39 protein-coding genes (1 of these 39 only partly in view) are annotated in these 43,878 nt (G+C 71.7%); 20 read left to right on the forward strand and 19 right to left on the reverse strand.

Translation table 11 applies throughout. The annotated features are described in order from the left end of the window. The 4 genes from qcrB to ctaE form a co-directional block, all read right to left on the reverse strand. On the reverse strand, positions 1-1,225 hold the 5' portion of the coding sequence (qcrB, locus tag NMK44_RS15425) for a cytochrome bc1 complex cytochrome b subunit (protein WP_254743281.1). 413 nt of this gene lie to the left of the window's left edge; only the first 1,225 of its 1,638 coding nucleotides appear in the window; its start codon is at positions 1,223-1,225; its stop codon lies beyond the left edge, outside the window. Continuing rightward, positions 1,222-2,277 (reverse strand): cytochrome bc1 complex Rieske iron-sulfur subunit, encoded by a 1,056-nt coding sequence (gene qcrA / locus NMK44_RS15430; RefSeq protein ID WP_254743284.1) that lies wholly within the window; start codon positions 2,275-2,277, stop codon positions 1,222-1,224. Before qcrA ends, qcrB begins: the two co-directional genes overlap by 4 nt. Further along, positions 2,274-3,083, reverse strand: coding sequence for a cytochrome bc1 complex diheme cytochrome c subunit (qcrC, locus tag NMK44_RS15435; RefSeq protein ID WP_254743287.1), 810 nt, complete (start codon positions 3,081-3,083; stop codon positions 2,274-2,276). Before qcrC ends, qcrA begins: the two co-directional genes overlap by 4 nt. A gap of 72 nt (positions 3,084-3,155) precedes the next feature. Then, positions 3,156-3,776 (reverse strand): aa3-type cytochrome oxidase subunit III, encoded by a 621-nt coding sequence (gene ctaE, locus NMK44_RS15440; RefSeq protein WP_254743290.1) that lies wholly within the window; start codon positions 3,774-3,776, stop codon positions 3,156-3,158. Between the two features lie 199 nt (positions 3,777-3,975). On the opposite strand from ctaE, the gene NMK44_RS15445 reads away from it, so the two are divergent. Continuing rightward, positions 3,976-4,377: a DNA-binding transcriptional response regulator gene (locus tag NMK44_RS15445; protein WP_254743293.1), complete on the forward strand. Its 402-nt coding sequence runs from the start codon at positions 3,976-3,978 to the stop codon at positions 4,375-4,377. A gap of 46 nt (positions 4,378-4,423) precedes the next feature. Here the strand turns inward: NMK44_RS15445 and NMK44_RS15450 are convergent, their stop codons facing one another. The 4 genes from NMK44_RS15450 to ctaC form a co-directional block, all read right to left on the reverse strand. Then, positions 4,424-5,677 carry a L,D-transpeptidase gene (locus NMK44_RS15450; protein ID WP_254743296.1) on the reverse strand — a complete coding sequence of 418 codons (1,254 nt, stop codon included), beginning with the start codon at positions 5,675-5,677 and terminating at the stop codon, positions 4,424-4,426. Positions 5,678-5,908: 231 nt separating this feature from the next. After that, a complete protein-coding gene (locus tag NMK44_RS15455; RefSeq protein WP_254743299.1) occupies positions 5,909-6,307 on the reverse strand; it encodes a cytochrome c oxidase subunit 4 in 399 nt (132 codons plus the stop codon). After that, entirely contained in the window at positions 6,304-8,043 is a 1,740-nt protein-coding gene (gene ctaD, locus NMK44_RS15460) for an aa3-type cytochrome oxidase subunit I (protein ID WP_254743302.1), read from the reverse strand. Before ctaD ends, NMK44_RS15455 begins: the two co-directional genes overlap by 4 nt. Further along, positions 8,040-9,002: an aa3-type cytochrome oxidase subunit II gene (ctaC, locus tag NMK44_RS15465; RefSeq protein ID WP_254743305.1), complete on the reverse strand. Its 963-nt coding sequence runs from the start codon at positions 9,000-9,002 to the stop codon at positions 8,040-8,042. The genes ctaD and ctaC overlap by 4 nt, the downstream gene beginning before the upstream one ends. A gap of 316 nt (positions 9,003-9,318) precedes the next feature. Here ctaC and NMK44_RS15470 point away from each other — a divergent pair, with 316 nt between their 5' ends. Then, entirely contained in the window at positions 9,319-10,755 is a 1,437-nt protein-coding gene (locus NMK44_RS15470; protein ID WP_254743308.1) for a cysteine desulfurase/sulfurtransferase TusA family protein, read from the forward strand. A 65-nt stretch (positions 10,756-10,820) separates the two neighbouring features. Here NMK44_RS15470 and NMK44_RS15475 read toward each other — a convergent pair whose 3' ends face one another. Beyond that, positions 10,821-11,795: a carbohydrate kinase family protein gene (locus NMK44_RS15475; RefSeq protein ID WP_254743310.1), complete on the reverse strand. Its 975-nt coding sequence runs from the start codon at positions 11,793-11,795 to the stop codon at positions 10,821-10,823. A 178-nt stretch (positions 11,796-11,973) separates the two neighbouring features. On the opposite strand from NMK44_RS15475, the gene NMK44_RS15480 reads away from it, so the two are divergent. Together NMK44_RS15480 and NMK44_RS15485 are read left to right on the forward strand one after the other, a co-directional pair. Further along, the gene (locus NMK44_RS15480) at positions 11,974-12,186 is read left to right on the forward strand and encodes a hypothetical protein (protein ID WP_254743312.1); all 213 of its coding nucleotides are present in this window, start codon (positions 11,974-11,976) and stop codon (positions 12,184-12,186) included. A gap of 92 nt (positions 12,187-12,278) precedes the next feature. Then, positions 12,279-13,856, forward strand: a complete 1,578-nt coding sequence (locus NMK44_RS15485) for a hypothetical protein (RefSeq protein WP_254743314.1) — start codon at positions 12,279-12,281, stop codon at positions 13,854-13,856. Between the two features lie 174 nt (positions 13,857-14,030). Here the strand turns inward: NMK44_RS15485 and erpA are convergent, their stop codons facing one another. After that, complete coding sequence (gene erpA / locus NMK44_RS15490; RefSeq protein ID WP_135340779.1) at positions 14,031-14,384, reverse strand: iron-sulfur cluster insertion protein ErpA; 354 nt, start codon at positions 14,382-14,384, stop codon at positions 14,031-14,033. A gap of 238 nt (positions 14,385-14,622) precedes the next feature. Between erpA and nadA the strand changes: the two genes are divergently transcribed. Next, a complete protein-coding gene (gene nadA, locus NMK44_RS15495) occupies positions 14,623-15,810 on the forward strand; it encodes a quinolinate synthase NadA (protein ID WP_254743316.1) in 1,188 nt (395 codons plus the stop codon). A gap of 117 nt (positions 15,811-15,927) precedes the next feature. On the opposite strand, the gene NMK44_RS15500 is transcribed toward nadA, so the two are convergent. From NMK44_RS15500 to NMK44_RS15515, 4 genes are all read right to left on the reverse strand, one after another. Next, positions 15,928-16,611: a response regulator gene (locus tag NMK44_RS15500; RefSeq protein WP_254743318.1), complete on the reverse strand. Its 684-nt coding sequence runs from the start codon at positions 16,609-16,611 to the stop codon at positions 15,928-15,930. Beyond that, positions 16,608-17,900, reverse strand: a complete 1,293-nt coding sequence (locus tag NMK44_RS15505; RefSeq protein ID WP_254743320.1) for a sensor histidine kinase — start codon at positions 17,898-17,900, stop codon at positions 16,608-16,610. The genes NMK44_RS15500 and NMK44_RS15505 overlap by 4 nt, the downstream gene beginning before the upstream one ends. 91 nt (positions 17,901-17,991) lie before the next feature. After that, positions 17,992-18,270, reverse strand: coding sequence for a PspA-associated protein PspAA (pspAA, locus tag NMK44_RS15510; protein WP_254743322.1), 279 nt, complete (start codon positions 18,268-18,270; stop codon positions 17,992-17,994). Positions 18,271-18,314: 44 nt separating this feature from the next. Next, positions 18,315-19,103 (reverse strand): PspA/IM30 family protein, encoded by a 789-nt coding sequence (locus NMK44_RS15515; RefSeq protein ID WP_374215276.1) that lies wholly within the window; start codon positions 19,101-19,103, stop codon positions 18,315-18,317. A gap of 247 nt (positions 19,104-19,350) precedes the next feature. Here NMK44_RS15515 and NMK44_RS15520 point away from each other — a divergent pair, with 247 nt between their 5' ends. Together NMK44_RS15520 and NMK44_RS15525 are read left to right on the forward strand one after the other, a co-directional pair. Further along, positions 19,351-19,947 carry a DUF3043 domain-containing protein gene (locus NMK44_RS15520; RefSeq protein ID WP_254743324.1) on the forward strand — a complete coding sequence of 199 codons (597 nt, stop codon included), beginning with the start codon at positions 19,351-19,353 and terminating at the stop codon, positions 19,945-19,947. Positions 19,948-20,096: 149 nt separating this feature from the next. After that, complete coding sequence (locus NMK44_RS15525) at positions 20,097-20,765, forward strand: class I SAM-dependent methyltransferase (RefSeq protein ID WP_374215277.1); 669 nt, start codon at positions 20,097-20,099, stop codon at positions 20,763-20,765. Between the two features lie 110 nt (positions 20,766-20,875). Here NMK44_RS15525 and NMK44_RS15530 read toward each other — a convergent pair whose 3' ends face one another. Continuing rightward, on the reverse strand, positions 20,876-21,079 hold the full coding sequence (locus NMK44_RS15530; RefSeq protein ID WP_254743325.1) for a hypothetical protein: 204 nt from the start codon (positions 21,077-21,079) through the stop codon (positions 20,876-20,878). A 140-nt stretch (positions 21,080-21,219) separates the two neighbouring features. On the opposite strand from NMK44_RS15530, the gene NMK44_RS15535 reads away from it, so the two are divergent. From NMK44_RS15535 to NMK44_RS15545, 3 genes are all read left to right on the forward strand, one after another. Continuing rightward, complete coding sequence (locus NMK44_RS15535; RefSeq protein WP_254743327.1) at positions 21,220-22,419, forward strand: bifunctional adenosylcobinamide kinase/adenosylcobinamide-phosphate guanylyltransferase; 1,200 nt, start codon at positions 21,220-21,222, stop codon at positions 22,417-22,419. A 71-nt stretch (positions 22,420-22,490) separates the two neighbouring features. After that, positions 22,491-23,597 (forward strand): nicotinate-nucleotide--dimethylbenzimidazole phosphoribosyltransferase, encoded by a 1,107-nt coding sequence (gene cobT, locus NMK44_RS15540; protein ID WP_254743329.1) that lies wholly within the window; start codon positions 22,491-22,493, stop codon positions 23,595-23,597. A gap of 115 nt (positions 23,598-23,712) precedes the next feature. After that, complete coding sequence (locus NMK44_RS15545; RefSeq protein WP_254743331.1) at positions 23,713-25,584, forward strand: phosphatidylglycerol lysyltransferase domain-containing protein; 1,872 nt, start codon at positions 23,713-23,715, stop codon at positions 25,582-25,584. Here NMK44_RS15545 and NMK44_RS15550 read toward each other — a convergent pair. Then, positions 25,579-26,340 carry a hypothetical protein gene (locus NMK44_RS15550; protein ID WP_254743333.1) on the reverse strand — a complete coding sequence of 254 codons (762 nt, stop codon included), beginning with the start codon at positions 26,338-26,340 and terminating at the stop codon, positions 25,579-25,581. The genes NMK44_RS15545 and NMK44_RS15550 overlap by 6 nt on opposite strands. A 33-nt stretch (positions 26,341-26,373) precedes the next feature. On the opposite strand from NMK44_RS15550, the gene NMK44_RS15555 reads away from it, so the two are divergent. The 7 genes from NMK44_RS15555 to NMK44_RS15585 all read left to right on the forward strand — a co-directional run bounded on the left by NMK44_RS15555 (position 26,374) and on the right by NMK44_RS15585 (position 37,108). After that, entirely contained in the window at positions 26,374-27,303 is a 930-nt protein-coding gene (locus NMK44_RS15555; RefSeq protein ID WP_254743335.1) for an adenosylcobinamide-GDP ribazoletransferase, read from the forward strand. Positions 27,304-27,496: 193 nt separating this feature from the next. Next, entirely contained in the window at positions 27,497-29,032 is a 1,536-nt protein-coding gene (locus tag NMK44_RS15560) for a leucyl aminopeptidase (RefSeq protein WP_254743337.1), read from the forward strand. Positions 29,033-29,299: 267 nt separating this feature from the next. Next, entirely contained in the window at positions 29,300-30,688 is a 1,389-nt protein-coding gene (gene lpdA / locus NMK44_RS15565) for a dihydrolipoyl dehydrogenase (protein ID WP_254743339.1), read from the forward strand. Between the two features lie 50 nt (positions 30,689-30,738). Continuing rightward, entirely contained in the window at positions 30,739-32,469 is a 1,731-nt protein-coding gene (gene sucB / locus NMK44_RS15570; protein ID WP_254743341.1) for a 2-oxoglutarate dehydrogenase, E2 component, dihydrolipoamide succinyltransferase, read from the forward strand. Positions 32,470-32,631: 162 nt separating this feature from the next. After that, the gene (locus NMK44_RS15575) at positions 32,632-33,255 is read left to right on the forward strand and encodes a GntR family transcriptional regulator (RefSeq protein ID WP_254743343.1); all 624 of its coding nucleotides are present in this window, start codon (positions 32,632-32,634) and stop codon (positions 33,253-33,255) included. Positions 33,256-33,348: 93 nt separating this feature from the next. Continuing rightward, positions 33,349-36,027: a pyruvate dehydrogenase (acetyl-transferring), homodimeric type gene (aceE, locus tag NMK44_RS15580; RefSeq protein ID WP_254743345.1), complete on the forward strand. Its 2,679-nt coding sequence runs from the start codon at positions 33,349-33,351 to the stop codon at positions 36,025-36,027. 115 nt (positions 36,028-36,142) lie between these two features. After that, complete coding sequence (locus NMK44_RS15585) at positions 36,143-37,108, forward strand: helix-turn-helix transcriptional regulator (RefSeq protein WP_254743347.1); 966 nt, start codon at positions 36,143-36,145, stop codon at positions 37,106-37,108. Positions 37,109-37,457: 349 nt separating this feature from the next. On the opposite strand, the gene NMK44_RS15590 is transcribed toward NMK44_RS15585, so the two are convergent. Further along, positions 37,458-38,408, reverse strand: a complete 951-nt coding sequence (locus NMK44_RS15590) for an SDR family oxidoreductase (protein WP_254743349.1) — start codon at positions 38,406-38,408, stop codon at positions 37,458-37,460. A gap of 163 nt (positions 38,409-38,571) precedes the next feature. On the opposite strand from NMK44_RS15590, the gene NMK44_RS15595 reads away from it, so the two are divergent. Beyond that, entirely contained in the window at positions 38,572-39,093 is a 522-nt protein-coding gene (locus tag NMK44_RS15595) for a DUF4240 domain-containing protein (RefSeq protein WP_254743405.1), read from the forward strand. Between the two features lie 43 nt (positions 39,094-39,136). Here NMK44_RS15595 and NMK44_RS15600 read toward each other — a convergent pair whose 3' ends face one another. Further along, on the reverse strand, positions 39,137-39,685 hold the full coding sequence (locus NMK44_RS15600) for a GNAT family N-acetyltransferase (RefSeq protein ID WP_254743351.1): 549 nt from the start codon (positions 39,683-39,685) through the stop codon (positions 39,137-39,139). Between the two features lie 66 nt (positions 39,686-39,751). Here NMK44_RS15600 and NMK44_RS15605 point away from each other — a divergent pair, with 66 nt between their 5' ends. Then, positions 39,752-40,651 carry a TIGR01777 family oxidoreductase gene (locus NMK44_RS15605; protein WP_254743353.1) on the forward strand — a complete coding sequence of 300 codons (900 nt, stop codon included), beginning with the start codon at positions 39,752-39,754 and terminating at the stop codon, positions 40,649-40,651. Between the two features lie 293 nt (positions 40,652-40,944). Continuing rightward, the gene (locus NMK44_RS15610) at positions 40,945-42,258 is read left to right on the forward strand and encodes an NAD(P)/FAD-dependent oxidoreductase (protein ID WP_254743355.1); all 1,314 of its coding nucleotides are present in this window, start codon (positions 40,945-40,947) and stop codon (positions 42,256-42,258) included. Between the two features lie 559 nt (positions 42,259-42,817). Here NMK44_RS15610 and NMK44_RS15615 read toward each other — a convergent pair. Next, positions 42,818-43,878, reverse strand: a 1,061-nt coding sequence (locus NMK44_RS15615; protein WP_254743357.1) for an NsdA family TPR-like regulatory protein, incomplete at its 5' end; no start/stop codon positions are given.

Genomic DNA, 43,878 nt, shown 5'->3' on the forward strand with positions numbered 1-43,878 from the left:
AGTGGGTGGCCCACAGGTCGTTTCCACCACCGACCAGCATCACGAAGTACGCGGTCAGCCACGCCACACCGAAGGCGGTGCGGGTCGGTGCGTTGCGCGGACGGTCCAGGATGTGGTGCTCACGCTTGTCGCCGGTGATCCACGACTCGATGAACGGGTAGACACCCATGGCCAGCAGCACGACCGGGAAGAGCACGATCGGGATGAACACGCCCAGGACGAGCGTGTGGCCCCAGATATTGATCTCCCAGCCGGGCATCACACGGACCAGACCCTCGGCGAAGCCCATGTACCAGTCCGGCTGGGCACCGGTGGACACCTGGTCCGGCCGGTACGGGCCGATGGTCCAGATCGGGTTGATCGTGGCAATCGCGGAGAGGACCGCGATCACGGCGAAGACCAGGAAGAAGAAGCCGCCCGCCTTGGCCATGTAGACCGGCAGCAGGGGCATGCCGACCACGTTCTTGTTGGTCTTTCCGGCCCCGGGGTACTGCGTGTGCTTGTGGTAGAAGACCAGGATCAGGTGCGCCACCAGCAGACCGAGCATGATGCCCGGCAGCAGCAGGACGTGGACCGGGTAGAGCCGGGCGATCAGGTCGGTGCCCGGGAACTCGCCGCCGTACACGAACATCGTGATGTAGGTGCCGATGACCGGGACCGACAGGAACACACCCTCGATGAACCGCAGACCGGTACCGGAGAGCAGGTCGTCGGGGAGCGAGTAGCCGGTGAAGCCGGTCAGCATGCCGAGGAAGAACAGCAGGAAGCCGAACAGCCAGTTGATCTCACGCGGCTTGCGGAACGCGCCGGTGAAGAACACGCGCATCATGTGCACGAACATCGCGGCGAGGAAGATCAGCGCGGCCCAGTGGTGGATCTGCCGGATCAGCAGACCGCCGCGCACCTCGAAGCTGATGTCGAGCGTGGAAGCGAACGCCTCCGACATCCGCACACCCTGCATGGGCTCGTACGGGCCGTGGTAGACGACCTCGCTCATGCTGGGGTGGAAGAACAGCGTCAGATACACACCCGTGAGGATGATGATGATGAAGCTGTAGAGCGCGACCTCACCCAGCATGAAGGACCAGTGGTCCGGGAAGATCTTGCGCATATTGGCCTTGGCGAGGCTGTAGATGCCCAGCCGGCTGTCGGCCCAGTCGGCAACGCGCTCGCCCGCGGGCGCTTTTCCGCGCCGCTGCGCGTCGTTGTCCCGTGCAGTACTCATCCGCGCTCCCAGAAAGCAGGACCGACGGGCTCCGAGAAGTCGCCCATGGCCTCGAGGTACCCCTCGTCATTCACCGTGATGCGCAGCTGCGGCAGCGCATGCCCGGCGGGACCGAAGATCACTCGGCCACCGTCGGAGAGGTCGAAGGTCGACTGGTGGCAGGGGCACAGGACGTGGTGCGTCTGCTGCTCGTACAGGTTGATCGGGCAACCGACGTGCGTGCAGATCTTCGAGAACGCCACGATGCCGTCGTGCGACCACTCCAGCTCGCGCTTGTCCTTGATGTTCTCCGGCTGGAGCCGGACCAGCATCAGGGCGGCCTTGGCGATCTCGGTCTGGAAGTCGTGCTGGTCCTCCTCCAGGCCCTCGGGCAGGGCGGGGGTCAGCGAGCCGACGATGATGTCCTCGGGGCGCAGCGGCTGCATGGTGTTCTGGTTCATCAGCAGCTTGCCCTTGGCCCACTTGGTGTGCCGCAGCTTGGTGCCGGGCATCGGGCCGAGGTCGCGCAGCAGCACCAGGCCGGAGAGCGGGACCAGCGCCAGGGCGCCGAAGAGGGTGTTCCGCGCCAGCTTGCGGCGGCCGAACCCGGACTCGGCGGCACCGGCCCGGAAGTCCTCCATGACCTTGGCCTTGACCTCGGGGCTGGCCTCGATCGGGTGACGCTCGTCGGCGATCTCCACATCGGACATCAGGGTGCGGGCCCAGTGGACCGCGCCCGCGCCGATACCGAAGAGGGCGACGCCGAGCGTCAGGCCGAGCGCGAAGTTGAGCGCGCTGATGTGGCCGATCGGGAAGACATAGATGTACTTGTCGACCGGGATCGCCACGTACGCGGCGATGAACGCGATCGTGGCCACCATCGAGGACGTGAAGAGCAGGGCCACGGTGCGCTCGGAGCGCTGGGCGGCCCGCTCGTCGATGTCCTGCTTGCGGTGCTCGTGGGGCGGCATGCCCGGGTCGGCGAAGGGGTCCTCGGAGACCTGGACGGCGCCCTCGGCGGACTCCCGCTTCTCGGGCAGCTCGTCTGCTTCTGGAATCTCGTGGCTACTCATGACTTCTTGGCCTTTGCGGTCCGGGCGGCGACCCAGATGGTGAGGACGATCAGGGCGCCCATGCCGAAGACCCAGGCGAACAGGCCCTCACTGACCGGGCCGAGCCCGCCGAGCTCAAGGCCACCGGGGGTCTTGGACTTGTCGCTGTTGACCGTGTCCAGGTACGCGATGATGTCCTGCTTGTTCTTCTCCGGCAGCGTGGTGTCGGGGAAGGACGGCATGTTCTGCGGGCCGGTCTGCATGGCCTCGTAGAGGTGCTTCGGACTCACATCGTCGAGGGCGGGCGCGTACTTGCCGTTGGTGAGGGCACCGCCCTTGCCGGCGAAGTTGTGGCACTGCGCGCAGTTGGTGCGGAAGAGCTCTCCGCCCTTCGCGACGTCCGCGCCCTCGATGTCGTACTGGCTCTTGGTGGGCGTCGACGGACCGGCGCCGAGCGAGGCGATGTACGCGGAGAGCTGCTCGATCTCGGCGTCCGTGTACACCTTCTTCTTCTTCGGCATCTGGGCGCCCGGCTGCTGGGCGGGCATCCGGCCGGTACCGACCTGGAAGTCGACCGCGGCGGACCCGACGCCGACCAGGCTCGGGCCGTCGGAGGACCCCTGACCGCCCGTGCCGTGGCAGCTGGCGCAGCCGACGGCGTAGAGCTTCTTACCCTCCTCGATGGCGAGGGACTGGGCGGAGCTGTCATCGGCCTTCGCCTCGCTCGGCGAAAACGCGGCGTACAGCCCCCCAGTGACCGCCAGCGCGAAGAGTAGGACGACGAGCGCAGCCAGCGGATGGCGCCGTCGTGCGGAGAGCTTTTTCACGGATTACCCCGGTGTCAGGATCTTCTGCGTCGATGCGTTTAAGGACGTGGTTCCGCCGGTGCGGAGACCGGCTTACTTGATCATGTAGATCGTGGCGAAGAGGCCGATCCAGACGACATCGACGAAGTGCCAGTAGTAGGACACGACGATGGCTGCCGTCGCCTGCTGGTGGGTGAACCTCTTGGCCGCGTACGTCCTGCCCAGGACCAGCAGGAAGGCGATGAGACCGCCTGTCACGTGCATGCCGTGGAAGCCGGTGGTCAGGTAGAACACCGAGCCGTACGGGTCGGACGAGAGCGAGAGCCCCTCGTGCTTGACCAGCTCGGTGTACTCGAAGATCTGACCGCCGATGAAGATCGCGCCCATGATGAAGGTGATCACGAACCAGGTGCGCAGCTTCTTCACGTCGCCACGCTCGGCAGCGAAGACACCGAGCTGGCAGGTGAGGGAGGAGAGCACCAGGATCGTGGTGTTCGTCGCGGAGAACGGGAAGTTCAGCGCGGACGCCATTTCCTTCCAGTGCTCGGCTCCGGTCACCGATCGCAGGGTGAAGTACATCGCGAAGAGGGCCGCGAAGAACATCAGCTCGGAACTCAGCCAGATGATGGTTCCGACGCTGGTGAGGTTCGGCCGGTTGACCGACGGGTGCGCGTGCCCGGTATCTGTTGCTGTTGCTGTCGCCACGACCGACATTATGTCGGTCGCTTATCCAGCCCTCACTCCCGGGGGTACCGTTCGGAGTGTCAAGGCCATCGGCCCTGCTCGTCGAGGGGCCTCCGGCCGGTCCCCCGAAGGGGGTAGAGATCCGTACGCCCCCTCCTCCGAGCGGCTGTACCGGAGTAGCATCCGCCTCAGGAGCCCAGCGGATCACTTAGTTCATCCGGAGGACACGATGCGGCCTACCGCCACGGTGCTGGTCTACAGCGACGACGCGAGCACCCGCGAGCAGGTGCGGCTCGCCACCGGACGGCGGCCCGCGGCCGATGTGCCCCCGGTGGAGTTCGTGGAGTGCGCGACCCTCCCCGCCGTGCTGACGGCGCTGGAGGAAGGCGGGATCGACGTCTGTGTGCTGGACGGCGAGGCGGTGCCCGCGGGCGGGATGGGCGTCTGCCGGCAGATCAAGGACGAGATCTTCCGCTGTCCGCCGGTGCTGCTGCTCATCGGCCGCCCGCAGGACGCCTGGCTGGCCACCTGGAGCCGCGCGGAGGCCGCTGTCACGCATCCGGTGGACCCGGTGGCCCTGGCGGACGCGCTGGCCCGGCTGATCCGCGAGCGGCTGGCCGTGAGCGCCTGACCTCAGGGGTCTCCTGCGGTCGCGGCGGTCACGGCTGTCGCCACCGTCACACCTGGGGCCGGAGCCGGGCCGAGTCGGCCGGGGTCGAGCCGTCCCGCTGACCGGCGGCGAGGGCGCTGCCCTGACGCCAGTCGTTCCAGGCCATGTTCCAGTCGCCGTAGCCATTGTCGAAGTTCGTCATATCGGCGCCATTGCTGTTCACGACCTTGACGACATCGCCCAGCTTCACGGTGTTGAAGAACCACTGGGCGTTGGCCGTGCTCATACCCGTACAGCCGTGGCTGACGTTGGCCACGCCCTGGGCGCCGGTGGACCACGGGGCGGCGTGGACGTACTCACCGCTCCAGGTGACCCGGGTGGCCCAGTAGACCATCAGGTCGTAGGAGTTGCCGAGGCCGATACTGGCGCCGGTCATCCGCACCGCGGACTCCTTGGCGAGGATCACCTTGGTGCCGTTGCGGGTGTCGAATCCGGGCATACCGGTGGTGATGGGGATGGTCCGGATCGGCACTCCATTGCGCTTCACCGTCATCTGGTGGGTACCGGAGTCGGTGAGGGCCTCGATGCGGTCACCGGTGGTCAGCCGCAGCGTCTTGGCGTCACCGCCGTAGAGCCCGCCGCCGATCCTGATGCCCTTGAGGTTGGAGTGCACGTTGATGGTCGCGTGGGCGGGCCAGTAGTCCTGCGGACGGTAGTGCAGGGTCTTGTTGTCCACCCAGTGCCAGACACCGTCCACCGCGGGCTGGGAGTCGACCTTCAGGGCACGCTCCACCACCGACCGCGCCGAGGGGTCCTTCACCGCTCTGCTCAGCTTCGCGGTGACCGGCTGCCCCACGCCGTACTCCCCCGCCTTGGGCCCGAAGGTGACCTTCAGCAGCTTGCGGGCGGAGCTGGTGGTGAAGTCGATGGTCCGGCGGCCCGGGGACCCGTTGGAGTCCTCCGTGCTCACCCGGAGCGTGTAGTGCGCTCCGGCGGCCAGCGGCACGGTGCTGCGCCAGCGGCTGCCGTCCTCGGTCAGCTCGCCCCGTACGTAGCGCCCCGCGGCGTCGGTGGCGGTGACGTCCGTGATCCGGCCGTCGTCGCCCTTGGACGTCACTTCCAGCGGCTTGTCCGGATCGGCACGGTGGTTCTCATCGCCGTCGCCGCTGAACGAGATCTGGTCGGCGGCGTCGTACGGCTTGGCGGACAGCGGGTTGGAGGAGGGCCCCCCGCAGCCGCTGAGTCCCGCTATCAGCGACGCCACCAGCAGGGTGCAGGTGAGCACCGCCCGGGTTCGAGGTGATCGCGATGTGTGGCTCATGGACACACGCTATGAACGGCCGCCGGGGACGCGCGCGCGGAGTGGAGCACCGGAGTGACACCCGCTGGAGCGCCGGGAGATGCCCGCGGGGGCCCGGCCCCCCGGGAAGGGGTGCCGGGCCCCCGCGGGGGCCGATAATAAAAAGACAACAGCGGCGGGGGGTGGCCCGGGGGGGCCCGCCACCTGTGGCGGGGGGGGCGGCCCCCCGCGGTGAGCCATGAAGAAGAGCGACTACTGGTTCTGGTTCTCGCCCCGGTAGTACTCGAAGACCCAGCCGAACAGACCGACCATGATGACCGGAGCCGAGAAGTAGAGCAGCCACCAGCCGAAGGCCACCGCCATGAAGGCCAGTGCGCCACCGACGGCCAGGGAGAGCGGCTGCCAGCTGTGCGGGGAGAAGAATCCCAGCTCACCGGCGTCGTCGGCGACGTCCGCTTCCTTGTTGTCCTGCGCCCCGACATCCACCCGGCGCGCGGTGAACGCCAGGTAGTAGCCGATCATGATGCTCAGGCCGAAGGCGAGGAAGAGCGCCGTGGTGCCCGCCGGTTCCTTGGACCACACGCCATACACGATGGCCATGATCAGGATGAAGACGGCGAGCCAGATGAACATCCGGCCTTGGACCTTCACTTGCCGGCCTCCTTGCCGCCCGTGAGGGCCTTGTCATCGTCGGAGGCCCCGTGGTTCTCGAGCTGGTCGAGCGCCGCGATCTCCGGGTGGTGCAGATCGAAGGCCGGAGATTCGGAACGGATCCGCGGCAGCGTGAGGAAGTTGTGCCGCGGCGGCGGGCAGGAGGTCGCCCACTCCAGCGAACGGCCGTAGCCCCACGGGTCGTCGACCTCGACCTTCTTGCCGTACTTGGCGGTCTTCCAGACGTTGTAGAAGAACGGCAGGATCGACAGACCGAGCAGGAACGAGGCGATCGTGGAGATCGTGTTCAGCGTGGTGATGCCGTCGGCCGCCAGGTAGTCGGCGTAGCGGCGGGGCATGCCCTCCGCACCGAGCCAGTGCTGCACCAGGAACGTGCCGTGGAAGCCGATGAACAGCGTCCAGAAGGTGATCTTGCCGAGCCGCTCGTCCAGCATCTTGCCGGTGAACTTCGGCCACCAGAAGTGGAAGCCGGCGAACATCGCGAAGACCACGGTGCCGAACACCACGTAGTGGAAGTGGGCCACCACGAAGTACGAGTCCGAGACATGGAAGTCCATCGGCGGCGAGGCCAGGATGACACCGGTCAGACCACCGAAGGTGAAGGTGATCAGGAAGCCGATCGCCCAGAGCATCGGGGTCTCGAAGCTCAGCGACCCCTTCCACATGGTGCCGATCCAGTTGAAGAACTTGATACCGGTCGGGACCGCGATCAGGAACGTCATGAACGAGAAGAACGGTAGGAGTACGCCGCCCGTCACATACATGTGGTGCGCCCAGACCGTCACCGACAGACCGGCGATCGAGATCGTCGCGGCGATCAGCGAGATGTAGCCGAACATCGGCTTGCGGGAGAAGACCGGAATGATCTCGGAAATGATCCCGAAGAACGGCAGCGCGATGATGTACACCTCTGGATGGCCGAAGAACCAGAAGAGGTGTTGCCAGAGCAAGGCGCCGCCATTGGCCGCGTCGAAGACATGTGCCCCGAATTTACGATCCGCCTCCAGGGCGAACAGCGCGGCGGCCAGCACCGGGAAGGCCAGCAGCACCAGGACCGCGGTGAGCAGGACGTTCCAGACGAAGATCGGCATCCGGAACATCGTCATACCCGGAGCGCGCATGCAGATGATCGTGGTGATGAAGTTGACCGCACCGAGGATCGTGCCGAAGCCGGAGAAGGCCAGACCCATGATCCACATGTCCGCGCCCACACCCGGCGACCGGACCGCGTCCGACAGCGGGGAGTAGGCGAACCAGCCGAAGTCGGCCGCGCCCTGCGGGGTGAGGAAACCGCCCACCGCGATCAGCGAACCGAAGAGGTACAGCCAGTACGCGAACATGTTCAGCCGCGGGAACGCCACATCGGGCGCACCGATCTGCAGCGGCATGATCCAGTTCGTGAAGCCCGCGAACAGCGGGGTGGCGAACATCAGCAGCATGATCGTGCCATGCATGGTGAACGCCTGGTTGAACTGCTCGTTCGACATGATCTGCGTGCCCGGGCGGGCCAGCTCGGCGCGCATGAAGAGCGCCATCAGACCGCCGATGCAGAAGAACGCGAACGACGTGACGAGGTAGAGCGTGCCGATCGTCTTGTGGTCGGTGGTGGTCAGCCACTTGACGACGACATTGCCGGGCTGCTTGCGGCGCACGGGCAACTCGTCCTCGTACGAGGCGGTGGCGTCGGCACCCTGAGGTTCGTTGAGGATGCTCATGTGTTATTGGTCTCCGCGTTCTTGGCAGCGTCCGTCTGCTCAATGCCCGCCGGGATGTAGCCGGTCTGGCCCTTCTTCGCCAGGTCCTTCAGGTGCTGCTTGTAGCGCTCGGGCGACACTACCTTGACGTTGAAGAGCATCCGGGAGTGGTCGACGCCGCAGAGCTCGGCGCACTTGCCCATGAAGGTGCCCTCACGGTTCGGGGTGACCTCGAAGCGGTTGGTGTGACCCGGGATGACGTCCATCTTCATCAGGAAGGGGACCACCCAGAACGAGTGGATGACATCGCGGGAGGTCAGGATGAACTGGACCGATTCACCCTTCGGCAGCCACAGGGTGGGACCGGGGTTGCCGTTCTGGGGGTTCCGCTGGCCGGGCACACCGGCGTCGTAGACGCCCTCGGCGCCCTTGGGCACCGCGGAGAGCATCCGGTTGGGGATGGCCTCGATCTCCTTGGCGTTCTGCTTCGGAGTGGTGACCTTCCCGTCCACGTTCTCCATGTAGTTGAAGCCCCAGCTCCACTGGTAGCCCACGACGTTGATGACGTGGTCCGGCTTCTTGGAGGTCTTGAGGAGCTCGGTCTCATCGCGCGCGGTGAAGTAGAACAGCACCGAGACGATGATGATCGGGACCACGGTGTACAGCGCCTCGATGGGCATGTTGTACCGGGTCTGCGCGGGAACCTCGATCTTGGTCCTGCTGCGGCGGTGGAAGATGACCGCCCACAGGATCAGGCCCCAGACCAGAACGCCCGTGGCGAGCGCAGCCGCCCACGAGCCCTGCCACAGGGAGAGGATCCGCGGCGCCTCCTCCGTGACGGGGGTGGGCATTCCGAGGCGGGGGAAGTCCTTGGATGTGCAACCGGTGGCGGTCGCCAGGACCAAGCCCGCGGCCAGCGCCTGCAGCAGCTTCCGCCGCACCGGGCGCCGCGACGAGCGGTCGGAGCCGTTGGGACTCACGTAGCGCCTTCCCGAGAGTCTCGCCCGCGCGGTCAGCGGCGGCGATCTGTCTGGTCGGTCGCCGGCCCGGTGCGGGCAGGGGTTTGGATGTTTATGCGGACCAAACCCTACTGGACGCTATTTGGGGCCGCGCGGCCAGGGTGCCCAACGCGCCGGGCCGCACCCCGAAGGGGTGGAATCACCGGCTCAGCCAGCGGTTTTCGCCCCGGTACGGGGTGTTGAGGACCCCCGGATCGGGAGCGGCGGACGAGGGCGGTGGCACCGGTTCCGGTCGCCGTCACGGCTCCCCGCGGCACCCACCGGTTAGCGTTCCCATGTGTCCTACTTCGACGCGGCCTCGTCCGCTCCGCTGCACCCCGTCGCCCGGCAGGCGCTGCTCGCCGCCCTGGACGAGGGGTGGGCCGACCCCGCGCGGCTGTACCGCGAGGGGCGCCGCGCCCGGCTGCTGCTGGACGCCGCGCGGGAGGCGGCGGCGGAGGCCGTCGGCTGCCGCCCCGACGAGCTGGTGTTCACCCCATCGGGGACACGCGCACTGCACGACGGTATTGCCGGAGCGCTCGCGGGGCGCCGCCGGGCCGGCCGTCATCTGATCGTCTCCGCCGTCGAGCACTCCGCGGTGCTGCATGCCGCGGCCGCCCATGAGGCGGGCGGCGGCACGGTGACCGAGGTGGCGGTGGACCGCACCGGACGGGTCGCACCGGACGCCTATGCGCTCGCCCTGCGGGAGGCCCCGGGTCCCACCGCGCTGGCCTGTCTGCAGTCCGCCAACCACGAGGTCGGCACGGTGCAGCCGGTGGCCGAGACCGCGGAGGCGTGCGCGGAGGCGGGCGTACCGCTGCTGGTGGACGCGGCGCAGTCGGTCGGCTGGGGCGCGGTGGAGGGGAAGTGGTCGCTGCTGACCGCGAGCGCCCATAAATGGGGCGGCCCCCCGGGAGTGGGACTGCTCGCCGTCCGCAAGGGGGTGCGCTTCGCGCCCCAGGGACCGGCGGACGAACGGGAGTCGGGCCGCTCCCCCGGGTTCGGGAACCTCCCGGCCGTGGTCGCCGCCGCCGCCTCACTGCGCGCCGTGCGCGCGGAGGCGGACGCCGAGGCGGCACGGCTGCGGACCCTGGTGGACCGGATCCGGGCCCGGGTGCCGGAGCTGGTGCCGGATGTGGAGGTGGTGGGCGACCCGCGGCGGAGACTGCCGCATCTGGTCACCTTCTCGTGTCTCTATGTCGATGGGGAGACACTTCTGCATGAGCTGGACCGCGCGGAGTTCTCGGTGTCGTCCGGTTCCTCCTGCACCTCCTCCACCCTGACCCCGAGCCATGTGCTGCGGGCGATGGGGGTGCTGTCCGAGGGCAACATCCGGGTCTCGCTGCCGCGGGGGACGGACGCGACCGAGGTGGACCGGTTCCTGGAGCTGCTGCCGGGTGTGGTGCGGGAGGTCCGCGGCCGGCTCGGCGCCCCGGAGGCGGCGGGACCGCCCCCCGAGGTGGCCGGGGCTGCGGAGGCCGGGTCCCCGGCCGGGGCGGCGGAGGCCGGACCCGGGCTGGTGGTGGACTCGCTCGGCAAACGCTGCCCGATCCCGGTGATCGAGCTGGCCAAGGTGATCGGCGAGGTCCCGGTGGGCGGGGTGGTCACGGTGCTGTCCGACGACGAGGCGGCCCGGCTGGACATCCCGGCCTGGTGCGCCATGCGGGACCAGGAGTACGAGGGGGAGCGCCCGGCCGAGCGCGGGGTCGCCTACCGGGTCCGCCGCCGCACCTGATTCCCGGCGCCGCCCCCGGCGTCCGCCGGTCCCGGACGCGACCGGGACCGGCGGACCGGGGTGGTTCAGGCCAGGTGGTCGCTGACCTCGGCCGCGGCGTCATGGCCGTACGCCTTGGCGAACCGCTCCATGAAGTGGCCGCGGCGCAGTTCGTACTCCTGGGTGCCCACGGTCTCGATGACCAGGGTGGCGAGCATGCAGCCCACCTGGGCGGAGCGCTCCAGGGGCAGCCCCCAGGAGAGACCGGCGAGGAAGCCCGCGCGGAAGGCGTCGCCCACACCGGTCGGGTCGACCTTCTCCTCCTCCTCGGCGCAGCCGACGACGATCGGCTCCTCGCCCGAGCGCTCGATCCGCACGCCCTGGGCGCCCAGCGTGGTGACGCGGGTGCCGACCTTGGCGAGGATCTGCTCGGAGGTCCAGCCGGTCTTGGTCTCGATCAGCGCGGCCTCGTACTCGTTGGTGAAGAGGTACTCCGCCCCGCCGACCAGGATGCGGATGTCCTCGCCGTCCATCCGGGCGAGCTGCTGGGAGGGGTCGGCGGCGAAGGGGATGCCCCGGGTGCGGCACTCCTCGGTGTGCCGGACCATCGCCTCGGGGTCGTCGGCGCCGATGACCACCAGGTCGAGGCCGCCGACACGGTCGGCGACCGGCTTGAGCTCGATCTGCCGGGCCTCGCTCATGGCGCCGGTGTAGAAGGACGCGATCTGGTTGTGGTCGGCGTCGGTGGTGCAGACGAAGCGCGCGGTGTGCAGCACCTCGGAGATCCGCACCGAGGCGGTGTCCACGCCGTGGCGGTCCAGCCAGGCGCGGTACTCGGCGAAGTCCTCACCGGCCGCGCCGACCAGGATCGGGCGCAGACCCAGCACGCCCATGCCGAAGCAGATGTTGGGGCCCACGCCGCCGCGGCGGACGTCGAGGGTGTCGACCAGGAAGGAGAGGGAGACCGTATGGAGCTGGTCCGCGACGAGCTGCTCGGCGAAGCGGCCGGGGAAGGTCATCAGATGGTCGGTGGCGATGGAGCCGGTGACGGCGATACGCACGGAAGTCGCTCCTGCGGGGGCGGCGGCGGGGTCGGACCCCATACGCTATCGCCTTGCCACCCCTGTATGAACGTAAGAAACTACCCGATAGTAGGGCTTTTTTCGCCAGAGATCCGGTGCATACGGTGCGTATGCAGCAGATATTTCATCCGTGACCCCTTCGGACCGGGAGGCTCCCATGCCGGAGCACATGATCGACACTCTTCCCACCGGTGCCATCGAGCCCGAGTCACTGGAAGAGCTGCGCGGCCAGGGAGCACGGATGGTGCCGCACTGGCCGGTGACCGTCTCACCGCCCGCCGCACCGGTCTCCCCGTCGCGGATCCGGGGGGTCACCGTGCCTCCCGCGTCGGCACATCTGCTGGCTCAGATGTCCGATTACGGCGACTGACGGAACCGTACGCCCGTCCGCCCCGTCTCACCGGCGTCCCCTCGCGAGGGAATGGGACCGTACGAAGTGAGCGGAGCCGAAGGAGCGAAACGGTGAGCACCGAGGAGACCGACACCCCGCAGACCCCCGACGACGACCATGCGCGTCAGCGGCGGCGTTCGCCGCTGGCCGTGGTCTCGGTGGCGGCCGCGGTGCTGGTCGCCGGTGGCGGCGGGGCCTACTGGGCCTCGACCGCCGCGGACGGCAACGGCACGGCGGGCAAGGACGGATCGCCGAAACCCCTCGCGCTGGACGCCTACCCGTCGGCCGCACGCGAGGGCATCGCGCCCGGTGAGCCCGACCCGGGCGGGGGGCGCTATGTGACGGAGAAGAAGCTGCCCGAGGGCCCGGACTCGGCCCCGGTGTACCTGGCCGACCCCAAGGTCACCAAGGCCGAGGTGGCCCGGCTGGCCAAGGCGCTGGACGTATCCGGCGAACCCCGGGCCGACCACGGCTTCTGGAAGGTCGGGGGCGGCAAGGACTCGGCCCAGCCGGTGCTGCGGGTCAACCAGGAGGGCCCGGGAAGCTGGACCTACTCCCGTTACGGCACCCCCGCCGGTGGTGACTGCGTCCGGCTGCCGGGCTCGGAGGCCGGAGGCGGCAAGGGCAGTGGCAAGGGCGGCGCCACCTCGGACTGCCCGGTCTACCGGGACGGCGCATCCGGCAACAAGGGCGCTGACAAGAAGGGTGACGACCCCGCCCACTCGGAGCGCAGCGACGCCGATCACGACAAGGTGATCTCCGAGGCCGAGGCCAAGCGCACCGCCGAGCCGGTACTCAAGGCGCTCGGCCTGGACGACGCCAAGCTGGACGCGACCGGCCGGTACGCCGCCATCCGCACCGTCAACGCACAGCCGACGGTGGGCGATCTGCCGACGCACGGCTGGTCGACCAGTCTCCAGGTGGCCGCCGACGGCCAGTTGGTGGGCGGCAGCGGAACGCTGGCGACGCCCGCGGAGGACGACACCTATCCGCTGATCAGCGCGGCCGAGGCGCTGAAGAAGCTCAACGCGGCGACGAAGGGCCGGGGGCCGGCCACGGACGCGAACTGCCCCTCCGCCACCCCGGGCTCGGAAGAGTCGGGGTCGGGCGGCCAGATCGCACCGTGCGAGCCGAACCCGTCGGGGACGTCCGACAAGCTGATGGTGAGCAAGGCGACCCTGGGCCTGGCCTCGCAGATGGTGGACGGACGGCGGGCGCTGGTGCCGTCGTGGATCTTCGAGACCCGGCCCGCCGGGACCAACAAGGTCCCGATGGCCGTTCCGTACCCGGCGGTGCAGCCCAAGTACATCAAGAAGGCCGCCGGGACCGAGAGCCCCGGACAGGGGCAGAGCGGTGAGTCCGACCCGTCCGGCAGCAAGAAGATCAACCACGTGATCTCCTACACCACGGACGACAAGACCCTGACGCTGCGCTTCTGGGGCGGGGTCTGCAACACCTACTCGGTCTCCGCGGAGGAGACGTCGAAGCAGGTGACGGTGGAGATCAAGAGCAAGCCCAAGCACCCCGGGCGCAACTGTGTCCTGATCGCCAAGGAGATGACCGAGAAGGTCTCGCTGGACAAGCCGCTGGACGGCCGCAAGGTGGTCGACAAGTCGACCGACAAGACGGTGCCGCTGCGGAAGAAGTGAATCAGCACCGAGAAGGGGGCGGGGCCGGCCGGGGCCGCCCCCCGCTCGGGGGGTGAGCGGGGGGGGGGGGGCCGCGCGGGGAGACGTCACACACCCCCGACACGGCGGCGGCCCCGCCCGGCCCCGCCCCCTTCTCGTGCGTTCAGCGGTGAGCGCGCGTCCGCGCGGAAGGGCTCAGCTGAAGGAGTCGCCGCAGGCGCAGGAGCCCGTGGCGTTCGGGTTGTCGATCGTGAAGCCCTGCTTCTCGATGGTGTCGACGAAGTCGATCGAGGCGCCACCCAGGTACGGAGCGCTCATCCGGTCGGTGACGACCTTGACGCCGTCGAAGTCCTTGACGACGTCGCCGTCGAGCGAACGCTCGTCGAAGAAGAGCTGATAGCGCAGGCCGGAGCAGCCGCCGGGCTGGACGGCGACGCGCAGCGCGAGATCGTCACGGCCCTCCTGCTCCAGCAGGCTCTTGACCTTCGACGCGGCGGCGTCGGACAGGATGATGCCCTCGCTCGCGGTGGTCTCGTCCTGAACGGTCATCTGCTTCTCTCCCGGGTTGTACGGACTGCTTGCCGTCGGCACAAACCAACGGCCCCCCGGATTCATTCCGGGCCCATCGCTTTCGTGCTGCGTTCTTCATGCTCGCACACGGCCCGGCACACCGGGAATGCGTCACATCGACATGATGCCCATCGTCAAAGTGACGTGAAGCAGTTATGATAGATAGCGTCATTTTGACGATTAGCAGGCATCAGGGTTTCCCAGCGAAGAAAGAAGGGTGCGTGACGTGACCACGGCCCAGCCCCTCGACGTGCAGCCGACACCGCTCGCTCTGCTGCTCCTCGGCCGAGAGGCCGACCCGCGGAGCGAGCGCGGTGTGGAGTGCCCCGGAGACCTTCCGGCGCCCTCCGACCCGGATCTGGTGGCCCGCGCCCGCGCGGCCAAGGAGAAGCTCGGGGACAAGGTCTTCGTGCTCGGCCACCACTACCAGCGCGACGAGGTCATCGAGTTCGCCGACGTCACCGGGGACTCCTTCAAGCTCGCCCGGGACGCCGCGGCCCGGCCGGACGCGGAGTACATCGTCTTCTGCGGTGTGCACTTCATGGCGGAGTCCGCCGACATCCTCACCGGCGACGACCAGCAGGTCGTCCTCCCCGACCTGGCGGCGGGCTGCTCCATGGCCGATATGGCCACCGCCGAGCAGGTCGCCGAGTGCTGGGACGTCCTGACCGAGGCGGGCGTGGCCGGGGCGACGGTGCCGGTCTCGTACATGAACTCCTCGGCGGACATCAAGGCGTTCACCGGTAAGCACGGCGGCACCATCTGCACCTCCTCCAACGCCAAGCGTGCTCTGGACTGGGCCTTCGGCCAGGGGGAGAAGGTGCTGTTCCTGCCCGACCAGCACCTGGGGCGCAATACGGCCGTCCGCGACATGGGCATGTCGCTGGAGGACTGTGTCGTCTACAACCCGCACAAGCCGGGCGGCGGGCTGACCGCCGAGCAGCTTCGCGCGGCGAAGATGATCCTCTGGCGCGGCCACTGCTCGGTGCACGGCCGGTTCTCGCTGGAGTCGGTCGAGGACGTCCGGGCCCGCATACCGGGCGTCAACGTCCTGGTGCACCCCGAGTGCAAGCACGAGGTGGTCGCCGCCGCGGACTACGTGGGCTCGACCGAGTACATCATCAAGGCCCTGGAGGCCGCGCCCGCCGGGTCCAAGTGGGCCATCGGCACCGAGCTGAACCTGGTCCGGCGGCTGGCGAACCGGTTCGCCGACGAGGGCAAGGAGATCGTCTTCCTCGACAAGACGGTCTGCTTCTGCTCGACCATGAACCGCATCGACCTGCCGCACCTGGTCTGGGCGCTGGAGTCGCTGGCCGCGGGCAAGGTGGTCAACCGCATCCAGGTCGACCCGGAGACCGAGAGCTTCGCCAAGCTGGCGCTGGAGCGGATGCTGGCGCTGCCGTAACGGGCGGCGGACGCGTGTATGCCGGACGGGGCGCGGGGCCGAGGGGCTCCGCGCCCCGTCCGCCGTATCGGGCGCGTGAGGCTTCTCGGACGCGTCAGCCGTCTCGTCTCCGGCGGGTCAGGTCCCCGGGCGTACCAGGCCCGTCTCGTAGGAGATCACCACGAGCTGGGCCCGGTCCCGCGCCCCCAGCTTGGCCATCGCCCGGTTCACATGGGTCTTGACCGTCAGCGGGCTGACCTCCAGCAGCGCGGCGATCTCATCGTTGGACAGCCCCCCGGCGACCTGGACCAGCACCTCGCGTTCGCGCACCGTGAGCGCGTCCAGCCGGCTCGCGTCATAGGCGGACTCACCGCCGTCCCGGGCCCCCTCGCCCTGGGCCAGGAAGCGGGCGATCAGCCCCTTGGTGGCGGCCGGGGAGAGCAGCGCCTCACCCGCCGCCGCGATCCGGATCGCGGACAGCAGCTCCTCGGGCTCGGCGCCCTTGCCGAGGAAGCCGCTGGCGCCCGCCCGCAGCGAGTCCACCACGTACTCATCGACCTCGAAGGTGGTCAGCATGACCACCCGGACATCGGTCAGCTCCGGATCCTCGCTGATCAGGCGGGTTGCGGTCAGTCCGTCGGTCCCGGGCATCCGGATGTCCATCAGGACCACGTCCGCGCCCTCGGACCGGACGATCTCGACCGCCTCCGCACCGTCGGACGCCTCCCCCACCACCTCCATGTCCGGATCGGAGTCCACCAGCACACGGAACGCACTGCGCAGCAACGCCTGGTCATCGGCGAGCAGCACCTTGATCGTCATGAGTCCCCTCCCATACGGCTCTGCAGCGGAAGTCTCACCCGCACCCGGAAGCCACCGTCGGGCAGGGCACCCGCCTCACAGCTACCGCGCAGCGCGGTGACCCGCTCCCGCATCCCGATCAGCCCGTGCCCGCCGCCGTGCTCATCGTCCAGCGGCGCCGCGGGCACCCGGGGCTCGGACACCTCCGTACCGGACGCCCCGGCGGTCCGGGGCTCCGCCCCCGCTCCGTCGTCCACGACGGTGATCTCCAGTGCGCTGCGGTCCCGGACGATGGTGATCCGGACGGTGGCCTCGGGCCCGGCGTGCTTGTGCACATTGGTCAGCGCCTCCTGGACCACGCGGTACGCGGTGAGGTCCACCGAACCCGCCAGGGGGCCGAGGTCGCGCGGCTCGGCGTCCACCTCGACCCGCATCCCCACCCGGGCGAACCCCTCCACGAGCTGGTCCAGCACACCGAGGCCGGGGGCCGGTTCGGTGGGCGCTGCGGGGTCGCCGTACTGCCGCAGCAGGCCGACCGTGGCACGCAGTTCGTCCAGCGCCGAGCGGCTGGCCTCACGGACGTGGGCGAGCGCCTCCTTGGCCTGGTCGGGGCGGCTGTCCATGACGTGCGAGGCCACTCCGGCCTGCACATTGACCAGGGCGATGTGGTGGGCGACCACATCGTGCAGCTCCCGGGCGATCCGCAGCCGCTCCTCGGCCACCCGGCGGCGCGCCTCCTCCTCACGGGTGCGCTCGGCCCGTACCGCCCGCTCCTCGATGGCGGCGATGTAGGCGCGGCGGCTGCGCACCGCGTCGCCCGCGGCGGCGGCCAGCCCGGCCCAGGCGAAGATGCCCAGGTTCTCCTGGGAGTACCAGGGGCTGATCCCGAAAAGCATCGCGGTCCCGGTCAGCAGCACCGCGGTGATGAATCCGACGCGCCAGGTGGTGGGGCGGTCGGTGCTGGCCGCGAGGGTGTACAGCGCCACCACCACGCCCAGCACGATCGCGGTGCGCGGCGGTCCGCTCCGGGAGGTGGTGATCTCCACCACGGTGATCGCCGAGGTGATCGCCAGCACCGTGACCGGCTTGTGCCGGCGGAACACCAGGGACGCCGAGGAGACCAGCGCCAGCAGGACGAAGACCAGGCCGATGTGGTGTCCGCGCAGACGCGGGTTGGCCACCGCGCCGATGATGATGAACGCGAAGACGCCGACGGCCACCAGGAGGTCCAGGGCCCTCGGGTGCGCGGCCAGCCAGCGGTGGGGACGGGCCAGGCCCGGCCCCACGGAGAGGGGAGTCACGGGATCCAACGGTATGCGCCGTCCCGGGCCGCCCCGCTCCGGGGGCGGCCCGTGCCCGGCGGACGAAGGGGGCACGACCTGTGCTGGAGTGCGACCGGCGCTAGCCGGGGATCAGGCCGTCGTCCTTGAGCATCGCCTTGACTTCCTCGAGGGTGGCCTCCGGGGCGGGCAGGATCAGCTCGGACGGTTCCAGGGAGTCGTCCGGCAGCGGTTCGCCCGCCGAGCGCACGGCGTCGAGGAGCGCGCCGAGCGTCCGCCGGAAGCCGTCCTGGTCACCACTCTCGACCTCGGTGAGCAGCTCGTCGTCCAGCTTGTTCAGTGCGTGCAGATGACTTTCGGCCACCTGCACCTGGCCCTCCCCCATGATCCGTACGATCACGACGCCCTCCTGGAGTGGGAGACCTCGCCCGGTGGGGGCGCGGGCTACTGCTTGTCGAACTTGTGCTGCCCCTGGGACTGCTGCGACCCGTTCTGCTGACCGCTCTCGAGCGCCTGCTGGGAGCCGCCGCCGGCCAGCTCGGCCTTCATCCGCTGGAGCTCCAGCTCCACGTCCGTACCGCCGGAGATCCGGTCCAGCTCGGCCGCGATGTCATCCTTGGTGGCCATCCCGGACTGGTCGTCGAGGGCGCCGGAGGCCAGCAGCTCGTCGATGGCACCCGCGCGGGCCTGGAGCTGCGCGGTCTTGTCCTCGGCGCGCTGGATCGCCATGCCGACGTCGCCCATCTCCTCGGAGATACCGGAGAACGCCTCGCCGATCCGGGTCTGCGCCTGGGCCGCGGTGTAAGTGGCCTTGATGGTCTCCTTGCGGGTGCGGAAGGCGTCCACCTTGGCCTGGAGCCGCTGGGCCGCCAGGGTGAGCTTCTCCTCCTCGCCCTGGAGGGTCTGGTGCTGTGTCTCCAGGTCGGTGACCTGCTGCTGGAGCGCGGCACGGCGGGAGAGCGCCTCACGCGCCAGGTCCTCGCGGCCGAGCGCCAGCGCCTTGCGGCCCTGGTCCTCCAGCTTGGTGGACTGGCCCTGGAGCTGATTGAGCTGGAGCTCCAGGCGCTTGCGGGAGGTGGCCACGTCGGCGACGCCGCGGCGGACCTTCTGGAGCAGCTCAAGCTGCTTCTGGTACGAGTAGTCAAGGGTCTCGCGCGGGTCCTCGGCCCGGTCCAGGGCCTTGTTGGCCTTCGCGCGGAAGATCATCCCCATACGCTTCATGACACCGCTCATGGGCCTCGCGCGCCCCCTTCTGACGGACTGAGACTCCAGCACTCCAACAGACCCAGCCTACGGGCCCTGCTTCCATTACCGCACTGTTCGGGCCCGCTCGCGCTCCTCCTCCAGGACGATCGACAAGCCGGCGTCTCCAGCGCAAGGAGTAGGTGACCGCTGTGTCCCGATTCCGGCGGTCCGCCGTTGCCGGATCGTTCCCCGTGAGGCTGGGGCGCACACCCGTGAACCCGTACCCTTGGGCTTTGTGTTCCGAAGCCGTTCCAAGGATGAGCAGGCCGCCACCGCCAAGGTGACCGCGGACCAGCCGCAGCAGCCCCGTGACCCGCAGGCGCCCAAGGGCCGCCCCACGCCCAAGCGCAGCGACTCCCAGTCGCAGCGCCGCAGCCTGGCGAAGACCCCGGCCACCCGCAAGGACTCCGCCAAGCGCCAGCGGGAGGCCCGCCGAAGCGACCTGGCCCGTCAGCGCGAGGCCCTCGCCAGTGGCGACGAGCGCTACCTGCCGGCCCGCGACAAGGGTCCGGTGCGCCGCTTCGCCCGTGACTTCGTCGACTCGCGCTTCGTCGTCGCCGAGTTCTTCCTGCCGCTCGCGGTGGTCATCCTGGTGCTGAGCATGATCCGTGCCGGTGCCATGCAGAGCTATGTGCTGCTGCTGTGGATGGTCGTCATCGTGATGATCGTGATCAACTCGTTCATCATCGCCTTCCAGCTCAAGCGCCGGCTGCGCCAGCGGTTCCCCGACGAGAACCTGCGCGGGGCCGTGCCGTACGCCCTGATGCGAACCCTCCAGATGCGCCGACTGCGGCTGCCCAAGCCGCAGGTCAAGCGCGGAGAGAAGCCCTGAGCGGGACCTCCGCGGACCGCAGCGGGAAACCGTCCGGCTTCGCCGGAGGGGCCGAGGGCTGGCTGAGCCGTCTCGGGGGCCTGCGGAACACCCTCCGCCAGGCACTGGTCGCCCAACAGCTCGACGAGCAGATCACCGCCCGCTATCCGGTGGGCCGGCGGCTGCGGGTGCTCGACGTCGGCCTCGGCCAGGGCACCCAGGCCCTGCGGCTGGCCCGGGCGGGCCATGAGGTGACCGGTCTTGAGTCCGACCCCACCATGATGGCCGCGGTGCGCACCGCGCTCGCGGAGGAGCCGGAGGGCATCCGGGCCCGGGTGCGGCTGCTGGAGGGCGACGGCCGGGACACCGGTGCGCACTTCCTGCCGGGCACCTTCGACGTGGTGCTCTGCCACGGTGTGCTGATGTACGTGTCCGAACCGGATCCGCTGCTGGCGGGGCTGGCCCGGGTGCTGGCGCCGGGCGGGCTGCTGTCGCTGCTGGTGCGCAACGCCGACGCACTGGCGATGCGGCCGGGTCTCGCCGGGAACTGGGACACCGCGCTGGCCGCGTTCGACTCGCCCTCCTACACCAACCGGATCGGGCTGCGGGTGCGTGCCGACCGGCGCGCGGAGCTGACCGAGACGCTCACCGCGATCGGCGCTCCGCTGCACGCCTGGTACGGGGTGCGGGTCTTCACCGACCAGGCCGCGGGCGACACCCCGCCCCCGCCCTCCCCGGAGTGGGAGCGGCTGCTGGCGGCCGAGGAGCGGGCCGGGCGCACCGATCCGTACCGCTCGGTGGCGGCCCTGCTGCATCTGTGCGGGGTACGCGGCGGCTGACCCGCCGCACCGGGCGCGGATCGCCCGGGACGGAGCCGGAACGGAGAGGTGGCGGCGCCACGGGGGCGCCGCCACCTTCCGGCTCTCCGGGGGCTCTCAGCCCCCGGCGCTCATTCGCCCCTGAGGCTCATCGGGCCGTAGATCTTGGTGCCGTCCTCGAAGAGGATGACCTGCTCGGCCCCTCCCTCCAGGAGCGCCTTCCACTCCTCACCGATCCATGACTCCGCATCCCCCTGGGTCGGGAACTCCTCCGGCTGTACCGCGGGCTTCGTCTCCGTCCCGTCGGACTTCTCGAACCGCCACGTCCACGCCATGTTCGCCTCCTCCGTCCCGTCGGCCGACGGGTGACGCCCGCCGGTCCACAGGTGATATCTGCCCGCAGCCTAGGCGACTGATCACTCCGTACGGGGTGGCCCCGCGCGACCCGCGCGAGCGGACGCGAGACGATCGGGGCGTGGAACTCACACTTCTGGGCACCGGAGCCCCCGACGGGCTGCCACGGCACGACTGCCCCTGCGCGGCCTGCGCCACGGCCGTCGGCGACGAGGCACGGGCCGCGACGGCCCTGCTGATCGACGGCGCGCTGCTCCTGGACCTCACCCCGGGAGCCGCCTTCGCCGCGGCCCGCGCCGGGTACTCGCTGGTCGGGGTGCGGCAGGTGCTGCTGTCGCATCCGCACGCGGGTCCGGCCGTGGAGTTCCCCGCCGGACTGCCCGCCCCGGGGCGGGTGCCGGACGGCCGTGAGCTGTCCCTGATCAGCGGCCACCGGGTGCGGGCGGTCGCCCTGGACTCCCCCGGCACCGGCTACGCGGTCACCGGGCCCGACGGCACCCGGCTGCTGTACCTGCCGCCCGGTGCCGCCCCCGCCGGACTGCCCGAACAGGCCCAGCCGTACGACATGGTGGTGCTGGACGTGCTCGACCGCCCCGACGCGCTGGCCCGGCTGCGGGCGGGCGGGGCCGTGGGCGCGACCACCGACGTCCTGGCGGTCCACATCGACCACACCGTTCCGCCCGGCCGTGAACTGCACCGGCGGCTGGCCACGGCGGGCGCGCGGGCGGTCCCGGACGGCCGGACGGTGATCGTCGGCGAGTACCACGCGGTACCGGACCTGCCGCGGCGCACCCTGGTGCTGGGCGGCGCCCGCTCCGGCAAGTCCCTGGAGGCCGAGCGGCGGCTGGCCGCCTTCCCCGAGGTGCTGTACGTGGCCACCGGCGGCGTCCGCGACGGCGACCCCGAATGGGCCGCCCGGATCGCCGCCCACCGCGACCGGCGGCCCGGCTCCTGGCGCACCACCGAGACCTGCGAACTGGCCCCGCTGCTGGCCGAGGACGGTCCGCCGCTGCTGATCGACTGTCTGGCACTGTGGCTCACCGACGCGATGGACTCCGTCGGGGCGTGGGACGACGAGAAGTGGGCGCACGGCGGTGAACGCGCCCTGCGCGAGCGGGTGGACGCCCTGGTGGCCGCGGTCCGGGGAACCGGCCGCACGCTGGTGGCGGTCAGCAACGAGGTGGGCGCGGGCGTGGTCCCGGCGACCGCCTCGGGCCGCCGCTTCCGCGATGAACTGGGGCGGCTGAACGCGGCGTTCGCGGCCGAGTGCGAACAGGTGCTGCTGGTGGTGGCGGGCCAGGCGCTGCCGTTGCGCGGCTGACCGGACCCGCGCGCACGGTACGCCGCGCACCGGGGGCGCACCCCGGGAGGCCCGACGGTAGGGTTCGCGGCGTGAGTGCCCTGAATCTCGATGACTTCGTCGATCTGATCGAGCGCCCCGACGGGAGCGTCCGCCGCGATGCCGAGGAGCGCCGGGCACGGCTCGCGCCACCGGCCGACGCGCTGGGGCGGCTGGACGAGCTGGGTGAGTGGCTGGCCGCCGCCCAGCAGCGGGTTCCGGTGCGGCCCGTGGAGCGCCCCCGGGTGGTGCTGTTCGCGGGCGACCACGGCGTCGCCGGCCTCGGTGTCTCCGCGCGTCCCGCCGGAGGCGCCCGGCGGCTGGTGCGCGCGGTGCTCGACGGTGAGAGCCCCGTGGCGATCCTCGCCCGCCGCTTCGACGTCCCGGTGCGCGTGATCGACATGGCCCTGGACTGCGATCCGGCCGAGCTGCCCGAGGAGGTCACCCGGCACCGGGTGCGCCGGGGCTCGGGACGGCTGGACATCGAGGACGCCCTGACCCACGAGGAAGCCGAGCAGGCGTTCCGCACCGGGATGGCGATCGCCGACGAGGAGGCCGACGCGGGCACGGACCTGCTGGTCCTGGGCGATCTGAGCGTCGGCGGCACCACCGCGGCGGCGACCCTGATCGCGGCGCTGTGCGGTACCGACGCCTCCGTGGTCACCGGCCGCGGCGGAGCCGGGATCGACGATCTGGCCTGGATGCGCAAGTGCGCCGCGATCCGGGACGGGCTGCGCCGGGCGCGTCCGGTCCTCGGCGACCAGCTCCAGCTACTGGCCACCGTCGGCGGCGCCGACCTCGCCGCGATCACCGGATTCCTGCTCCAGAGCGCGGTGCGCCGCACCCCGGTGATCCTGGACGGCGTGGTCTCGGCGGCGGGCGCGCTGGTCGCCCAGCGGGTGGCGTTCCGTGCCCCGGACTGGTGGCTGGCCGGTCAGAACAGCGGTGAACCGGCGCAGGAGAAGGCGCTGGACCGGATCGCGCTCACCCCTCTGCTCGACCACGGCGTCACGGTGGGAGAGGGGACGGGGGCGCTGCTGGCCCTGCCCCTGGTGCAGGCGGCCGCGGCCCTGGCGGCGGAACTGCCCGAGCGCGAGGACGCCGGGGACGCGGAGGCCGGAGACACGGCAGCCGGGGAGACCGCAGCCGAGCAGGACTGAGCGACGACCGCACGCAGCGGTTGAGCGGTCCGGACATATCAGACACGATGGTCCGGACCGCCACCCCACACCTCACCCCTCCTCCGCTCGGCCGGTGGGGGAGGAAGAGGTTCGCTTGGACCGCCGCCCGGACCGCCGCGCTCACGCCGCCCTGCAGCCGCGCGCCGCGGTGTTCACCGTCTGGTACCTGCGCACCGTCGCGTTCGTCAATCTGCTCGGCGCGGTGTGGGTGTCGTTCGGCAACGACATCAAACGGCACAACGTCGATGAGTACTTCACGCCCTACCTGCTGACCGCGGGCTTCTTCTCGGCCGCGTTCTCGATGTTCCTGGCCGTCACCATGCGCCGCCACAAGCGCGCGGCCTGGCTCCTCAACCTTGGGCTGAGCGCGCTGACCGCGGTGGGGATCGCGTTCGCCATGAGCTGGGCCCCGGCCCGGCACCACCCGCAGAACTGGATCTCGCTCGCGCTCACCGCGGCGTTCGTGGCCGCGCTGCTCATCGGGCGCCGGGAGTTCTACGCCAAGGGCGACCGGTCCAACCCGAAGCTGGCCGCGGCCGTCGCGGTCACCGGGCTGCTGATCGGCTCACTGCTGGCCGCCGCCCTGGTCACCGTCACCAACACCGCGCCCGACGAGCACCGTGCCACCTTCCTGGACCGCTGGCACTACGGGGCGCTGCGGCTGGTGTCACTGGTGGCCGTGGACGGGCGCTTCGCGGGCATCCGGACCCCCGGCTGGGTCAACGTGATCATCAATGTGATGAGCACGGCCCTGCTGCTGCTCGTGCTCTGGGCCGCGTTCCGCTCCCGCCGCGCCGTCGACCCCGTCTCCCCGGAGGACGAACGGCGGCTGCGGGAGCTGCTGGACGGTTACGGCGACCGCGATTCGCTCGGCTACTTCGCGCTGCGCCACGACAAGAGCGCGGTGTGGTCCGCGTCGGGCAAGTCGGCGGTGACCTACCGGGTGGTGGGCGGGGTCTCCCTGGCCTCCGGCGACCCCCTCGGCGATCCGGAGGCATGGCCGGGCGCGATCGACCGCTGGCTGGCCGAGGCACGGGAGCACGGCTGGGTCCCGGCGGTGATGGGCGCGAGCGAGGAGGGCGGCACGGTCTACGCCCGGCACGGTCTGGACGCGCTGGAGCTGGGCGACGAGGCGATCGTGGACACCGCGGAGTTCACCCTCGACGGACGGGCGATGCGCACCGTGCGCCAGGCGTACAACCGGATCCTGCGGGCCGGGTACACGGTCGGCGTCCGCCGCCACGAGGACATCCCGGCGGCGGAGATGGCCACGCTGCTGCGGCTGGCCGACGACTGGCGGGACGGGGAGACCGAACGCGGCTTCTCGATGGCGCTGGGACGGCTGGGCGATCCGTGCGACGGACGCTGTGTGATGCTCGTCAGCACCGACGCGGAGGGTGTGCCGCGGGCGCTGCTGAGCTTTGTGCCCTGGGGTCCGCACGGGCTGTCGCTGGATCTGATGCGGCGGGACCGGGACTCCGAGAACGGCCTCGTGGAGTTCATGGTGCTGGAGCTGATCCAGCGGGCCGGAGAGGTCGGGGTCACCCAGATCTCACTGAACTTCGCCATGTTCCGGTCGGTCTTCGAACGCGGCTCACGGCTGGGCGCGGGACCCGTGCTGCGGCTGTGGCGCTCACTGCTCGGCTTCTTCTCCCGCTGGTGGCAGATCGAGTCGCTGTACCGGGCCAACGCCAAGTACCGGCCGATCTGGGAGCCGCGCTATGTGCTCTTCGAGAAGTCCACGGAACTGCCGCGGATCGCCATCGCCGCGGCCCGTGCGGAGGGGTTCCTGGAGGCGCCGGGGCTGCCGAAATGGCTGAACCGCACCCGGCTGGCGGCGGGGGCGCGGGTGGCACGGGCCGGGACGCCCCGACGGTCCGGGGACGCCGGAGACGCCGGGGGCAGCAGGGGCAGCAGGGGCAGCAGAGGCAGCGGGGGCAGCGAGGGTCCTGACGGAGGCTCATGAGGCCGGGGAGGACGGCGGCGGGGGTTCGGAGAAGCCGCCGATCCAGTCCTGGAGCCGTCGGGTCACCCGTCTCCAGCGGGCGTCATGCCGGTCCGCCCGCTTCCGCGCCCGCCTCCTCGCCCGCGGGCGGCGCCGGTAGAAGCGCCGGGCCCACGGCGAGTCCGGGCGGGCCAGCCGCACCGCGCCGACGATCGCCACCACGGGCACCAGCACCCCGACCACCGCGATCCGCAGTTTCCCCTTGACCAGTGCGAACAGCGCGAAGGCGAAGTTGACCACCACATCCGCGATCACCGCGCCACGGCTGCTCTGTTCCGCCTCGGACACCTCGTTCACCCCGAACGGCAGGAAACCGCTGAGCACCAGGGCGACCAGGGAGGCGGTGAGCACCACCACCTCGACGCTCTTGCGGCCCTGTTCGGACCAGTAGACGTCATGGAGGTGGAGGATCAGCGCGAACTCGTCCAGCACCAGCCCCGCGCCCACCCCGAACAGCACCGCCGAGATCGCCGCCCCGGTCCCCTCCCGCCCGCTGGCGACCGCACCGAAACCGCCGATGACGGTGAGCACCACCCCGGGCACCACATGGTGGATATGCATCCCGCCCGGGGTGATGTTGCGGAACGGGCCCCGTCCGGCCTTGATCATCCGCGTGATGGTGCGGACGACGACGAACGACAGGATGAACGAGGTCAGGGCCAGGAGCAGCGGCAGTTTGCCGGGCTCGATGATGTTCCGCTCCAACCAGTCGCCCATGGCCCCTCAGCGTGCGCGATAGCCTGCGGCGCGATGGACACCACGCCGGAGCAGTCCCCCGCACGACCGCCGGAGCCGGAGCGCCCGGCGGACACCGGGCGCTCCCCCGCGCCCGAGCCCGGGCCCGGACCCGCGCCCGGACCCGCTCCTGAACCCGGGCCACCGCCCCGGCCCGACCGGGCTCCCCGCCTCGCCTGGGACGACGGGCTCCGCTTCGCCTTCGGCACCCTCACCGTGCTGCCGGTCCGGGTGGGGCGCTGGGACCGGGAGGCGGCACGCGCCGGAATGCTCTGCGCCCCGCTGGCCGGGCTGGTGGTCGGCCTGTGCGCCGCGGCGCTGGGCGGGGTGCTGCTGCTGCTCGGCGCCGGCGCGCCGCTGGCCGCCGTCGCGACCGTCGCCGTACCCGCCGTGCTGACCCGCGGGCTCCACCTCGACGGGCTGGCCGACACCGCGGACGGGCTCGGCAGCGGCAAACCCGCCGAGGACGCGCTGCGCATCATGAAGCGCTCCGACATCGGGCCGTTCGGTGTCATCACCCTGCTGCTGGTGCTGCTCGGTCAGACGGCCGCGCTGGCGGAGCTGTTCGCGGCGGGCTGGGCACGGGGCGCGGTGGCCGCCGCCGTGGCCGCGACCGCCGCCCGCTGCGCACTGACCCTCGCGGCCCGCGCGGGGGTGCCCGCGGCCCGTCCGGAGGGGCTCGGCGCGGCGGTCGCGGGCGCGGTGCCCGGTCGTCCGGCACTGGCCGTGGCGGTGGGCACGGTGGCCGTGTGCGCCGCGGCCGGACTGCTGTCCGGCCCGCTGCCGGCGCTGCGCTGCGCGCTCGCGGTGGTGGCCGCCCTGGCCGCCGCCGAACTCCTGCTGCGCCACTGCTGCCGCCGGTTCGGCGGGGTCACGGGGGACGTCTTCGGCGCCCTGGCGGAGACCGCGGCCACCGCGGCACTGGTCGTCCTGGCCCTCGGCTGACCCCGTGCGCGGCCAACTGGGGTCCGCATACCGGCCCGGTGAGAGCTACGCTCGCGGTGAGCCGCGACCAGCCCGCCGCTCGGGCGTCCGGCGACCGGCGCATACGATGCCGACGGGCGCGGCCGACCGCCCCCGCCTCGCGGGGACATCCGATGTCGGCCGACGAACTAACCGGAAGAGGGACCCGACCACTGTGACTGCACTGACTCTCAGCACCTCCTCCGCCGCGACGCTGCGCGCGGACGCCGTTGTCGTCGGCGTGGCAAAGGGGGCGAAGGGCCCCGTCGTCGCCGCCGGCGCGGAGGCCGTGGACAAGGCGTTCGGCGGCAAGCTGGCGGCCGTTCTGGAGACGCTCGGCGCGACCGGCGCCGAGGGCGAGGTGACCAAGCTGCCCGCCGCGTCCGGACTCAAGGCCCCGGTCGTGCTGGCGGTCGGCCTGGGCGAGGCCCCGGCCAAGGGCGACGGCTATGACGCCGAGGCACTGCGCCGGGCGGCGGGGACCGCGGCCCGCGCGCTGGCCGGTTCCAAGAAGGGCGCGTTCGCGCTGCCCGTGGAGGACGCGTCGGCCGCCGCCGCCGTGGCCGAGGGCGCGCTGCTGGGCGCGTACGCGTACGACAAGGCCAACAGCGGCAACGGCACCGCGGCCAAGGACAAGAAGAAGAACGGCAACGGCCCGCTGGCCGAGGTCGCCCTGCTGGGCGGCAAGCCGCGGGACAAGGCGTACAAGGCCGCGGCGGAGCGCGCCGTGGCGCTGGCCGCCGAGGTCAACCGGGCCCGCGACCTGATCAACATCCCGTCCAACGTGCTCAACCCGGCCTCCTTCGCGGCGACCGTGGTGGCGGCGGGCAAGGAGTTCGGCCTCAAGACCGAGGTGCTGGACGAGAAGGCGCTCACCAAGGGCGGCTACGGCGGCATCCTCGGCGTCGGCCAGGGCTCGGACGCCCCGCCGCGGCTGGTGCGGGTCGCCTACACCCACCCCAAGGCGGAGAAGACGCTGGCGCTGGTGGGCAAGGGCATCACCTACGACTCGGGCGGTATCTCGCTCAAGCCGGCCGGTCACAACGAGACGATGAAGTGCGACATGAGCGGTGCCGCCGCGGTGTTCGCCACCATCGTCGCCGCCGCCAAGCTGGGCCTGCGGGTCAATCTGACCGGCTGGCTGGCGCTGGCGGAGAACATGCCCTCCGGTTCGGCCACCCGCCCCGGCGATGTGCTGACCATGTACAGCGGCAAGACCGTCGAAGTGCTGAACACCGACGCCGAGGGACGTCTGGTGCTCGCCGACGCGATCACCCGCGCCTGTGAGGAGAAGCCGGACGCGATCCTGGACGTGGCCACCCTCACCGGCGCCATGGTCCTCGCCCTGGGCACCCGCACCTTCGGGATCATGGCGAACGACGACGCGTTCCGCACCACGGTCCACGAGATCGCCGAGGAGGCGGGCGAGGCGTCCTGGCCGATGCCGCTGCCGACGGACCTCCGCAAGAGCATGGACTCGCCGGTCGCCGATCTGGCGAACATGGGTGAACGGATGGGCGGCGGTCTGGTGGCCGGTCTGTTCCTGAAGGAATTCATCCAGGACGACATCACCTGGGCCCACCTGGACATCGCGGGTCCCGCATTCAATGACGGCGGCCCGTCCGGCTACACCCCCAAGGGCGGCACCGGCTCCGCCGTGCGCACGCTGGTGCGGCTGGCCGAGCGCACCGCCGCGGGCGATCTGGGCTGAGGCACGGGCCTAAAGTCCCGCCGATTTCGCCGTCAACGAAATCGGCGGGGCTACGGATTCCTTTTACGCATGAGTAACCCCTGAACTGGGGTCTGCAGATATCTCACAACACGGCCCGGCGTCCCGCCTCACGTCAACAAGTGCGAAGATGTTGTCTCGGCAGGACAGGGCCCCCGACACCAGGGCCGACGAATCAGCGGCCGAACAACAGCCGCCGCCCGGCCGACCGACGGCCGGCTCCGGCGCACCATGCATGGAGGACGTGACGTGGCGAACGACGCCAGCACCGTTTTCGACCTAGTGATCCTCGGAGGCGGTAGCGGCGGTTACGCCGCTGCCCTGCGCGCGGCGCAGCTGGGTCTGGACGTCGCCCTGATCGAGAAGGACAAGCTGGGCGGCACCTGCCTGCACCGCGGCTGCATCCCCACCAAGGCTCTGCTGCACGCCGGTGAGATCGCCGACCAGGCCCGCGAGGGCTCGGAATTCGGTGTGAATACCACCTTCGAGGGCATCGACATCGAGGGTGTGCACAAGTACAAGGACGGCGTGGTCACGGGCCTGTACAAGGGCCTCCAGGGTCTGATCGCGTCCCGCAAGGTCACCTATGTGACGGGCGAGGGCCGGCTGTCCTCCCCGACCTCGGTCGATGTGAACGGCGAGCGCTACACCGGCCGCCACATCCTGCTCGCCACCGGTTCGGTGCCGAAGTCGCTCCCCGGTCTCGAGATCGACGGCAACCGCGTCATCTCCTCGGACCACGCCCTGGTGCTGGACCGGGTGCCGAAGTCCGCGATCGTGCTGGGCGGCGGTGTCATCGGCGTCGAGTTCGCCTCCGCGTGGAAGTCCTTCGGGGCCGACATCACCATCGTCGAGGCGCTCCCCCACCTCGTCCCGGTCGAGGACGAGAGCAGCTCCAAGCTGCTGGAGCGCGCCTTCCGCAAGCGCGGTATCAACTTCTCCCTCGGCTCCCGCTTCTCGGGCGTCGAGTACACCGCCGACGGCGTCAAGGTCTCGCTGGAGAACGGCAAGACCTTCGAGGCCGAGCTGCTGCTCGTGGCCGTCGGCCGCGGCCCGGTCTCGCAGGGCCTGGGCTACGAGGAGGCCGGGGTCGCCATGGACCGCGGCTATGTCCTGGTCGACGAGTACATGCAGACCAACGTCCCGACCATCTCCGCCGTCGGTGACCTGGTCCCCACCCTCCAGCTCGCCCACGTCGGCTTCGCCGAGGGCATGCTGGTGGCCGAGCGGCTGGCCGGTCAGAAGACCGTCCCGATCGACTACGACGGTGTGCCGCGGGTCACGTACTGCCACCCCGAGGTCGCCTCCGTCGGCATCACCGAGGCCAAGGCCAAGGAGCTGTACGGCGCGGACAAGGTCGTCGCCCTGAAGTACAACCTCGCGGGCAACGGCAAGAGCAAGATCCTCAAGACCGCGGGCGAGATCAAGCTCGTCCAGGTCCGCGACGGCGCCGTCGTCGGTGTCCACATGGTGGGTGACCGGATGGGCGAGCAGGTCGGCGAAGCCCAGCTCATCTACAACTGGGAGGCGCTGCCGGCCGAGGTCGCACAGCTCGTCCACGCCCACCCGACCCAGAACGAGGCGCTCGGCGAGGCCCACCTGGCCCTGGCCGGCAAGCCGCTGCACTCCCACGACTAATCGTTCGAGCGCGAACCATCCGTACAGATCGTTAAGGAGCAACCGAAACCATGGCGGTTTCCGTAACCCTGCCGGCGCTCGGCGAGAGCGTGACCGAGGGCACCGTCACCCGTTGGCTCAAGGCCGAGGGTGAGCGTGTCGAGGCCGACGAGCCACTGCTCGAAGTCTCCACCGACAAGGTCGACACCGAGATCCCGGCCCCGGCGGCCGGTGTGCTGTCGTCCATCAAGGTCGCCGAGGACGAGACGGTCGAGGTCGGCGCCGAGCTCGCCGTCATCGACGACGGCGGCGGCGCCCCCGCCGAGACCCCCGCCCCGGCGGAGGAGCCCGCTCCGGCGGCGCAGCCCGAGCCCGCCCCGGCCGCCGAGGCCCCGGCTCCCGAGCCCGCCGCGGCCGCCCCGGCCGGTGGCGCCGAGGGCACCGACGTGGTGCTTCCGGCGCTCGGCGAGTCGGTGACCGAGGGCACCGTCACCCGCTGGCTCAAGGAGGTCGGTGACTCGGTCGAGGCCGACGAGCCGCTCCTGGAGGTCTCCACCGACAAGGTCGACACCGAGATCCCGGCCCCGGCCGCGGGCACCCTGCTGGAGATCCTGGTCGCCGAGGACGAGACCGCCGAGGTCGGCGCCAAGCTGGCCGTCATCGGCGCCGCGGGGGCCGCTCCGGCCGCCGCACCGGCCCCGGCCGCCCCGGCCCCGCAGGAGGCGCCGAAGCAGGAGGCTCCCGCCCCGGCCCCGGCTCCCGAGCCGGTCCAGCAGGCTCCGGCTCCGCAGGCGCCCGCCGCCCCGGCTCCGGCGGCCACCCCGGCCGCGCCGGCCGCCCCGTCGATCCCCGCCCCCTCCGCCCCCGAGGCCGAGGGCGCCTATGTGACCCCGCTGGTGCGCAAGCTCGCCGCCGAGAACGGCGTCGACCTGGCCACCGTCAAGGGCACCGGCGTCGGCGGCCGGATCCGCAAGCAGGACGTCATCGCCGCCGCCGAGGCCGCCAAGGCCGCCGCCGCTGCCCCGGCTCCGGCCGCCGCCGCGCCGGCCGCCAAGAAGGCCCCGGTGCTCGAGGCGTCCCCGCTGCGCGGTCAGACCGTCAAGATGACCCGCATGCGCAAGGTCATCGGCGACAACATGATGAAGGCGCTGCACGGCCAGGCCCAGCTTTCCTCGGTCGTCGAGGTCGACGTCACCCGGCTGATGAAGCTGCGCACGCAGGCCAAGGACTCGTTCGCGGCCCGTGAAGGCGTCAAGCTCTCCCCGATGCCGTTCTTCGTCAAGGCCGCGGCCCAGGCGCTGAAGGCCCACCCGGTCATCAACGCCCGGATCAACGAGGACGAGGGCACCATCACCTACTTCGACTCGGAGAACGTCGGCATCGCCGTGGACTCCGAGAAGGGCCTGATGACCCCGGTCATCAAGGGTGCGGGCAACCTCAACCTGGCCGGTATCGCCAAGGCCACCGCCGATCTGGCGGGCAAGGTGCGCGGTAACAAGATCACGCCCGACGAGCTGGCCGGCGCGACCTTCACGATCAGCAACACCGGTTCGCGCGGTGCGCTGTTCGACACGATCATCGTGCCGCCGAACCAGGTCGCGATCCTGGGCATCGGCGCCACGGTGAAGCGCCCGGCCGTCATGGAGACCCCGGAGGGCACCGTCATCGGCGTCCGGGACATGACGTACCTGACGCTCTCCTACGACCACCGCCTGGTGGACGGTGCCGACGCGGCCCGCTACCTGTCGGCCGTCAAGGAGATCCTGGAGGCCGGTGAGTTCGAGGTCGAGCTCGGCCTCTGACCGGCCCACGGCTGACGCCGACGGCTACCGCCGCGCCCCGCACGGGTTTTCCGTGCGGGGCGCGGCCCATTTCCGGGGCCCCTTACGGGGCAGACGGTCCGCGGGGCGTTCCGCCGCCTGGATAATGACTTCCGTTCACCATTGGTCCCGAAGGAGCGCCCCATGGCCCCGCCCGTCGTCCACTCGCTGCGCGAGCAGATCCGCGAGCACATCGTGGAGGGGATCGTCAGCGGGCGCTGGAAGCCGGGCGAGCGGATCGTGGAGCGGCGGATCGCGACGGAACTGGAGGTCAGCCAGACCCCTGTCCGCGAGGCGCTGCGGGAGCTGGAATCCCTGCGGCTGATCGAGTCGGCTCCCAACAAGGGCGTCCGGGTGCGGAACCTGACCGCATCCGACCTCGAGGAGATCTATCCGGTACGGGCCGGACTGGAGCAGATGGCGGCGGAGCTGGCCGCGCCCCGGCTGGCCGAGGACACCTCAGCCCTGGAGCCCGAGGTGCGGGCGCTGTACGAGGCGGACCGCAAGGCCGACGGCGAGGCGCAGGTCCGGCACACCGTGGCCTTCCACCGCGAGCTGGTGCGGGCCTCGGGGAACAGCGTGCTGCTGCACACCTGGGAGTCGCTGGGCATCGAGATCTGGACGACGCTGTCCATCCGGTGGCTGGGCACCGTGCAGCAGTCCTACGCCGAGGAGCACCAGGCGGTCGTGGACGCCTTCCGGCGCCGGGACCCGCGGGTGGGTGAACTCGTGAAGGAGCATGTGCTCGGCTGTGCACCGCGTGCCTGATTTCGCGGCACGGAATGCCATTTTCGCGGTACGGAGTACTTTTTTCGCTCCGGGGCTTTGATCGATCATCGATCAGAACTTACAGTCGGCAGCATGACCGATCTCGCCAGCACGCAGCCGAGTGCGCTCGACCAGATCCCCGACCGGGACCCCGAGGAGACCGCGGAGTGGGGCGCCTCGCTCACGGCCGTCACCCAGGCCGCCGGTCCGCACCGCGCCGCGTACCTGATGCGCCGCACCCTGGAGCGCGCGGAGGGCACCGGGCTCGCACTGCCGCCGCTGCTGGAGTCGGACTACGTCAACACCATCCCGACCGCCGCGGAGCCCGCCTTCCCCGGTGACGAGGAGATGGAGCGGCGGATCACCGCCTGGAACCGGTGGAACGCGGCGGCGATGGTCACCCGCGGCAGCCGGGACGGCCTCGGCGGCCATATCGCCACCTTCGCCTCCGCCGCCTGGCTCTACGAGACCGGCTTCCAGCACTTCTTCCGCGGCAAGGAGGCCCCGGGCGGTTCCGGTGACCAGCTCTACATCCAGGGCCACGCCTCCCCCGGTGTCTACGCCCGCGCGTTCCTCGACGGCCGACTGACCGAGCACCACCTCGACCGCTTCCGGCGCGAGACGGGCGGTGACGGGCTGCCCTCCTACCCGCATCCGCGGCGGCTGCCCTGGCTGTGGGAGTTCCCGACCGTCTCGATGGGCCTCGGCCCGCTCTCCGCGATCTACCAGGCCCGGTTCAACCGCTATCTGGCGAACCGCGGCATCAAGGACACCGCGGGCTCCCACGTCTGGGCCTTCCTCGGCGACGGCGAGATGGACGAGCCCGAGTCCACCGCCGCGCTCGCCCTGGCCGGGCGCGAGGGCCTGGACAATCTGACCTTCGTCATCAACTGCAACCTCCAGCGGCTCGACGGCCCGGTGCGCGCCAACTTCAAGATCGTCCAGGAGCTGGAGGCGCAGTTCCGCGCCGCCGGGTGGAACGTGGTCAAGTCCCTGTGGGGCTCGGCCTGGGACGAGCTGTTCGCGCTGGACACCTCGGGCGCGCTGGTGCGCAGGCTGCGCGAGGTACCGGACGGCCAGTTCCAGACCTACGCCACCCGCGACGCCGCCTACATCCGCGAGCACTTCTTCGGCGCCGACCCGGAGCTGGCCCGGCTCGCCCGGGGCGTCACCGACGCCAAGCTCACCGAGTGCTTCCACACCTCCCGGGCGGGCCACGAGCCGCGCAAGGTGCACGCGGCCTACCGCGCCGCCATGGACCACAAGGGCGCCCCGACCGTGGTCCTCGCGCAGACCGTCAAGGGCTGGACGCTCGGCCCCGGCTTCGAGTCGCGCAACGCCAACCACCAGATGAAGAAGCTCACCGGCAAGGAGTTCCGCACCATGCGCGACCTCCTGGAGCTGCCCATCCCGGACAGCGAGCTGGCCGATGAGCTCGTCCCGTACGCCCACCCCGGCGCCGACTCCCCCGAGGTGCGCTACCTCCAGGAGCGCCGCGCCGCGCTCGGCGGCCCCGCCCCCGCCCGCAAGGTCCACCCGGTGGCCCTGCCCGAGCCCGCGGCCAAGCCGTTCGAGGCCCTGGCCAAGGGGTCCGGCAGCCAGGAGATCGCCACCACCATGGCCTTCGTCCGGCTGGTCAAGGATCTGATGCGGGACAAGGAGACCGGGAAGCGCTGGGTGCCGATCGTGCCCGACGAGGCGCGGACCTTCGGCATGGAGTCGCTGTTCCCGACCGCCGGGATCTACTCCCCGCTCGGCCAGACCTATGACCCGGTCGACCGCGATCAGCTCCTGTACTACAAGGAGGCCGCGAACGGTCAGATCCTCAACGAGGGGATCACCGAGGCCGGTTCGATGGCCGACTTCACCGCCGCCGCCACGTCGTACGCGACCCACGGCGAGCCGATGATCCCGTTCTACATCTTCTATTCGATGTTCGGCTGGCAGCGCACCGCCGACCAGATGTGGGCGCTCGCCGACCAGCTCGGCCGCGGCTTCCTGATCGGCGCCACCGCGGGCCGCACCACCATGACCGGTGAGGGCCTCCAGCACGCCGACGGCCATTCGCATCTGATCGCCTCCACCAACCCGGCGGCGCTCGCCTACGACCCGGCGTTCGCCTACGAGGTCGGGGTGATCGTGCGGGACGGACTGCGGCGGATGTACGGTCCGGACGCCGAGGACGTCTTCTACTACCTGACCGTCTACAACGAGACCAAGGTCCAGCCGCCCATGCCGTCGGGCGAGGGCGTCGAGGAGGGCATCCTCAAGGGCCTGTACCGCTACCGGGAGGCCGAGGCGCCCGCCGCCGAAGCGCCCCGGATCCAGCTCCTCGCCTCCGGCACCGCCATCCACTGGGTGCTGGAGGCCCAGAAACTCCTCGCCGACGACTGGGGTGTGGCCGCCGACGTGTGGTCCGCCACCTCCTGGAGCGAGCTGCGCCGTGACGCCCTGTCCTGTGACACGGCGCGGCTCAATGGCGAAGACCGGGTCCCGTACGTCACCCGTGCCCTGGCAGGCGCACCGGGCCCGGTCCTCGCGGTCAGCGACTGGATGCGCGCGGTACCGGACCAGATCAGCCAGTGGGTCGAACAGGACTGGTCCTCCCTGGGCACCGACGGCTTCGGCCTCTCCGACACCCGGGAGGCGGCCCGCCGCCACTTCGGGGTGGACGCCCCGGCGATCGTGGTGGCGGCCCTGGACCGGCTGGCCCGCCGCGGCGAGGTGAACGGCACCGCCGCCAAGGAGGCCGCGCGCCACTACGGGCTCTGAGGCCCGCCCCCGGCTCCGCCGTCGTGCGGCCGCGTCTCGCGGTCGCACGACGGCGGTTCTCATGCGCCCGCCGCTTCCGCCGGGGGCCCGCGCCGCTGAGGGGCATGATGGGCGGGTGCGCGCTGCCCGGCTGATCAAGATGGTGCTTCTGCTCCAGGCCCGGCCCTCGATGACGGGGGCCGAGCTCGCCCGTGAGCTGGAGGTCTCCGAGCGGACCGTCACCCGCGACGCCGCCGCGCTCTCCGAGGCGGGTGTCCCCGTCTACGCGGACCGGGGCCGCGCCGGGGGGTACCGGCTCATCGGCGGCTACCGCACCCGGCTCACCGGGCTCGGCCGGGCGGAGGCCGAGGCGCTGTTCCTCTCCGGCGTACCGTCCGCGCTGCGCGAGATGGGGCTCGGCGACGCCGCCTCCGCGGCCCGGCTGAAGGTCTCCGCGGCCCTGCTGCCGGAGCTGCGGGACGCCTCCTACAGCGTGGCCCAGCGCTTCCATCTGGACGCCCCCGGCTGGTGGCAGGAGCCGCAGACACCCGAGCTGCTGCCACCGCTGGCCGACGCGGTCTGGGACGACCGGCGGATCACCGTCCGCTACCGGCGCCGGGACACCGAGGTGGCCCGGGAGCTGGAGCCGTACGGCCTCGTGCTCAAGGCGGGCGTCTGGTACCTGGCGGCCCGTGCGGAGGGCGACTTCCGGGTGTACCGGGTGGACCGCTTCGTCTCCGTCGAACCCGGTGAGGACCGCTTCGAGCGGGCCGGGGAGTTCGAGCTGCCCTCCTTCTGGGAGGAACGGGCGGCCCAGTTCGCACGCTCGATCCTGCGCGAACGGACCGTGCTGCGGCTCACCCCGGAGGGCGCCCGGCAGCTTCCCTACGTCACCGACCGCACGGCCGCCGAGGAGGCGGTGCGCGGCGCCGGGGAGCCCGACGGACAGGGGCGGATCACCGTCACTCTGGCCGTCGAGTCGCAGGAGGTGGCCTTCGGGCAGCTACTGGCCCTCGGCCCGGAGGCCGAGGTGCTGGAGCCGCCGGAGCTGCGGGAGCGGTTCGCCGAGGCAGCGCGGCGCGCTGCCCGGCTCTACGGGTAGCGCTCCGCGAGGAGGTGCCGGGAGGCGCCGTCCCGCATCCGCGGCCACGTGGTGGCCGGTCGCGCCCACGCGGCGGAGCCGCACATCGACACGGCCCCGCGCCCCTGCGGCGCGCAACCGACCCGCCCGGACCTCGGCGACACCGCTCAGCGGGCGGCGCTGCGCGAGGCGTCCCGCGTCCGCTGCCGCGCCGTGGCCGGTGACGCGGCTCCCCGCCGCGGAGCGCTCGTGCCGCGTCAGCCGAGGTGTGCCCCGAAGTCCGGGCGGCAACGCCGCGGGGCACCTCCCGGCGGTAGCCGGGCGCGGCCGGGCCAGGGCGGCGAGCGGGGCGAACCTCGGCCGATGGGCGCTAGCGGTAGTCCTCCGCCGTGCCCTCCTTGCCGCCGAAGACGATGTCGCGGAAGTAGCCGACGCCGTCCGGCCGGGAGCCGTCGAGGTCGGTGAAGCCGTAGACCTTGGCCAGCTCACCGCTGAAGACGGACTTCCCGCTCCAGCGGGCCCGGTCCGGATCGGCGGCGAGCGCGGCCACCGCCCGCCCGACGAAGTGCGGTGTCTCGGCGATGCCGAAATGCGGTTCCTGCTCCACCGCGTCCCGCCAGTTCTCCTCGGTCACCCCGAAGTGGTCCAGCATCTGCTCGGAGCGCAGGAACCCCGGGGACAGGCACACCGCCGTGGCGTCGAACTCCTTCAGCTCCTGGGCGAGCCCGAAGGCGGTCCGGATGGGCGCGTTCTTGGTGATGTCGAAGAAGAGGTTCACCCGGTAGGTCTTGTTGAACTCCTCGTTGCCGTCGGTGATCTCGACCACCAGCCCGCCCGGGTTCCGGACCAGCAGCGGCAGCGCGTAGTAGAGGGTGATCAGATGGGTCTCGATACCGAGCCGGAGCATCCGCAGCCCGCTCGTCAGATTCGTCTCCCAGGTCTTCTTGTCGAACTCGATCAGCGCCTCACCGCCCCAGAGGTCGTTGACCAGGATGTCCAGCCGCCCCCGCTCCCGGTCGATGCGCTCGACGAGCTGCTGTACCCGCTCCGGCTCCAGGTGATCGGTGGGCACCGCGATGCCCTCACCGCCCGCGGCGGTGACCAGTTCGGCCGTCTCCTCGATGGTCTCGGTGGTCCGGCCGACCTCGCTGGCCCGCTCCCGTGTGGTGCGTCCGGTCACATAGACGGTGGCGCCGGCCGCCCCCAGCTCGACCGCCATCGCGCGGCCCGCGCCGCGGGTCGCCCCCGCGACGAGTGCGATCCTGCCCGCCAGTGCGCCCTGAGTGCTCACGTAGCTGTCCCTTCGATGGGTGTCCGTCATGGCTGTGCGTTCGACGCTCGCAGGAAATCCCGACATCTTCTGTCGCTTTTTGTTCGCACTTTTCCCGGGTCCCCGGCAGCGGGGTCGCTCTCCATAACGAGAGGGCCGCATCCGGGTCGCTCCGCGTGCGGGCGCGCCGGGGAGGGCCGATCCTGGTCCCGTGATGATGGACGAGACGGAGTTCTGGGGGCTGGTCGACAGCGCTCGGGAGGCCGCCGAGGGCGACCCCGAGGACCAGTCCGACGTGCTCGTCGAGCGACTGTCCCAGCTCGACCCGGACGCCGTGCTGGACTTCGCGCGGCATTTCGAGGCCCGCTCCGACCGGGCCTACCGCTGGGATCTGTGGGGTGCGGCCTGGGTGCTGCTGGGCGGGGTCAGCGACGATGCGTTCGAGGCGTTCCGCTTCTGGCTGATCGGCCAGGGCCGGGAGGTCTTCGAGGGGGCGCTGCACGAGCCGGACGCCCTCGCCGAGCTGCTGGACGACTTCGACGACCAGGTGGACGGGGACTGCGAGGACCTGGGGTTCGCGGCGGACGAGGCGTATGAGCGGCTGACCGGGGCGGCCCTGCCGGAGCTGGGGCTTCCGGGGCCGCCGGACGAACCGGGGGGCGTGGCCATCGACTTCGAGAACGACCGTGAGCTGGCGGAGCGCTACCCCCGGCTCTGGGAGCGCTTCCGGATCTGATCCCCGGTGCCCGCGGGCGGCGCGGGGTCAGGCGGCCCGGTGGTCAGGCGGTCAGGCCGCGGCCCATCAGGACGTCGTCCACGTAGCTCCCCTCGATCAGGAACTCCCCCGGCAGGACGCCCTCCACGGTGAACCCCTCGGACTCGTACAGCCGCCGCGCGGGGGTGTTGGGGCCCAGCACCCGCAGCGTGATGCGGGTGGCGCCCGCCTGCCGGGCCCGCTCGTACGCGGCGGCCAGCAGCGCCCGCGCCACACCCTTGCCGCGCGCCCGCTCGTCGACCGCGAGCCCCTGGATCTGCCGCACATGGGCGTTGGAGGCCAGCGGGATCGCCGCGACGAGCCGGAGATAGCCGACGGGGTGCCCGCCGGTCTCGGCCACCAGGATGTGCTCGGGGAGGTTGCGGTCGGTGAAGAAGGTGGCGTAGGGCGGCTCGGGGCGCGGCTGCACCGAGTGCACCGGCGACCAGGCGCGCCGGTCCAGTGCGGCCAGCGCGGTCTCGTCGTCCGCCACGGCGGCACGGACGGTCAACTCCCCCTCACCGGTGGCGCGGAGGGATCCGGCGGGACGGGTGGGCAGGGTCGGCTCGGACATGCCGGTCAGTGTGCCACCGGCCCCGTCGTCCGACATCACCCTCAAGATCGGGGGCAGGATGGTGCCATGCGTATCGCGGTCACCGGCTCCACCGGACTCATCGGCACGGCTCTCCTCCGCTCACTGCGCGAGGACGGCCACGAGACCGTCCGGCTGGTGCGGCGCACCCCGCGCGGCGAGGGCGAGGTGGAGTGGGATCCGCAGCGGCAGTGGGTGGACACCGCGGGGCTGACGGGGTGCGACGCGGTGGTCCACCTCGCGGGTGCCGGGATCGGCGACCACCGCTGGACCGACGCGTACAAGCGCGAGCTGCGGGACAGCCGGGTGCTGGGCACCGCCGCCATCGCCGATGCCGTGGCCTCCCTGGACACTCCGCCGCGGGTGCTGATCAGCGGGAGCGCCATCGGGTTCTACGGGGACACGGGGGCGCGCGCCGTGGACGAGAACGCGCCCCCCGGTGACGGCTTTCTCGCCGATCTCTGCCAGGAGTGGGAGGACGCGGCCGGGGCCGCCCAGGAGGCGGGCATCCGCACGGTGTTCGCGCGCACCGGACTGGTCGTCGCGCCCGAAGGCGGGGCGTGGGGGCGGCTGTTCCCCCTGTTCAAGGCGGGGCTGGGCGGACGGATGGGCAACGGCCGCCAGTACTGGAGCTTTATCGCCCTGTACGACCACATCGCCGCGCTGCGCCATGTGATCGCCTCCGAGGAACTCTCCGGGCCGGTCAACCTCACCGCCCCCACACCGGTCACGAACCGCGAGGTCACGGCGGCCATGGGCCGGGTGCTGCACCGGCCCACGGTGTTGAGCGTGCCGTCCCCGGCGCTGCGGATCGCCCTGGGCGAGATGTCCGGCGACGTGCTCGGGAGCGTACGGGCGCTGCCCCGGCGGCTGATGGACTCCGGCTTCTCCTTCACCTACCCGCATATCGACGAGGCCCTGCGCGCGGCGCTCAAGGAGCAGCGCTGAGCGCGGTCCGCCGAACGTTCTGCGGAGGGGGTGCACGGGGCGGCGTCCGGAGGGCCGGAGGTGCGTCAACCCCGCTCCGGCGGACGGAATTCCGACCGGTGGATGACCGGTGTGCGACCGTCGTGCGACCGTGCTCGGTCGATGCGCGACTGCCCTCGAACGTTTTTCTGACTACCGTCAAGTACGTCCACGCGTTATCCACCTCACGCTCCGTGTCGCGGGACTCACGCTTCCGGCCCGCTGGTTGGGGCATCAGGCCTCCGTAGCGAACGCACCGACCTCGAGGAGGGCACGTGCTCAGCAGCGCGCACCGCACGGACGTCGTCATCGTGGGAGCCGGTCTCGCGGGGCTGGCCGCGGCTCAACTGCTGGCCGGCGCGGGGGTGTCGGTCACGGTCCTGGAGGCCGCGCCACGGGTGGGCGGCCGGATGGCGACGGACAGCGTGGACGGCTTCCGGCTCGACCGCACCGGACAGTTGATGAACACCTCGTTCCCGGAGCTGCGGCGCGCTCCGGGACTCGGCTCCCTCGCCCTGCGCCCGTTCACCCAGGGCCTGCTGGTCCACAGCGAGGGACGCACCCAGCGGTTCGGCACCCCCCGGAGCATGAGGGGCGCATTCACGTCGGCGCGCGCTTTGGCGAACGCCGCCCGTGCGCCCCTGGGCAACGGGCTCGACCAGGCCCGACTCGGTGCCGCGCTCGGCAGGCTCGCCGCCCTGCCCGCGGACCGTCTGCTCGCCCGCCCCGACCGGCCGGTCCACGAGACCCTGGGGGGGCGGGGCCTACCTGCCCGCACGGTCCAGGGGGTGCTGCGCCCGCTCCTGGTGTCGCTGCTCAGCGACCCGGAGCTGAACACCTCGAGCCGCTGTGCCGATCTGGCCCTGCGCGGCTACGCACGCGGCCGCCTCTGCCTTCCGGCGGGCGGCGCGTCCACCGTCCCCGAACTGCTGGCGGCCACCCTGCCGCCGGGGACGGTCCACACCGGCGTCCGCGCCGTCGCGGCCTCCACCACCGCCGTGGCGACCGCGGAACACGGTGAGATCGGCTGTCGCGCGGTCCTGGTGGCCACGGGGGCGCACGACGCCGCCGCGCTCCTGCCCGGTCTGCGGCTCCCGGCCTTCCACCCGGTGACGGTGCTGCACCACACCGCCGACCGCCCACCGCTGCGCGAACCCGCGCTGGTCCTCGCGGCCGACGGCCCGGGGCCGGTGGCACACACCATGGTGGCCAGCGAGGTGGACCCCTCGCGCACCCCGCCCGGCCGGGTGCTGATCACCTCCACGGTGCTCGGCCCCGCCGCCGGACGCCCCACCGCCGAACTCGACCGGGCCGCCCGCGACCAACTGGCCGCCGTCTACGGCGCGTCCACGGCCCGCTGGGAGCTGCTGGCCGCCCACCACGACCCGTACGCCGTCCCGGCCATGCCCGCACCCCACGACCTGCGCCGTCCGGTGCGGCTGCTGTCCGGGCTGTACGTCTGCGGCGACCACCGCGACTCCAGCACGGTGCAGGGCGCGCTCGTCTCCGGCCGCCGCGCCGCCCGCGCGGTGCTCACCGACTTCGGAGCCCCGCCAGGCTCCGGCACCACCCTCCCCGCCGCAGCCTGACCCGGCGGCCCCCGGCCCGGGCGCTGCCCCCGCATGAGGGCTGACGCGCCCGCGCGGGGACACGCCGGCCCCACGGCCCGGCTCAGGCCACCAGCACGACGGCCACGGACCGGTCCGGCGACCGACAGCCCCTCGCGCGCTGCCGGTTGCCGCCGCTGCCACCGGCCGGAGGCCCTGTGGGGGCGCGCGGGCCACCTCCGGCGAACGGGCAGCGGCTCGTGGCCCCTCCAGACCCCGGCACCGCCGCTTTGCGCCCGCCGGCGCCCGCAGGGGCCCGCCGAGTCCTGCCGCTGTCCGGCCACCGGCCGGACACACGCCCGTGGGAGCGCCGGGCCACTGGCCCGATCCAGCGAGCGGACCCGAGCCGCTGCCCGGCCGCTGGACGCCCCCGTGCGGCCCGTCAGGGACCCCACGGCCGGGAGCGGCCGCCGGGCGGACACGCCCCCCGTGGGGGCGCTGAGCCCCCGGCACGGGCTCGGCCGGCGGCTGGCCTGGATCGTGCCCCGGGACGGCCGGTATCCGGCCATGCCCCACGGAGGGCCGTAGGCCGCCCGCAGGGCTACTGGAGGGCGGCTACGCGCTCCCGGTAGCCCCGCACCGGGGCCGCGTCGCGGTACGGCTCGAGACGGCGCTCAAAGTCCCGTACGTAGTCCAGCGCCCGCATCGACCGCATCTCGGACGCCTGCTGTGCCGCCTCGGCGCCCAGCGCGCACGCCTGCTCCAGCTCGCCGAGGCCCAGCCGCGCGGTGGCCAGCACCACCCGGCAGAACAGCCTGCTGCGCGCGTATCCGTTGCCGCGCAGTTGGAGCGAGCGCTCGGCGTGCTGGGCGGCGGCCCGGTACTGCTGGAGGTCGCGGTGGCAGTGGCCGAACTCGTCCGCGAGCTGTGCCTCGTCGAAGAACCGCGCCCAGTACGGCACGTCGTCGCCCGGCCGCGCCGTCTCCAGCGCCCGCTCCGCACGGGCGAGCGAGGCCGTGCAGGCCCGCACCTCCCCCAGCACCCCGTGGCCGCGCGCCTCGACCGCGTGCAGGAGCGACTGGAGCACCGGCGGCGCACCGCCGCCGACGCCCTGCTGGGCCACCCGGGCAAGCTGCACGGCCTCACGGCCGTGGCCGAGGTAGACGGCCTGGCGGCTCATCGTCACCAGGACGTAGCTGCCGTACGCCCGGTCCCCGGCCGCCTGCGCCAGCCGCAGCGCCTGGACGAAGTAGCGCTGGGCCAGACCGTGGGCGGCGATGTCGTAGGAGGTCCACCCGGCCAGCCGGGTCAGATCCGCGACCGCCCCGAACAGCCGCCGCCCCACCGCCTCGCTGTAGGTGCCGCGCAGCATCGGCTCGCCCTCGTGCTCGAGGTAGCGCACCAGGGCCTGCCGCGCGTGGCCGCCGCCGTACGTCTGGTCCAGCGTCCGGAACAGCTCGCTGACCGAGCGCAGCGCCGCGATGTCCCCGGTGGTCACCCGGTGGCCGGGGCCGCGCTGACAGCGGTCCGCCTGCCGCTGGCGGGGCACCGGGGCCCGGCCCGCCGCGGGCACGCGCCCGGCCGTGGCCGGCGGGGCGCCGGGGCGGCCGCCCTGGGCGGGCAGCCGCACGGCGGCCGAGGCCACGGCGGCGGCGCCCGCCG

The organism is Streptomyces cucumeris, assembly GCF_024295805.1.
Classification (GTDB): domain Bacteria; phylum Actinomycetota; class Actinomycetes; order Streptomycetales; family Streptomycetaceae; genus Streptomyces; species Streptomyces cucumeris.

What these genes read in the sequence shown, in the direction of transcription:
- qcrA (WP_254743284.1), bottom strand. Translation starts at nt 2,277, where the DNA reads ATGAGTAGCCACGAGATTCCAGAAGCAGACGAGCTGCCCGAGAAGCGG.
- ctaE (WP_254743290.1), bottom strand. Translation starts at nt 3,776, where the DNA reads ATGTCGGTCGTGGCGACAGCAACAGCAACAGATACCGGGCACGCGCAC.
- NMK44_RS15445 (WP_254743293.1), top strand. Translation starts at nt 3,976, where the DNA reads ATGCGGCCTACCGCCACGGTGCTGGTCTACAGCGACGACGCGAGCACC.
- NMK44_RS15450 (WP_254743296.1), bottom strand. Translation starts at nt 5,677, where the DNA reads ATGAGCCACACATCGCGATCACCTCGAACCCGGGCGGTGCTCACCTGC.
- ctaD (WP_254743302.1), bottom strand. Translation starts at nt 8,043, where the DNA reads ATGAGCATCCTCAACGAACCTCAGGGTGCCGACGCCACCGCCTCGTAC.
- NMK44_RS15480 (WP_254743312.1), top strand. Translation starts at nt 11,974, where the DNA reads ATGCCGGAGCACATGATCGACACTCTTCCCACCGGTGCCATCGAGCCC.
- erpA (WP_135340779.1), bottom strand. Translation starts at nt 14,384, where the DNA reads ATGACCGTTCAGGACGAGACCACCGCGAGCGAGGGCATCATCCTGTCC.
- NMK44_RS15500 (WP_254743318.1), bottom strand. Translation starts at nt 16,611, where the DNA reads ATGACGATCAAGGTGCTGCTCGCCGATGACCAGGCGTTGCTGCGCAGT.
- NMK44_RS15515 (WP_374215276.1), bottom strand. Translation starts at nt 19,103, where the DNA reads ATGAGCGGTGTCATGAAGCGTATGGGGATGATCTTCCGCGCGAAGGCC.
- NMK44_RS15530 (WP_254743325.1), bottom strand. Translation starts at nt 21,079, where the DNA reads ATGGCGTGGACGTGGCGGTTCGAGAAGTCCGACGGGACGGAGACGAAG.
- NMK44_RS15550 (WP_254743333.1), bottom strand. Translation starts at nt 26,340, where the DNA reads ATGGGCGACTGGTTGGAGCGGAACATCATCGAGCCCGGCAAACTGCCG.
- NMK44_RS15555 (WP_254743335.1), top strand. Translation starts at nt 26,374, where the DNA reads ATGGACACCACGCCGGAGCAGTCCCCCGCACGACCGCCGGAGCCGGAG.
- sucB (WP_254743341.1), top strand. Translation starts at nt 30,739, where the DNA reads ATGGCGGTTTCCGTAACCCTGCCGGCGCTCGGCGAGAGCGTGACCGAG.
- NMK44_RS15575 (WP_254743343.1), top strand. Translation starts at nt 32,632, where the DNA reads ATGGCCCCGCCCGTCGTCCACTCGCTGCGCGAGCAGATCCGCGAGCAC.
- aceE (WP_254743345.1), top strand. Translation starts at nt 33,349, where the DNA reads ATGACCGATCTCGCCAGCACGCAGCCGAGTGCGCTCGACCAGATCCCC.
- NMK44_RS15590 (WP_254743349.1), bottom strand. Translation starts at nt 38,408, where the DNA reads ATGACGGACACCCATCGAAGGGACAGCTACGTGAGCACTCAGGGCGCA.
- NMK44_RS15595 (WP_254743405.1), top strand. Translation starts at nt 38,572, where the DNA reads ATGATGGACGAGACGGAGTTCTGGGGGCTGGTCGACAGCGCTCGGGAG.
- NMK44_RS15600 (WP_254743351.1), bottom strand. Translation starts at nt 39,685, where the DNA reads ATGTCCGAGCCGACCCTGCCCACCCGTCCCGCCGGATCCCTCCGCGCC.
- NMK44_RS15605 (WP_254743353.1), top strand. Translation starts at nt 39,752, where the DNA reads ATGCGTATCGCGGTCACCGGCTCCACCGGACTCATCGGCACGGCTCTC.